The organism is Vibrio barjaei (assembly GCF_001639065.2).
GTDB classification, from domain to species: domain Bacteria; phylum Pseudomonadota; class Gammaproteobacteria; order Enterobacterales; family Vibrionaceae; genus Vibrio; species Vibrio barjaei.
The window spans coordinates 115343-156787 of the sequence record NZ_LQXO02000042.1; the positions used below are offsets into that span (position 1 = coordinate 115343).

General features: G+C 43.4%; 39 protein-coding genes (1 of these 39 running past the window's edge). 18 read left to right on the forward strand and 21 right to left on the reverse strand.

From position 1 onward, the window contains the following. On the forward strand, window positions 1-312 hold the 3' portion of the coding sequence (locus AWH66_RS18955; protein WP_038230565.1) for an ABC-F family ATPase. The gene continues 1275 nt to the left of window position 1, outside the view; the window shows 312 of its 1587 coding nt (coding positions 1276-1587); its start codon lies beyond the left edge, outside the window; it ends in the stop codon at window positions 310-312. 120 nt (window positions 313-432) lie between these two features. On the opposite strand, the gene AWH66_RS18960 is transcribed toward AWH66_RS18955, so the two are convergent. Beyond that, a complete protein-coding gene (locus AWH66_RS18960) occupies window positions 433-1260 on the reverse strand; it encodes a formate dehydrogenase accessory sulfurtransferase FdhD (protein WP_038223221.1) in 828 nt (275 codons plus the stop codon). Window positions 1261-1363: 103 nt separating this feature from the next. Between AWH66_RS18960 and AWH66_RS18965 the strand changes: the two genes are divergently transcribed. From AWH66_RS18965 to cobB, 11 genes are all read left to right on the forward strand, one after another. Further along, entirely contained in the window at window positions 1364-1855 is a 492-nt protein-coding gene (locus AWH66_RS18965) for a DUF3305 domain-containing protein (RefSeq protein WP_006075141.1), read from the forward strand. Further along, the gene (locus tag AWH66_RS18970; protein WP_063606695.1) at window positions 1845-2435 is read left to right on the forward strand and encodes a DUF3306 domain-containing protein; all 591 of its coding nucleotides are present in this window, start codon (window positions 1845-1847) and stop codon (window positions 2433-2435) included. Before AWH66_RS18965 ends, AWH66_RS18970 begins: the two co-directional genes overlap by 11 nt. Window positions 2436-2691: 256 nt before the next feature. Next, complete coding sequence (locus tag AWH66_RS18975) at window positions 2692-4353, forward strand: 4Fe-4S dicluster domain-containing protein (protein ID WP_063606694.1); 1662 nt, start codon at window positions 2692-2694, stop codon at window positions 4351-4353. Between the two features lie 12 nt (window positions 4354-4365). Further along, window positions 4366-4989, forward strand: a complete 624-nt coding sequence (locus tag AWH66_RS18980; RefSeq protein ID WP_038230559.1) for a TorD/DmsD family molecular chaperone — start codon at window positions 4366-4368, stop codon at window positions 4987-4989. A 56-nt stretch (window positions 4990-5045) separates the two neighbouring features. Further along, the gene (locus AWH66_RS18985) at window positions 5046-5264 is read left to right on the forward strand and encodes a transcriptional initiation protein Tat (protein ID WP_063606693.1); all 219 of its coding nucleotides are present in this window, start codon (window positions 5046-5048) and stop codon (window positions 5262-5264) included. 9 nt (window positions 5265-5273) lie between these two features. After that, on the forward strand, window positions 5274-8129 hold the full coding sequence (locus AWH66_RS18990; protein WP_063606692.1) for a formate dehydrogenase subunit alpha: 2856 nt from the start codon (window positions 5274-5276) through the stop codon (window positions 8127-8129). An 11-nt stretch (window positions 8130-8140) separates the two neighbouring features. Next, window positions 8141-8749 carry a formate dehydrogenase FDH3 subunit beta gene (gene fdh3B / locus AWH66_RS18995; protein WP_006075147.1) on the forward strand — a complete coding sequence of 203 codons (609 nt, stop codon included), beginning with the start codon at window positions 8141-8143 and terminating at the stop codon, window positions 8747-8749. 86 nt (window positions 8750-8835) lie between these two features. Further along, complete coding sequence (locus AWH66_RS19000) at window positions 8836-9837, forward strand: formate dehydrogenase subunit gamma (protein WP_420882870.1); 1002 nt, start codon at window positions 8836-8838, stop codon at window positions 9835-9837. A gap of 16 nt (window positions 9838-9853) precedes the next feature. After that, window positions 9854-10285 carry a hypothetical protein gene (locus AWH66_RS19005; protein WP_063606691.1) on the forward strand — a complete coding sequence of 144 codons (432 nt, stop codon included), beginning with the start codon at window positions 9854-9856 and terminating at the stop codon, window positions 10283-10285. 332 nt (window positions 10286-10617) lie between these two features. Beyond that, window positions 10618-11838: an ammonium transporter gene (locus AWH66_RS19010; protein ID WP_063606690.1), complete on the forward strand. Its 1221-nt coding sequence runs from the start codon at window positions 10618-10620 to the stop codon at window positions 11836-11838. A 166-nt stretch (window positions 11839-12004) separates the two neighbouring features. Further along, a complete protein-coding gene (gene cobB / locus AWH66_RS19015) occupies window positions 12005-12742 on the forward strand; it encodes a Sir2 family NAD+-dependent deacetylase (RefSeq protein WP_063606689.1) in 738 nt (245 codons plus the stop codon). A gap of 78 nt (window positions 12743-12820) precedes the next feature. On the opposite strand, the gene AWH66_RS19020 is transcribed toward cobB, so the two are convergent. From AWH66_RS19020 to potA, 5 genes are all read right to left on the reverse strand, one after another. Then, window positions 12821-13858 carry an extracellular solute-binding protein gene (locus AWH66_RS19020; RefSeq protein ID WP_063606688.1) on the reverse strand — a complete coding sequence of 346 codons (1038 nt, stop codon included), beginning with the start codon at window positions 13856-13858 and terminating at the stop codon, window positions 12821-12823. Between the two features lie 239 nt (window positions 13859-14097). Next, window positions 14098-15132 (reverse strand): extracellular solute-binding protein, encoded by a 1035-nt coding sequence (locus AWH66_RS19025; protein ID WP_063606687.1) that lies wholly within the window; start codon window positions 15130-15132, stop codon window positions 14098-14100. 103 nt (window positions 15133-15235) lie between these two features. Next, window positions 15236-16006 (reverse strand): spermidine/putrescine ABC transporter permease PotC, encoded by a 771-nt coding sequence (gene potC / locus AWH66_RS19030; RefSeq protein ID WP_006075154.1) that lies wholly within the window; start codon window positions 16004-16006, stop codon window positions 15236-15238. After that, on the reverse strand, window positions 16006-16863 hold the full coding sequence (gene potB, locus AWH66_RS19035; RefSeq protein WP_063606686.1) for a spermidine/putrescine ABC transporter permease PotB: 858 nt from the start codon (window positions 16861-16863) through the stop codon (window positions 16006-16008). The genes potC and potB overlap by 1 nt, the downstream gene beginning before the upstream one ends. Beyond that, window positions 16847-18034 (reverse strand): spermidine/putrescine ABC transporter ATP-binding protein PotA, encoded by a 1188-nt coding sequence (potA, locus tag AWH66_RS19040; protein WP_167360972.1) that lies wholly within the window; start codon window positions 18032-18034, stop codon window positions 16847-16849. Before potA ends, potB begins: the two co-directional genes overlap by 17 nt. A gap of 263 nt (window positions 18035-18297) precedes the next feature. Here potA and AWH66_RS19045 point away from each other — a divergent pair, with 263 nt between their 5' ends. The 4 genes from AWH66_RS19045 to ttcA all read left to right on the forward strand — a co-directional run bounded on the left by AWH66_RS19045 (window position 18298) and on the right by ttcA (window position 21706). Continuing rightward, a complete protein-coding gene (locus tag AWH66_RS19045) occupies window positions 18298-19161 on the forward strand; it encodes a hypothetical protein (protein ID WP_063606684.1) in 864 nt (287 codons plus the stop codon). After that, entirely contained in the window at window positions 19154-19951 is a 798-nt protein-coding gene (locus AWH66_RS19050; protein ID WP_063606683.1) for a glucosaminidase domain-containing protein, read from the forward strand. Before AWH66_RS19045 ends, AWH66_RS19050 begins: the two co-directional genes overlap by 8 nt. A gap of 3 nt (window positions 19952-19954) precedes the next feature. Then, window positions 19955-20611, forward strand: a complete 657-nt coding sequence (locus AWH66_RS19055; protein ID WP_063606682.1) for a DUF2987 domain-containing protein — start codon at window positions 19955-19957, stop codon at window positions 20609-20611. A 201-nt stretch (window positions 20612-20812) separates the two neighbouring features. Then, a complete protein-coding gene (ttcA, locus tag AWH66_RS19060; RefSeq protein WP_063606681.1) occupies window positions 20813-21706 on the forward strand; it encodes a tRNA 2-thiocytidine(32) synthetase TtcA in 894 nt (297 codons plus the stop codon). 183 nt (window positions 21707-21889) lie between these two features. On the opposite strand, the gene uspE is transcribed toward ttcA, so the two are convergent. From uspE to ccoN, 10 genes are all read right to left on the reverse strand, one after another. Next, window positions 21890-22834 (reverse strand): universal stress protein UspE, encoded by a 945-nt coding sequence (gene uspE / locus AWH66_RS19065; protein WP_006074483.1) that lies wholly within the window; start codon window positions 22832-22834, stop codon window positions 21890-21892. A gap of 158 nt (window positions 22835-22992) precedes the next feature. After that, window positions 22993-23739 carry an FNR family transcription factor gene (locus tag AWH66_RS19070; protein ID WP_006074485.1) on the reverse strand — a complete coding sequence of 249 codons (747 nt, stop codon included), beginning with the start codon at window positions 23737-23739 and terminating at the stop codon, window positions 22993-22995. A gap of 91 nt (window positions 23740-23830) precedes the next feature. Further along, a complete protein-coding gene (locus AWH66_RS19075; RefSeq protein ID WP_063606680.1) occupies window positions 23831-24505 on the reverse strand; it encodes a sulfite exporter TauE/SafE family protein in 675 nt (224 codons plus the stop codon). Further along, window positions 24502-24681 carry a cbb3-type cytochrome oxidase assembly protein CcoS gene (ccoS, locus tag AWH66_RS19080; RefSeq protein ID WP_038230540.1) on the reverse strand — a complete coding sequence of 60 codons (180 nt, stop codon included), beginning with the start codon at window positions 24679-24681 and terminating at the stop codon, window positions 24502-24504. The genes AWH66_RS19075 and ccoS overlap by 4 nt, the downstream gene beginning before the upstream one ends. A gap of 1 nt (window position 24682) precedes the next feature. After that, complete coding sequence (locus AWH66_RS19085; protein ID WP_063606679.1) at window positions 24683-27052, reverse strand: heavy metal translocating P-type ATPase; 2370 nt, start codon at window positions 27050-27052, stop codon at window positions 24683-24685. A 3-nt stretch (window positions 27053-27055) separates the two neighbouring features. Beyond that, window positions 27056-27535 carry a FixH family protein gene (locus AWH66_RS19090; protein ID WP_063606678.1) on the reverse strand — a complete coding sequence of 160 codons (480 nt, stop codon included), beginning with the start codon at window positions 27533-27535 and terminating at the stop codon, window positions 27056-27058. 89 nt (window positions 27536-27624) lie between these two features. Then, the gene (ccoP, locus tag AWH66_RS19095) at window positions 27625-28599 is read right to left on the reverse strand and encodes a cytochrome-c oxidase, cbb3-type subunit III (RefSeq protein WP_063606677.1); all 975 of its coding nucleotides are present in this window, start codon (window positions 28597-28599) and stop codon (window positions 27625-27627) included. Then, window positions 28599-28772, reverse strand: a complete 174-nt coding sequence (locus AWH66_RS19100; RefSeq protein WP_006074494.1) for a cbb3-type cytochrome oxidase subunit 3 — start codon at window positions 28770-28772, stop codon at window positions 28599-28601. Before AWH66_RS19100 ends, ccoP begins: the two co-directional genes overlap by 1 nt. A gap of 10 nt (window positions 28773-28782) precedes the next feature. After that, entirely contained in the window at window positions 28783-29403 is a 621-nt protein-coding gene (gene ccoO, locus AWH66_RS19105) for a cytochrome-c oxidase, cbb3-type subunit II (protein ID WP_006074497.1), read from the reverse strand. A gap of 11 nt (window positions 29404-29414) precedes the next feature. Continuing rightward, a complete protein-coding gene (gene ccoN, locus AWH66_RS19110) occupies window positions 29415-30842 on the reverse strand; it encodes a cytochrome-c oxidase, cbb3-type subunit I (RefSeq protein ID WP_006074498.1) in 1428 nt (475 codons plus the stop codon). A 259-nt stretch (window positions 30843-31101) separates the two neighbouring features. Between ccoN and AWH66_RS19115 the strand changes: the two genes are divergently transcribed. After that, complete coding sequence (locus AWH66_RS19115; protein WP_063606676.1) at window positions 31102-31464, forward strand: hypothetical protein; 363 nt, start codon at window positions 31102-31104, stop codon at window positions 31462-31464. A 19-nt stretch (window positions 31465-31483) separates the two neighbouring features. Here AWH66_RS19115 and AWH66_RS19120 read toward each other — a convergent pair whose 3' ends face one another. From AWH66_RS19120 to AWH66_RS19140, 5 genes are read right to left on the reverse strand one after another with little or no spacing between them, the layout of a single operon-like run. Continuing rightward, complete coding sequence (locus AWH66_RS19120; protein WP_063606675.1) at window positions 31484-33631, reverse strand: ATP-binding cassette domain-containing protein; 2148 nt, start codon at window positions 33629-33631, stop codon at window positions 31484-31486. Further along, window positions 33628-35226, reverse strand: coding sequence for an ABC transporter transmembrane domain-containing protein (locus AWH66_RS19125; RefSeq protein ID WP_063606674.1), 1599 nt, complete (start codon window positions 35224-35226; stop codon window positions 33628-33630). Before AWH66_RS19125 ends, AWH66_RS19120 begins: the two co-directional genes overlap by 4 nt. A 41-nt stretch (window positions 35227-35267) precedes the next feature. Beyond that, complete coding sequence (locus tag AWH66_RS19130; protein ID WP_063606673.1) at window positions 35268-36653, reverse strand: TolC family protein; 1386 nt, start codon at window positions 36651-36653, stop codon at window positions 35268-35270. Then, window positions 36628-38862 carry a response regulator gene (locus tag AWH66_RS19135; RefSeq protein WP_083400076.1) on the reverse strand — a complete coding sequence of 745 codons (2235 nt, stop codon included), beginning with the start codon at window positions 38860-38862 and terminating at the stop codon, window positions 36628-36630. The genes AWH66_RS19130 and AWH66_RS19135 overlap by 26 nt, the downstream gene beginning before the upstream one ends. A 16-nt stretch (window positions 38863-38878) precedes the next feature. Then, a complete protein-coding gene (locus tag AWH66_RS19140; protein WP_063606671.1) occupies window positions 38879-40225 on the reverse strand; it encodes an HlyD family type I secretion periplasmic adaptor subunit in 1347 nt (448 codons plus the stop codon). 256 nt (window positions 40226-40481) lie between these two features. Here AWH66_RS19140 and AWH66_RS19145 point away from each other — a divergent pair. Further along, a partial coding sequence (locus AWH66_RS19145) for a tandem-95 repeat protein (protein ID WP_143081540.1) occupies window positions 40482-41445 on the forward strand: 964 nt, incomplete at its 3' end.

Genomic DNA, 41445 nt, shown 5'->3' on the forward strand with positions numbered 1-41445 from the left:
TTTGGCCAGGATGACATTAAAAAATCAGTCAAAGTACTGTCTGGTGGTGAGCAAGGTCGTATGTTACTCGGTAAACTTATGATGCATAAGCCAAACATGCTTCTGATGGATGAACCAACTAACCATATGGATATGGAGTCTATCGAGTCATTGAACTTAGCATTAGAAAACTATAAAGGTACGCTGTTTTTCGTATCACATGACCGTCAGTTTGTATCGTCAATCGCGACACGCATTCTCGAAATCAAAGACAACAAGATCTCGGATTTCAAAGGCACATACGAAGAGTTCTTGAAAGCTCGCGGTGTTTAATCATCTAGAGTATTGGCCTCAGAGTCGCTATTCCTAAGTAAAACAGGAACCTCTTATAGCGACATTCGAACCAAACAAAAAGGAGTCCTAGGACTCCTTTTTTAATATCTCAAGCAACTATTATGCTTGCTCACCTTTCACATCAAACTCAATCTTCTCCGCCCCAGTAAACACTTGGAAGCGTAATCCCTTGGCTCGAGCAATGGTGGTAATACCAAATTGTTTAGCAAGGTCTAAGCCCATTTGAGTTACGCCAGAGCGAGATAACAGGACTGGAATACCCATCTGTGCCACTTTGATAACCATCTCTGAGGTCAAACGTCCTGTGGTGTAGAAAATCTTGTCCTCACCAGTTTCTTGATTAATCCACATTTCACCAGCGAGTGTGTCTACGGCATTGTGTCGACCAACATCTTCAACGAAAGACAGTACTTTATCTTGTTGGCAGATAGCACATCCGTGAACGGCCCCCGCTTTTTTGTAGGTGTCGTTGTAGTGCGTTAGTGCTTCTAAAGTCGCATAGATTTGTGACTGTTTTAGAGGCGTTTGCGGAACTTGATAACCTTCGAGCTGTTTCATCACATTGCCGTACATTGTGCCTTGACCACAACCTGAAGTGACGGTTTTTTTCTTCAACGCTTCGTCGAGGAAGTCGGTATTTTCTTTGGTAATGACGGCAGCAGAGTGAGTTTCCCAGTCGATTATCAGTGATTCAATGGCATCAGGGTCCGACAAGAAACCTTGGTTTTTCAGATACCCCAGGACTAATGAGTCTGGTCTTGAGCCAAGAGTCATAAGAGTGACGATCTCTTTCCAGTTCAACATAACGGTAAGAGGTCGTTCACAGGCAATCTGTTTGGTTAGCTTTTCTCCATATTCGTCATAGACATCGACTTCAATGGTCTGTAGGGGATTTTCGCTTGTTCTAATAATGTTGGGTTTAACCACGCGTTTATCCTTTTTGTTGGTCGCTAGCATGAGGCTATTGGCTTGATTATTGCTAAGATTGATTAAGTAAGCAAATACCAAACGCTAAAATTAGGGACATGAAATGCATCCAGAATCACCTGAATCCATTCCTAACCAAGATTCTTTGGTAGACGGTCTGATTGTCGAGAAAAACGAGCATCAATGGCCGCTACAAATCGATCTTTCCATCGTTGAAAAACAAGTGGGTCGCTGGACGACAACACAGCGAGAACTCGATGGATTTAAATTAGAAGTTACGGATATCAGCAAGCCTCATGCCACTTTGGAGCTTTATCGCGACGAGCGTACTGATTACCGATTTAACTTGAGCTCGCAAAATCCAATGTTGTTCGTTGTTTTAGATTCACATGAGGAAACCAGTTTAACGCCAATTATGGTTACGGCTTCACAGGCAGTTGCTGGCTCATTTATGGACGGCGACTATCTTGTGTTGTCAAAACCAATACCATTACCCATTCAAGCTTGGATGGAAGCTTTCATAGGTCGTCATGGAGAGTTATTGGAAGTGAGACGTAAAAAGCGTAAAGGAGCGGGGCGTTCAAGTGGCCAGTAGTTTTCTATCACGTTGGTCGCAGCGTAAGCTCGACGAGAATAAAGACGAATTAGAGCTCGACGCATTGCCAGAAAGCAATGAAGTTGATGCGGTCTCTGAGGGTAACGCAGAGTCAGAAGTTGAGCGAGAGCAAGCAGAACATGAAGAGTGCAGTTCGGAAGGTGAAAAGTCGCTCGATTCTGAGGTTCCTGAGAAACCCGAAGAGCTTTCAGTCTCTCAATTACTGGCTAATCCAGAGGTAGATAAAGCTGTCAAAAAGGCAGCACTGCGTAAGATGTTCATGAGTCCTGAATATAATGTTGTAGATGGACTCAACGATTACGACCATGATTATTCAGCGGTAAAACCGTTGGCGTCTGATGTGGCTGAAACATTGCGTGGCTGGATAAAAAATGTGGCGGATGAGACAGAGTCTGAAGAGCCAGTTGCTTCAGTTCAACCTGAACAAGACGACAAAGACATCGAAGCTCTACACACAGAAACTGAAGGGCAGGATGATATAGAGAAGTCTGAGGCGGATGCAGATTATTTCGACAACCAAGGTTTTGATGACCACGAACCAAATGACAAGACTTCGTAATCAATTGATTATGAGACAAAATTTACCACACAAAATATAGGTACATTTTGTCTCATAATATTTTCTCACCAAATGAGACATTTTGTCTCACGCGACATTTCTCCCTAATTTTCCCAATGGTATTTAAGCTAATTTACTAATAAATCAGTAAATTTGGCTTTTGTACGAGTTGGAACAGATATTGCAAACAATGACATATGGTTCATATAAAACCAATAGCTATGGAGCGTCAAGACTCCTGCACTGGAAGCAAGCAATGATAAAACAACTATTACAACAATCGACGACTCAAAATGGGCGCGCCAGAAGTTTCGCGTTTGAAAATACCGTTGAATTGTCGAATCTCATACCACCCACTGTGAGTTATGAAAGTCACGGTGATACATTAATCGTTGGTCCTACTGCCATCATAACAAGTACCGCTGAGCAGCTGTCTACTATGCATTCAGTCACTTTGTTATCGACAGATGGAGAACCATCGGACAACGGTAATCTCTATTACGCCGACAGTATCGAAATTTCCGGGTTTCTCGGAACCTTCAGTGTCCACATTCAAAATAATCAATCAGCGGTTAATCTTGCTGAAGTCTCTATTGGCCGTGATGTGTTTGATGTGGTTCTGGACTTATCTCTGAATGGCTGTATGTCGGAAGAAGTGCCTGTCCCGGGTTATTATCCAGTGGGGCGCGGGTATCCTAAACTTGCTGATGCTCTGGAGGAAATACCAGGGCTAATGGGCACATTTGATAAGCCAAAGTTCTTTCGACTTAATACGGATTTGTGCGCGCATAGCTCTCGAGGCATTAAAGGCTGCGAGCGTTGCGTGAATGCATGTCCAGCAGGTGCATTAAGTAGTGAAGGTAATGATAAGATCGGCCATAAGATCGAAATTAACCCTTACCTATGCCAAGGCGTTGGAACTTGTGCAACCGCTTGTCCAACCGAAGCCATTCACTATGCGCTGCCAACCCCTCAGGAGACGCAGAAGTTTATCGAACGAACGCTTGCTAACTACCATAGCCAAGGTGGTGAAAAAGCGATTGTCCTTATCTGCAGCTCTCGCCACGAGTCCTACAACGTTATGGCCTTGAATGTCCTTCCAGACAATGTAATTCCCGTTGTTGTCGAAGAATTACCTTCTGTGGGTATCGATACTTGGTTTGCAGCCTTGGTAAATGGCGCAACACAAGTGTTGTTTGCTGCTAGTAAGCATATGCCGGAAACGATTCAAACGGTGTTAAATCGCGAAGTGGGTATGGCTCAGCAACTGCTTGATAGTTTGGGTTTGGCCCGTGAAACCATCGACATTCTTTATCTTGAGTCTTTAAGAGAAGGGCTTCCGACTCTTACCGAAGAAGATCTTGGTCTTAGACTCGGTGATATTCAAGGTGATAAAAGGGCGCGTTTGTACCACGCTCTTGATGCCTTAGTAGAACAGCGCCAAGTCGAACAGAGCATCTTGCCACTACCAACGACCGCACCATACGGCACTGTAGAGTGTGCCACAGACAAATGTACGTTATGTATGGCCTGTGTGGCCGTGTGCCCAACAAAAGCATTACACAACGATGGTGATCGACCAGCCTTAGACTTTATAGAACAAGATTGTATTCAGTGTGGCATGTGTGAAAAAGCCTGTCCTGAATCTGCTCTGTCGTTGACCCAACGTATCAATTGGGACAGTGAATCCCGCCGCTCAGCTGTGGCGCTTCATGAAGAAAAAGCGGCCGAATGCCTGCGCTGCGGTAAACCATTTGCTCCTCAATCCATGATAACCATGCTACAAGATAAGTTACGCGGTCACTCGCATTTTGATAATGAAGAATCATTAAGACGTATCGCTATGTGTGAAGACTGCCGAGTGGTCGATGTGTTTGAAAGCATGGCAGAAAACCCATCTGAGCAACTGAAATACTAGGAAGAAATGTCAATGGATAACGAATACAACGAGCTTAGAAGTGACATTTATTTGCTTATCTCAACGCTTTGTCGTGGAGCACCAGAACGTGAAACGATCGATTTTCTATCGTCCTTAGAAATCGAAGTTGGGATCAATCAAATGACCGCGGCTTGGGAACTACTTTCTAAAGCCGCTCAAAAAGCTGAAGTCAGTGCTTTAGAAGATGAATATCAAGATTTGTTTATAGGAGTAGGAAGAGGTGAGGTTGTCCCTTTCGCCTCTTGGCACCTGACAGGTTCTTTGATGGAGAAGCCTTTAGCACTAATTAGACACGACCTCAATCAACTGGGTTTGGAGCGAGATGAATCCGTCAAAGAGCCGGAAGATCATATCTCAGCAATCAGTGAAGTGATGGCGTATTTGATCAGTCAAAACCAAGAAGAGCAAGCGAAGACGTTTTTCAATAAGCACCTTTCTCCTTGGTATCAAGATTTGTGTAGACAGATAGATTGCGCAAAAAGTGCGCAGTTTTACCGAGCTGTTTCTACACTTATGGAAGCGTTTTTCGATGTGGAGCAGGTGAAATATGCTGAAAGCATAAGCTCTACGCAGACGAAAATGAAGATAGACGTTAAGAACATAACCACGAAGTAATGTCCGCGAACTAGAGATGCCATCTCACGGATAGGCATCCACTCAGGGAGCAATATATGAGCAAAGCAAAACAAAACGGCGAACAGCCACAACTTAATGAAGGTCGCAGAAATCTCTTAAAGGGATTGACAACAGCGGCTGTAGCCGGAGCCGTAATTTCTGGCACTGCGAAAGCAGCAACAAATACTGAACTTGTTGATGTTAAGCAGGATGACCAAAACAAAAGTGGTTATCGTGAAACGCAACACGTCAAAGACTATTACGACACACTCTAGGAGCTTCTCATGAAATTGACCAAACGCTCCGAGAGCGTCAGCAAAAATGAAAACAAGTTAGGTCTAAGCCGCCGAGCTTTCATGCGTAATTCATCCATTGCAGCTGGTGGTTTAGCAGCAGGTGCCTATGCGTTTGCGCCAGGAATGATTAAAAAAGCCGAAGCGAAAGAAGTGCCAATCGATGCGAAAACAGAAGTAAAACGTACTATCTGTTCTCACTGCTCGGTAGGTTGCGGTGTATACGCAGAAGTTCAAAATGGCGTTTGGACCGGTCAAGAACCAGCTTTTGATCACCCTTTTAACGCCGGCGGTCACTGTGCGAAAGGCGCAGCTTTGCGTGAGCACGGACATGGCGAACGTCGTCTAAAATACCCAATGGTGTTGGAAGGCGGTAAGTGGAAAAAGCTCTCTTGGGACGAAGCTATCGAACAGATTGGTAACAAGGTCCTTGAGATCCGTAAAGAGTCGGGCCCTGACTCGGTTTATTGGTTGGGCAGTGCCAAGCACAACAATGAACAAGCCTATATGTTCAGAAAGATGGCATCGCTTTGGGGGACGAATAACGTCGACCACCAAGCCCGTATTTGTCACTCTACAACTGTATCGGGTGTTGCAAACACTTGGGGTTATGGTGCGATGACGAACTCTTTCAATGACATGCATAACTGTAAATCAATGCTGTTCATTGGTTCTAATCCAGCAGAAGCACACCCTGTTGCAATGCAGCACATTCTGATCGCCAAAGAAAAGAATGGATGTAAGATTGTGGTTGCGGATCCTCGTCGAACCCGAACGGCTGCAAAATCTGATCATTATTGCTCACTGCGTCCGGGTACCGACGTAGCGTTCATCTGGGGTATTTTGTGGCATGTCTTTGAGAACAACTGGGAAGACAAAGAGTTTATTCGCCAACGTGTATTTGGTATGGACGAAATCCGTACGGAAGTCGCGAAATGGAATCCAAAAGAAGTAGAACGTGTAACAGGTGTGAGTGAAGCAGATGTCTACAAAGCTGCGAAGATCCTGTCTGAAAACCGTCCGGGAAGCATCATTTGGTGTATGGGTGGTACTCAACATACGACGGGCAACAACAATACTCGTGCATACTGTGTTCTCGAGTTAGCGTTAGGTAATATCGGCCGTTCTGGCGGTGGTGCCAACATCTTCCGTGGTCACGATAACGTTCAAGGCGCAACAGACCTAGGTGTACTATCTCATACGTTACCCGGCTATTACGGTCTAGCAGACGGTTCCTGGAAACACTGGGCTAAAGTATGGGATGTTGACTATGAATGGATTAAAGAACGTTTTGACCAAAACGAGTATCGCGGCAAGAAACCGATGAACAACATGGGTATTCCTGTTTCTCGTTGGATTGATGGTGTCCTTGAAAACAAAGACAACATCGAGCAAAACGATAATATTCGTGCAATGTTCTACTGGGGCCATGCGGTTAACTCGCAAACTCGTGGTGTTGAGATGCAAAAAGCAATGCAAAAACTCGACATGATGGTTATTGTTGACCCATATCCAACACACGCTGCGGTTATGAATAACCGTACTGATGGTGTGTATCTTCTGCCAGCAACGACGCAGTTTGAAACTCACGGCTCAGTAACAGCATCAAACCGTTCACTTCAGTGGCGTGACCAAGTCATTGAACCTCTGTTCGATTCAAAACCAGACCATGAGATCATGTACCTTCTGACTAAGAAGCTTGGTTTTGAGCAGCAGTTATTTAAGAACATTAAAGTCGAAAATAACCAGCCAAACATTGAAGACATTACTCGTGAATTCAATAAAGGCATGTGGACCATTGGCTATACCGGTCAAAGCCCAGAGCGTTTGAAACTGCATCAACAAAACTGGCATACCTTCCACAAGACCTCCTTGGAGGCCGAAGGCGGTCCTATCAATGGTGAAACCTATGGTCTTCCATGGCCATGTTGGGGTACACCTGAAATGAAACACCCAGGTACTCATATTCTTTATGATACATCGAAACCTGTGGCGCAAGGTGGTGGTAACTTCAGAGCTCGATTTGGTGTGGAATTTGAAGGAAAGAGCTTGCTTGCAGAAGACAGTTACTCTCTGGGTTGTGAACTTGAAGATGGCTATCCAGAGTTCAGCGACAAGCTTATTAAACAACTGGGTTGGTGGGGCGATCTAACACCGGAAGAGCAAGCCGCTGCAGAAGGCAAAAACTGGAAGACCGACCTATCTGGTGGTATCCAGCGCGTTGCGATTAAGCATGGTTGTATGCCATTTGGTAATGCTAAAGCTCGTACAATTGTTTGGACTTTCCCTGACCGTGTTCCTTTGCACCGTGAGCCTCTTTACACGCCAAGACGTGATCTTGTTGTTGACTACCCAACATGGGATGACAGCGAATCAATCTACCGTCTACCAACCATGTATAAGTCGATTCAGGATCAGGACAAATCGGAAGAGTACCCAATCGTACTGACTTCTGGGCGTTTGGTTGAATACGAAGGTGGTGGGGAAGAAACACGTTCAAACCCGTGGCTAGCTGAACTACAACGTGAAATGTTTGTTGAGGTTAACCCTAAAGATGCTAATGACATCGGCTTTAAAGATGGTGACATGGTATGGGTTGAAGGTGCAGAGAAAGGACGAATCAAAGTCAAGGCGATGGTGACACCTCGTGTTAAACCAGGTTTGGCGTTTATTCCTTTCCACTTCGGCGGTAAGTTCCAAGGTGAAGATCTTCGTTCTAAATACCCTGAAGGTTGTGACCCTTACGTCATAGGTGAAGCAGCGAACACTGCAACAACCTATGGTTATGATCCGGTGACTCAGATGCAAGAAACTAAAGTCACTCTCTGTAACATCACGAAAGCGTAAGGAGTCATAAGATGGCTAGAATGAAATTCCTATGTGACACCAAGCGTTGTATCGAATGTAACGGTTGTGTCACTGCATGTAAAAATGAAAACGATGATGCGCTTGAGTGGGGCATCCAACGTAGACGTGTTGTTACGTTAAACGACGGTCTACCTGGTGAAAACTCAATATCAGTTGCGTGTATGCACTGTACAGACGCGCCATGTATGGCGGTGTGTCCAGCAGACTGTTTTGAGCATACCGAAGATGGCATCGTACTTCATAACAAAGACCTTTGTATCGGTTGTGGTTACTGCTTATTTGCATGCCCATTTGGTGCTCCGCAATTCCCGAAACAGGCGGCATTTGGCGAACGCGGTAAGATGGACAAATGTACATTCTGCGCTGGCGGTCCTGAAACAGAAGACAACTCTGAAGAGGAACGCGCAAAATACGGTGCTAACCGTATTGCAGAAGGTAAGTTGCCTATGTGTGCTGAATTGTGCTCAACAAAAGCATTGTTAGCGGGTGATGCAGAAAAAGTGTCTGATATCTTCCGTCAACGTGTTGTAGAGCGCGGCGCTAAGAATGCTGGCTGGACTGACGGCAATGATCTGGCTTACGACGCAACGAAAAGCTAATGGAGAGCTCTATGCCTATTTTGTTTAAAGAACAAGGTTTGCTTAGAAAATTGGCTCTCTCACTGCTGCCTTTATTGGCCGCAGTGATGCTTGTACTGTCGTTTGGAGTAAGAGCAGAAGAGAGTAAAAGCAATCAAGTCGTTAGAGGTGAGATGACGCAACTCGCGGGTGCGGATTATTGGCGTCACGTGAAAGAAGGGGTGGAAGGCACAACAACGTCTGCTTCTCCTGAACATGGGGTGTTAATCAGTACGCCAGGGGAAACGTGGTTTATCCTCAAAGAAAAATGGATGTCACCTGCTGCAGCTGTCGCAATCTTTGGCAGTATCAGTATGGTGGTATTGATGTACTTCTTAGTTGGCCCTTTGAAACTAAGCGGGGCTCGCACCGGCAACAAGCTACGTCGTTGGTCGAGAATGGACCGTGCTCTCCACTGGAGTATGGCGTTTACCTTTCTAACGTTGGCATTTAGTGGCTTAATGCTTGTCTATGGCAAACACTTTATGAAGCCTTATGTCCCGACCGAGCTATGGGGTTGGACAGTGTATCTCGCTAAGCAATACCACAACTACATGGGACCAATTTTCTTTATTCTGTTGTTTGCTGTTCTATTTAAATGGTGGAGAAAGTCCATCTTTAATAAGACAGACATGCAATGGTTCATGAAACTTGGTGGAATGGTCGGTAAGCATAAAGGCTCGCACCCATCTGCTGGATTCTCCAACGGTGGTGAAAAAGCGATTTACTGGTTGCTTATCTTCTTTGGTGCTATCGCGGCAGTGAGTGGTCTTATTCTCGATTTCCCTATCTTTGGGCAAACGAGAAAAGATATGGAGCTATCTAACCTAGTTCACATGTTCTCAGCTCTTATCCTGATTTGCGGATTCGTGTTCCATATCTATATCGGTCTATTCGGAATGGAAGGGGCATTAGAAGGGATGGTTACTGGTGACGTTGACGAAACTTGGGCGAAAGAACACCACGATCTTTGGTACGAGGAAATGAAACAAGGTCAGAGCGGCGAAGGTGCAGCGACGGCAAACGAAGCCAAACCTGAGTCCGTAAAACCAGAGCAGAAACTAACGTAAAGGGGTAGAGAACTTTATGCACCAACATCATAAAGGTATTTGGGTGGCGTATATCTTAAGTTTGTTTACGCCGTTTACTTTGTTACTGTCTGGCGTGATTGCCATCATTTATGCAGGCTACCGTTTAGACAAAGGTGAAGATAGCGAAGTAGTGAACTCTCACTATTATGGTTTAATTCGTACGTTCTTTTTAAACCTAACTTTCTTTGTTGTCTTAATCGTAACGGTAGCAACATCGAATGGGCTATTAAAAGGTGTGACTAATTACTGGTACAAAGCCAGTTGGATAGACCAAATTGCAAATATTATTCCTTACGTTGGGATGTTATTTGCTGCTGTCGCAATTGTTATGTGGATTATTCGAATGTTCATGGGAATGAGCAAGCTCAATCAAAATATCGCGATGACATTTGGTAATACTGAACAACCTATACAACACTTACCATAACGTCGAAAAGCTCCTTTAAGGGGCTTTTCTTTTATCTCTCATTTGTTGCTTTAACAATATTGCTACATATTGGTGCGTACCAATTTGGTGCTCTTTCACTATATTGGTGCGATATTAAAGCCCGTACTTTCTAGCTTACTGATTAGAAAGCGCATCTTTACCCAATTATTCAATGGCTTAGTGCTTATTTTTCATTTGGACAATAAGTGGAATGCTAATTGCCTAATACAACGTTCGATTTTAGTGCTCACTATTTTGGTGTGCTTAAAGAATAAGAAGCACAGAGATTGTGCATTACATGGATTGAATCGTTGCAAAGGAGCAATTAGCACATGACCACTTCGGTAGAGCAAGTACATGGAGCCGTACAAACACTAACGCAAAGCTCAGACACACTATTTTTACTATTGGGTGCCATCATGGTGTTTTTAATGCACGCTGGCTTTGCGTTCCTTGAAGTGGGGACCGTTCGCCATAAAAACCAAGTGAACGCACTGGTAAAGATACTCGCCGATTTTGGTGTCTCGGCAATCGCGTACTTTTTTATCGGTTATTGGGTTGCATACGGGGGCACTTTCTTTGCAGACGCTGAGACATTGTCACAAGGCAACGGATACGAGCTAGTGAAGTTCTTTTTCTTACTAACATTTGCCGCAGCAATCCCCGCCATTGTTTCTGGTGGTATTGCTGAGCGTGCGCGTTTTTACCCAATTCTTCTTGCCACTTTTTTTACGGTTGGTATCGTCTATCCATTGTTCGAAGGCATGATTTGGAACGGTAACTTCGGATTTCAAAACTGGTTAGAACAGAGCTTTGGCGCAGGATTTCACGACTTTGCTGGCTCAGTCGTTGTACATGGCGTTGGTGGTTGGATCGCGCTGGTCGCGGTTATCTTTTTAGGAATGCGCAAAGGACGAGTTCGTGCGGGCAAACATACTAACTTTGCACCTTCTAACATTCCTTTTTTAGCGTTAGGAGCTTGGATTCTTAGTGTCGGTTGGTTTGGCTTTAACGTCATGTCAGCGCAAACTTTGGAAGGCATCAGTGGCCTTGTTGCTATGAATTCGCTGATGGCGATGGTAGGTGGTATCTTGGCGTCGTTAATCGTCGGAAAAAATGACCCTGGCTTTATCCACAATGGTCCTTTAGCTGGTTTAGTGGCTATTTGTGCAGGTTCCGATTTGATGCATCCAATTGGCGCACTAGTTACTGGCTCAGTTGCGGGAGCATTGTTTGTTTGGGTGTTCACCTACTTACAGAATAAAACTAAGGTCGACGATGTATTAGGCGTATGGCCTTTACATGGGCTTTGCGGTGTATGGGGTGGTATTGCTGCTGGGATATTTGGACAGCAAGCTTTGGGCGGATTAGGGGGCGTTAGTTTCGCTTCTCAGCTTGTTGGCACGGTAGCGGGCGTGGTAGTTGCGGTAATCGGTGCAGGGATAGTATATGGCATTCTGGATAAAGTAGCCGGGTTACGACTTTCTGAGGAAGATGAATTTAACGGAGCGGATCTGGCGATTCACAGAATATCCGCCACCAACGAAGACTAAGTACGTAAGAGCACCCAGGAAATACTTGGGTGCTTATCATATTTCCACTATCTAACTTACTGAATCTAAGTAAATTTAGACTATGGTCTAATCCCCAAAACTACTGTTGTTATTGCTTCCGTGTTACTCTTATTAAAACAACGATAAGTCAGCACAAGGAGTGTTTATGAAGTTTCCCTATAAAAATGTTGTCGTATTAACCGGGGCAGGTATTTCGGCAGAATCAGGAATACAGACTTTTCGTGCACAAGATGGACTTTGGGAAAATCATCGAATCGAAGATGTAGCGACCCCTGAGGGATTTGCGAGAAACCCAGAGTTAGTCCAGAGTTTCTACAATCAACGACGTCAGAAGCTTCAACAAACCGATATCCGACCCAATGCGGCTCATATTGCTCTTGGGGAGCTAGAAAGGCAGTTAGAAGGTACAGTAACGGTCATCACTCAAAACATCGATAACCTTCATGAGCGCGGTGGTAGTGAGAATATCATCCATATGCACGGAGAGTTGCTTCGTGCTCGCTGCTCAGAATCTGGTCAGGTCGTCGAAATGGCGAATGACATCGAAACGGGTGATTTGTGCCATTGTTGCCAGATTCCATCTCAAATGCGTCCCCATATTGTTTGGTTTGGCGAAATGCCGTTAAAAATGGGTGATATCTATGCGGCATTAGAAAAAGCAGACTTGTTCATATCTATAGGAACCTCTGGGGTTGTTTATCCCGCAGCAGGTTTTGTCCATGACGCAAAAATGCATGGTGCGCATACGATTGAAATTAACTTAGAACCTAGTGCGGTTCAAAGCGAGTTTGAAGAGAAGCGCTATGGCAAGGCAAGCATAGAAGTGCCAAAACTGGTTAGAGAGATTTTAGCGTTACAGACCGAGGATAAGGCGGCTTCATAAGGTCATTTATTACCGACTTAAATAAAAATAGCCCTCTAGTATGAGGGCTGTTTTTATTATTCGTTGAAATAACTGTGGTTAGTTATCTACTTTTAGCTTTTGGAAGTACTCTTCGTACAGCGCGCCAGCTTCGCCAACTTCATCTTGCCATGTACCTGAATCCATCACCTCTTGTGGTGGGAACACGTTTGGATCGTTAGCAAACTCTTTTGGAAGTAGAGGATAAGCCGTCTTAACCGGAGTCGGATAACCAATCTCTAAAGCAATTTTCGCTGCATTTTCTGGACGCAATAAGAAGTCGATCATCTTGTGTGCAGCATCAATGTTTTTGGCACCTGAAGGGATAGCAAGGCTGTCCATCCAGAAAATTGCACCTTTCTCAGGCCAAACGATATCGATTGATGCACCTTCTTGACGAGCCATGTACGCAGAACCGTTCCAAAGCATACCGAGTGACACTTCACCAGCAAGGTATGGGTTAGCAGGGAAATCAGAGTTAAACACCAAAACGTTTGGTACCAGTTTTCTTAGCTCTTCGTACGCTGCTTTGATTTCGTCTGGGTTTGTAGTATTCGGTGAATAACCTAATTTAGTCAATGCAATATGGAATACTTCACGAGAGTCATCCATCATCATCAACTGGCCTTCCCACTGAGGGTCCCAAAGGTCATCCCATGAGCTTACTGCTGATTTATCAAGCATGTCAGTATTGATACCAATACCGGTTGCACCCCAGATATAAGGGATTGAGTATTTGTTATCTGGATCAAAAGGTTTATCTAAATAATTAGGATCCAAATCTTTGAAGTGAGTGAGTTTTTCTTTATCAATCTCTTGAAGCATGCCTTCTTTACGCATCTTAGACACGAAGTAGGTCGATGGTACGACAAGATCGTAACCTGAACCTTGGGTCTTTAGCTTTGCGTACATGCTTTCGTTGGATTCATAAGTAGAGTAGATGACTTTGATACCAGTTTCTTTGGTAAAGTCTTCTAGTACTTCGCTAGGAATGTATTCAGACCAGTTGTAGAAGTAAAGTTCTTCGTTGGCTGCAAACGCCGGGGTAGTGAGAAGAGTCGCCGCACAAAGTGCGCCTGCATACAATTTGCTTTTCATTACTTTTCCGTTTGTATTGGTAGACAAAGAGTCTCTAAGAGACATGACAATATAGGAAAGTAGGGGTTCCTATATTACTTTGCACGCCATCATTATTTGATGTGCATCACAACATTATATCAGTCAATGATTGAATACTCTATGTGGGAATTTACAAAAATTAAACGTTTAGAACGATATAGCAGCTCAATCACGAAAAAAGGTGGCAAATGCCACCTTTTTGTTAATTATGCTATGAGTTACTGACCAGCTTTGAGCTTCAAGAAATAATCTTCATAAACCACGGTTTTATCACCAACAGCGTCTTGCCACTCGACTCGATCTAAGTCTTCTTGAGAAGGGAATAGAGCTGGGCTGTCTTTGAACTTTTCATTCGATGCTTTTACGGCTGTTAAGTAACCGGTATCTCGAGAAATTTGTTCAGCAATTTCAGGACGCAGCAAGAAATCTATCATCTTGTGAGCCGCTTCGACGTTTCTCGCTCCAGAGCTAATAGCGAAGTTGTCTACCCAACCAATGCCACCTTCTTTAGGGAACACAAGCTTGATTGGCAGCCCTTCGGTTTGAGCTGCAGCGGCGGAACCGTTCCAAAGCATACCAACACCAACTTCCCCAGACATGTATGGTGCACCTGGGTTATCTGAGTTAAATACCAATACGTTTGGCATCAGTTTTTGCAATTCGGCATACGCTTCGTCGATCTGTGCTTTATCCGTGGTGTTTCCTGAGTAACCAAGTTTACGTAAAGCAATATGGAATACTTCACGAGTGTCATCCATAAGCATCAATTGACCCTCTAGCTCAGGTTTCCAAAGGTCAGCCCAGCTCGTAAACTCTTCTGGGTCATACATGTCTATATTGACGGCTAAACCTGTAATCGCAACGACGTGTGGAATAGAGTAATCATTGTTAGGATCGTATGGCTTATCCAAATAGTTTGAATCTAGGTTGCTGAAATTCGACAGTTTTGATTTGTCAATTTTCTGTAGCATACCTTCATCGCGCATTTTCGCTACGAAGTAGGTCGAAGGAACAACTAAGTCATAACCCTTATTATGCGTTTTTAGCTTTGCATATAAAGTTTCGTTCGACTCATAAGTTGAGTAGATCACTTTAATGCCAGTTTCTTTAGTAAATTGTTCTAGGATGCTGCTATTGATATACGGCCCCCAGTTCATAAATACTAATTCTTGATCATCTTTAGCACTCGCTGCTCCTGAAAGTAGAGAGAGTGCACATGCACTACCAGCTAATAAAGTAGCCCATTTTTTCATTGACGTTAGCTCCAAAACAAACGCTGCCCGAAGGCATAGATAGAAAAAGAGCAGAATGTCGACGCCATTCTGCTCCCGCAAATAAAATAGCGATGTTACTGATTTATTTCACTTTCTCTCTAGCAAGCAGTTGCGAAGCAACAACAAGAATTAGAGAGACAATTAACATAATGGTTGCCAGTGCATTCACTTCTGGCGAAATACCCACTTTTACCATTGAGTAGATCTTCAACGGTAGGATTTCGTAAGTCGGGCCTGTTACAAACGAGCTGACAATCACGTCATCCAATGAAAGTGTAAATGACAACAACCAACCAGCGGCAACAGCAGGCTTAGCAAGAGGCAGGATTATCTGTTTCAGGATTGTCCATTCACCCGCACCTAAGTCTTTCGCAGCTTCAAGCATTTTCACATCGAACCCTTTTAGTCGGCTATAAACAGTGACAACAACAAAAGGAAGACAGAATGTAATATGCGCAATTAACAAGCTAAAGAAGCCAAGTTGTGCCCCCAATACTAGGAAAATAGCCAGCAACGAGATTGCCATCACAATGTCAGGAGACATCATGACAATGAACAGCAGTCCGCTAACCGCACCTTTACCTTTAAACTGGTAACGGAAGAGGGCAACTGCGGTCAAGCTACCAATTATCGTAGCCGCGGTTGCAGAAAACACAGCCACATTCAGTGAATGCCATGCAGCCTGCATTAAGCTGTCGTTGTTAACTAAAGCGTGATACCACTTTGTTGTCCAACCTCCCCATTTCATACCAAATTTGTTGGCATTGAACGAGTTGGCAATCAATACGATGATCGGTAGATATAAGAACGCATAAACTACCGACATAAAACTAAATCTAACTACGCGTCCCATTATTCTAGCTCCACTTTACGATTCAAGAGCTTGCCTGCTCGGTAGTAGGCATACAACATTACTGCCATCGCAGCGGTAAGAGCGATACTTGTCGCAGCACCAAACGGCCAATCACGTGCATTCAAAATCTGACTCTTAATAACGTTACCAATTAGCAAGTTCTTCGCACCGCCAAGTAGGTCAGCGATATAGAACATACCAAGTGCTGGTAACAGTACTAGCAAGCAGCCACCAATAATGCCAGGCATAGTAAGCGGCAAAATAACTTTCGTCAGCGTCTGCCATTTGTTGGCTCCCAAATCTTTTGCTGCCTCAATGTACGTGCCATCGAGTTTTTCGATCGCGGAGTAGAGCGGCAAAATCATAAATGGCAACAGAATATACACTAGGCCGATCATCACTGCCGTTTCGGTGTACATAATGCGGAGTGGTTTGTCGATAATGTCCATTGCCAATAAGCTTTTGTTCAAGATACCTTGTGTACCGAGCACAATCTTCAAGCCGTAGGTACGGATCAATGAGTTAGTCCAAAAAGGTACGATGACCAAGAACAACATAAACGGACGCCATTTTTCAGGCATCTTTGCAACGATATACGCAAACGGATAGCCAATGACTAAGCAAATCAAGGTTGCAACAATCGCCATGTAAAATGAATGGAACAACACCTTGGCATAAAGTGGGTCCAACAATCTTGCGTAGTTGTCCAATGTGAACGTCATCTCAATGAGGTTGGCTTCGTCTCGGGTCAAGAAACTGGTGCCAATGATCATCACGTTAGGAATGAGTACAAACAGTACTAACCAGCTAACGATCAGAGTGATGATGGCGTTTTGTAAATTAAATCTCTTGCTCATCTTTTAGCACCACTTCCCAGCTCTCTACCCAAGTTACCGCCACTTTTTGACCTAACGAGTGGTCAACATCAGGATCATCTTCGTTAAAGAACTCGCTGACCATGACACGCATACCTGATTCTAGTTCGATAACTGAATCTAGAGTCATACCTTTATAAGTACGCTCTGCAACGTGACCAACGATACCTTTATTTTCAGACTCTTTGATCTCTTCAATGCGCAAATCTTCAGGACGCAAAAGAACTTGAAGCTTTTCTCCCGCTTCAAACGCTTTGTCGTAATAGACGATGCTATCTTGACCTTCGATCTCTGCTTTGATGCGCTTGTCATCAATTCTCTCGCGAGCAATGGCGTTAAATACATTAATTTCGCCAATGAAGCGCGCTACAAATAGGTTTTTGGGTTCTTCATAGATTTCGCGAGGCGAACCGTCTTGTTCAATCACACCATCACGCATTACGATAATACGATCTGACATAGACAACGCTTCTTCTTGGTCATGGGTAACGAAAATAAAGGTAATACCTAATTGACGTTGTAGCTGTTTAAGCTCAATCTGCATTTGTTTACGCAGTTTGTAATCAAGAGCAGATAGAGATTCGTCGAGAAGCAATACTTTTGGTTTGTTAACAACTGCTCGAGCGATAGCGATACGCTGCTGTTGCCCACCAGATAGCTGATGTGGCTTACGTTGTGCCATCTTTTCTAGGCGTACCATTTTTAGCGCTTCGAGAACACGTGGCTCAACTTCTGCGTTAGGTACTTTCTGCATGCGTAAACCAAATGCCACGTTTTCAAACACGGTCATATGAGGGAATAGGGCATAGCTTTGAAAAACGGTGTTTACATGCCTCTGTTCAGCAGGGACGTCCGTTACATCTTGGTCAGCTAGGGTAATTCGGCCATTATCAACCGTTTCAAAACCAGCAATCATTCGAAGTACGGTGGTTTTACCACAGCCCGAAGGACCCAAAATAGTGAGAAACTCACCATGATTAACGTTTAAGTTAAGATTCGCGATGATTTCCTTACCATCGAAACTTTTACTTACACCTGATAGCTGTACTACTGGTGTTCCTACTGAATGTTTAGCGTTCAACGTCTGTTTTTCTCCACCTTGGCCGAAATTTAGAATTGGCCGGTTGCTATACACATTTAAGGCGCGCATCATAATCACCAATTGAGTGAATTCAAAGCATTTTCTTACCTCGAAACAGAAAAAATTTTGCAGGTAAAACTAAAGATTATTTACCATACTAAGTTAAGAACTTACTGAGTCGAAATTTTCGCCTTATCAAGTGGTTAATTATCATCCAAAAAGACAAGAAAGCAAGGTTATAACAGTGATAATACATTGTTGTTCCCGCTATAATGGCGCAGCCTTTTCAACGAAGAAATTACACATTCGCAATGTGGATGTAACTTGGAAATACTATGAAAAACGATTTTGAAAGAGACTTCAATCTAGGTGGAAGCATTGAGCGCGCGGTATCCGGCCAGTATGAACTTAAAGCCGGAGCGGTGTTTCAAGAGGCTTGGAAGCAAACCACCAAGCATTTTATGTCTTTCTCTCCTGCTATTATCGCACTGATTTTTGTGCAATTAGGAATCTTCTATATAGCGCTGCAATTGCAACTTGGCGACCCGTCAGTGATCTTACAAGCGTTCCAAGATCCATCTCTTTTGAACGAACAAATCTTTCAAGCCATATTTGTCGCCAACTTCAGTTATGAAGTAGTGAGTGCACCGGTTTATGCGGGTATCTCGTTGATGGCAATGAGCCACGCTGCCGGACTCACTACCAAGCCTCGTCATATTGCAAAAGGTCTGCAGTATACTGTCCCAGTGATTATTGCAACTCTGTTTAGCTTAGTACTACAAGGGATGGTTAGTATGATCCTGCCGTTCCTGTCTATGTACTTGTCGTTAGCTTTCAGCCAGTCGATTCTGCTTATTTGTGAAAAGAAAGTTCCGCCATTGCAGTCGCTTTTACTTTCATTGCGAGCAGTAAACAAAAAGATATTCGTACTAGCGGGAATTTACATTCTGTTAGTATTGATGTTTATTGCTGGGGCCATGTTCTACGGAATCGGTCTAATTTTTGTTTTGCCATTCTTCTTCCATGTAAAGGGTATCCTTTACCGAGAGATGTTTGGCATTAAATTGAAAATTGTGGCGGCTCAAGATGACAGCGGCTCAAATGACGACTCGGATCATCGTGATAACGATGACAATACGCCACCACCTCCGAGAAACGATGATAAGCCAAATAAGAATCCAGAGGTATTTGATGCGTAAGTCACGCAAAATTCTTTCAGTTATCGCTCTCCTGTCGGGGAGCGCTTTTTTATTTTTCTATGAAAAGCAGGATGACACTGAGCAACTAGACTCGACGTTAACGCCGATTTCAGAATCCAAACCTGACACAGAGACAATTACCGATACGCGAACTAAAAAGAAAACCTTCTTTGATTATTTGCGCCCGGGTGTCGAAATAGAAAACGCGCGTGTACAAAAAGAGCGCAAACGATTATTGGATATGAAAACGGCTCTAGACCAAAAGAATTCATTAAACTCAGAACAAATTGAGACCGCCAAGCGATTAGGAAGATTGTATTCGCTTGAACCCACAGAAGTGACTTTAACATGGCTTGAAGATATGTTGCACAGGGTCGATGTCCTTCCTGAAGCTCTCGTGCTTACTCAAGCGGCAAATGAATCGGCTTGGGGTACTTCTCGATTTGCTAAAGAGGCCAATAACTACTTTGGTCAGTGGTGTTATAGCAAAGGTTGTGGACTTGTTCCTTTACAAAGAAGCGAAGGTAAAACACACGAAGTTGCAAAGTTTGATTCTCCGCAAGGGTCAATTCATGGTTACTTTATGAACGTTAACCGTAATCGTGCTTACCAAGAACTAAGAGAGATTCGTGCCAACATAAGAGACAAAGGGCAAGATCCGCGAACGGAAGTCGCTGCATTGGAAATGACGAACGGATTATTACGTTACTCAGAGCGAGGTGAGGCATACGTCAAAGACCTGCAAGCAATGATTCGTCATAATGAAGAATTCTGGATACAAAAACAATAACTTATGAAAGTAATAAATCTAGCCCTTTTGGGATTGGCCGCGAGTACATTTACGCTGCCTACGTTAGCTCAAGAATACATGTTTACCTACTCAAAGCTTTATTCACAAATGAAGAATAATGCCAAAGACGGCCATGAAGACGTGAAAGTCGGTTTTTTCTTTGTTGATGCAGATAACAAATCACTTTGTACAATCGAAAAAGCTTGGATGGAGAAAGAAGAACATTATGAAGATCTTCAAACGAGCGCTGCGAATGAATTACTCGTCCCTTTAGACAGTAATCTAAAGCAAGCAAACCCGTTGGTGTTTGTGCATACACCGCAGGACAAGCGATGTGACTTCTCTATGGTAGTACTGACCAAACAGCCTTTATCGGGAGAAGTCTCTTACAGTGAAATAAACAACTTACTGCCTCAAATGCAGACTATGTTAGAAGACCTAGGTGGCATGTTTGCAAGTTGGTTTACTCCTGACGTAGAAGGAGTGACACTTGAGTTTGCGTCTGACGTATCGGGCTCAATCGCTTTTTCTAATGGTAAAGTACAACCGATCGAGAACGGAAAAGCACAAGTCAAACTAGCGGATATTGGCGAAAATGGCTATATCACGCTTCCAGCAAAGACACTGCGTGTACTGCCATATCTACCAGCCGCTAAATAAACCTCTAAATATTCAATCCTCTTTACCTGAGAGGATTGAATCCTTCTTTATGCTTCAAACCCACTTGTAAATCCGCTCAGTGCAACTCAACTTGAAACAACCATTTAATAATGGCAAAAAAGCTCGTATAATCCACGCCCCAGATAAACCCTTGATAGGAAATCCAACCGTCGACACCTGTCGGCAATGTGAGAGCCCGCGATGACCCAAATAGATACAAGAAAAGAAACCCTAGAATTCAACAAACTTCAAAAGCGCCTTAGAAGAAATGTTGGAAACGCGATCATAGATTACAACATGATAGAAGAGAACGATGTTGTAATGGCGTGTATTAGTGGTGGTAAAGACTCATTTGCGATGCTCGATATCCTGCTGAATCTTCAAAAAGCAGCGCCTATCAAGTTTGATGTTGTGGCCGTAAACTTGGATCAAAAACAGCCAGGGTTTCCTGAGCATATTTTGCCTGACTACTTTGAGACGCTAAACATTCCATATTACATTGTGGATAAAGACACCTACTCAGTAGTGAAAGAGAAGATCCCTGAAGGCAAAACAACATGTGGTTTATGCTCTCGATTACGTCGCGGCACGCTATACTCCTTCGCAGAGAAAATTGGCGCAACGAAAATTGCATTGGGTCACCATTTAGATGACATCGTAGAAACCATGTTCCTAAATATGTTCCACGGCTCCCGTCTAAAAGCGATGCCACCAAAACTACGTTCAGACGACGGTCGTAATGTTGTTATTCGTCCGTTAACGTACTGCCGTGAGAAAGATCTGATTCGCTACGCAGAGCATAAAGAGTTTCCTATTATTCCTTGCAACCTATGTGGGTCACAAGAAAACTTACAGCGCCAATCAATCAAGGCCATGCTGATTGATTGGGATAAGAAAACTCCAGGGCGTGTAGAGAGTATCTTCAAATCGATTCAAAACGTTAGCCCAAGCCAGTTAGCTGATCGTGAATTATTTGACTTCGTCAACCTCCCACTTGATCGTGAAGGGGAACGAGAAGCGTACGACTTTAGCGAAGCGACAGTTTCTTCAACTAATATCGATGAGTCGATGTTTATTGATGTAACCAACATTTAGTTACGAAATCTAGTTAAAATAACGCCCCTCGTTAGAGGGGCGTTTTCTTTTCTGTAGTAGTCATTCTGAATTTATATCTTTAAACTTTCCCAATCCAGAATCTTCTTAAGGGCTCAATGTCCGTTTTAAGTAGACTCCTGCCTGCCGAGGGGTGACGCACTAATGGAAGTGCAACTAGTACTATTAAGCTTGGCTTGGATCTAACGGACTGATGTAACCTTCAGGTTTCAATGCCATTACGTCGCAGTTAATCTTATCTATCACATGTTCCGCCGTATTGCCGATGAACACCGCTGATAAACCCGTACGTCCAGTAGTACCAAGTATGACCATACCTGCATCAAGCTGACGTGATACATCAGGGATGATATCTTCCGGCAAGCCTTGTTCAACAATAGTATGCTCTTCTGAATAACCGTGCTTTTGTCTGAGAGCTTTCATAGCTGTCAAATGATGACCACGAACTGCATCGGTGTAGGTTGCAGGATCAAACTCAGGAAGCTCGATGGTAATATTTGCTGGAGTGACGGGGTAGGCGTTAACCAAATAACCCGTTGCGCCAAGGCGTTCAGTTAAGCTATCAAGCTGTTTGACCATACAGTCATTGAGATCGATATGGGTTGGGTTTTCAGAGCCAACATGCACTGATGCAATGATGTTAGCGTGTTCTGGCCAGTCTGAATTTTTAACCAATAATACAGGCACTGGGCATTTTCTTAATAGATGCCAATCTGTCGGAGTGAAAATGACAGACTCTAAGATGTCATGTTTGCGCGTCGCTTTAATGACAATATCGTGCTTTCCTTCAAACACTTCTTCTACGATGGCGACATAAGGGCGATTGTGCCAAACAACTTTCACATCGAAATCAAAACTGTCGTCGATAAACGGTTTGGCAACATTGCGCATCCACTCTTCACGTTGCTGAATCACACCGCGTCGCATTGCATCACGCTCTTCATGCGAAAGCATGGATGTCATATCGTAGGAAAAGTCGTAGATAGATAAGAAGAACGAAATGTGGCTTCTGGATTTACTCTTCTTAGCAAGTTGAACCGCACGAGCAAGGGCAGGTTGCTCATCGCTATTGAGGTTCGCAACGACGAGGATTTTACTGTAAATGCTCATAGATACTCCCTACCTATTTGGGCTATAACCTAAATTAACTTTAGCGCAAATCTATGAATCTTTTTAGAAAAATCGGAGAATAGGTAGGTAGAAATTTGAAGTGGCTCATCATAGAGCCACTTTTTGAAAGGTTGTAGAGTTCTGATAAAAACGTCAGTTTACTCTTTGGTAACGCCAGCCATTTCCATCAAAGCATCGTGATCGATAATGGTAATGTATTTACCTTTTACGCTTAATACTTCAGATTTTTGGAAGCGTCCCAATAGACGACTGATCGTTTCGACAGTCAGACCAAGGTAGTTACCAATGTCACCGCGAGTCATAGTAAGACGGAATTCTCTAGGGCTAAAGCCTCGTTGAGAAAATCGTGTCGACAAGTTATATAAGAAAGCGGCTAAACGTTCCTCTGCGTTCTTTTTAGAAAGCAGTAGAATCATCTCTTGGTCGCCTTTAATTTCATTCGACATCAAACGCATAATTTGTTGACGAAGCTTAGGCATTTTTCCTGACAAATCATCTAGAATTTCGTAAGGAATCTCGCAAACCATGGATGTTTCAAGTGCTTGTGCAAAACTAGGGTGCTCATCACCCGTAATTGCGTCAAAACCTACAAGGTCACCGGCAAGGTGGAATGCAGTAATTTGCTCGTCACCTTGTTCAGTGATGGTGTAGCTCTTGATTGTGCCAGAGCGAATAGCATAGAGAGACTTAAGTTCATCACCCGCTTTAAAAAGCTCTTGGCCTTTTTGAATTGGCTTTTTACGTTCAATGATTTGGTCGAGTTGATCGAGCTCAGATTCATTCAAAGTAAAGGGGATACACAGCTGACTAATACTACAATCTTGACAATGGATGGCACAGCCACCGGACTGAATACGTTTTGCTACAGGTTTTTCAGAAATCATAACAACCTTTCACTATTTGATGTACATCAAGATTTTATCATTCATTACCCCTTAAGGGTAGCTAAAAAATCAATGATAAAACAATCATCTATTAGTTTGCGTTAAAAATCATCACCGATTCATAACCTGTATACAGGCCATATACAAGTATAGAAATCGCTGCGATATTACGGAATATGAGCGAATTTTGCAGGTTTTTTAATTTTGTTGCGCTCGTCCCAACAAGTAGCATCGCTGGCAGTGTACCTAGTCCAAACGCTAACATGGTGGCTGCACCGCCCAATGCGCTTCCAGAAACCGCAGCCCACGTCAATGTTGAATAGACAAGTCCACAAGGCAGCCAACCCCAAAGAAAACCAAAGGGGATAGCATAGCTGCTGTGCTTTAAAGGAAGTAATTGGTTTGCGAAAGGTGAAATTCGTTTCCATAACGACTGACCCAGCTTTTCAACAACTAACAAGCCATTCCACCAACGCCCTACATAGAAGGCAAGCAACACCATAAAGGCGGCTGCAATGATGCGCAAAATAGCAAGTGCATGATTAAACTGGGAAAGCGACGCAATCCCTGCAATCGTTCCTCCTACAACACTACCTATCAATGCATAACTGATCAAACGGCCAAGATTGTAATTGACGATAAGAGTGGTAGCGGTTTTATTCGGTTGTCCAATAGAAAGGAGGGAGGCTATGCCACCACACATTCCCATGCAGTGACCGGCGCCGAGTAAGCCGATAGTAAAGGCGCCTAATAGATCCAATGTCACTCTTTTGAACCCTTCTTGGTATCCTTTTTCTGCTCTACATCTTCGTCAAACAGAATATTGTGACCTTGTCTTTCAAGATCTTCAAACTGCTCACTCTTTACTGCCCATAGGAAAATACCAACTGCGACACAAACTAAGACAATGGCAATTGGGATCAATATATAGATGCTTTCCATGTTACTTACCTTCTTCTTTGAGCAAGCGCAGCGAGTTTGAAACAACGATGATAGAACTCGCTGACATTCCTACTACTGCGATGTAGGGCGCGACAAGGCCAGCAACCGCAAGAGGTAGGATGAGAAGATTATACCCTAAAGACCAAGCTAGGTTCTCTCTAATAATCTTTCTTGTTCTTATCGCTAATTCTCGTGCAGTCAAGATCTTATCAAGTCGGTCTCCTAGTAACACTAAATCTGCCGAAGCTTTAGCAACGTCTGTACCGCCACCCATAGCGATAGACAGGTGAGCACCCGCCAGAGTTGGAGCATCATTAATACCATCGCCGATCATCATGGATACATCGTTACTACCCAGAGACTTAAGATAGTCTAGCTTGTCACTTGGTGAAGCACTGGCGACTACGTCATCGATGCCCACCTCTTTTGCTACTACTTCGGCATTTGCCATCGTATCGCCAGTTAATAATGTGGTTTTAACACCTGCTGCACGCATCTTATCAATAAACTCAGCAGCTTCTTTGCGAATCGGATCTCGGTAGATAAATGTCGCTACATGTTCTCCATTAATAGACATGTATACGCTGTTACGAGCATTATCGGTTCTACCAAGTACAAAAGAAGCATTGCCAATTTTAACTAGGGAATCATGGAAATATCCCGTAAGCCCTGAACCTATAACGTTTTCTACGCTGCTCACCACTAATTCACGGTTTAAGTATGGTTTAAACGCGCGAGCAATAGGATGATTAGCATGACTTTCAAGAGAGGCGGCTAACTCCAACGCCTGCTGCTCTGATAAATCACCAAACAAATTGGTTTTAGCAATTTCGATGTCGCCATGTGTCAACGTTCCCGTTTTATCGACAACAAGATGATTTACCTTACATAGGGTCTCAAAGACATGACCTCTACGAGACAAAATGCCGAGAGTGCCCATTCTTGAACTAGAGCAAGTAATCGCTGTTGGAGTCGCCAGCGAAAGCGCACAAGGGCAGGTTGCAACAAGAACAGACAACATGATCCAGAATGCGTCGTCCGGCTTAGTCTGATGCCAATAGAACCATGTTCCTGCGGCAATAATTAATATAATTGCCACAAAATAGCGTGCAACGATATCGGCAATTTCAGCTATCTTGGGCTTAGTTAACTGCGCTTCATCTTGCAACCTCACAATGCTTGAGATCATGGAGTCAGCTTTGGTCGAGCGCACTTCCAAGTCGAAAGCTTCATCGCCATTCAGCGTACCTGCATACACAAAGTCGTCTTTGGTTTTAACTACAGGCAGAGATTCACCAGTCAGCATAGATTCATCGATATGAATACGACCACTGAGCACGACCCCGTCTGCTGGGATATGTTCACCAGGTAGTACTTTGATCTGGTCACCGATTTGCAGCGATTTTACTGGTACTTGGTCGCCATCTAATTTGTTAGCTATCGCAGGGACAAGCTTAAGCAGGTTACCGCTTGCTGCTGCTGCCTTACGACGAGCACGCATTTCTAGGTACCGTCCAACGAGCAAGAAGAAGGTGAACATGGAGATCGATTCAAAGAACACTTCACCTTTTTCAGCCACGGTAGCAACTAAACTGGCCACATAAGCAAGAATGAGAGCGATGGAGACAGGAACATCCATCCCTAGTGTTCGACCCTTAATACTTCTCCAAGCATTGATATAAAAAGGTAGGGCGGAATATAGAAGAACAGGCGTTGCGAATATCAAACTGACCCATCGGAAATAGTTTTTAAACTCCGGTTCTAAATCCCCAAACACCTCTAGATACAATGCCACTGCAAGCATCATAACTTGCATGGTGGCAAGACCAGCAATACCAAGACGATATAGATACTGCTTCATCGTAGCGTGGTAAGCAGCCTCTTGTTTATCTGCCTCAAAAGGAGCTGCTTTGTAGCCTAAAGAATGGATAGAAGAAAGCAGTTGGCTGAGTTGTGTTTTGGTTTTGTCCCACTTAAGTAGGGCACGGTTGGTGGTCGTATTAACGCGAATAGACAACACACCAGGCTCGACAGCCATACGCTTTTCTATTAACCACGCACAAGCCGCACAGGATACACCATCAAGTGACAACGTCACTTCATTGGTGTCTTCGTTGTTCCGTACAAATTCAGCTTGTACATCTTCATTGTCATAATGAATTAGCGACCGCAATTGTTCTGGGACCAGATCCGCTTTCTCTGCCGGTGCAGTTCGATATTGGTAGTAGGAGACTAATCCACTATCTACGATGGTTTGAGCCACGCTTTCGCAGCCGGGACAACACATGTCTCGTTCTGCACCTAATATATCTACGCTGAAGTTCGTGTTGGCTGGTACATCTTCACCGCAGTGATAACACGTCTTACACATAATCTAATCTAACAACACTACATCAGTTTCAGTTGGAAAAGTAACTCGACCTTGAACCATCCACGCTTGGTCATGTGGCTGTAGTTCAACGAACCAAGGTCCTTGCACATCATGGTCTAATACAAGGCGATAAGTGCCTTTAGCATCGGCAGTTAAGAGTTTTTCGAAGTCTCTATCTGGCAGAGTACGGTGAGTAAAAGTCGCAGTGAGAGCCGGGAAGTGGGGCAGTTGACCTTTCTGAAGTGTAATCAGAATAGTATCTCCAGCAGACGAAATCGTGGCATTTAGGCCCAATTCTTTAGCGACATTAATCTTGGTTAGATCAACGTTAATTCCCTTGCCTTTTTTATAGTAATCCTCGGCAACCAGATTGACTTTGTTATCTAATAACAGCGAAATTCTGTAGACAGTTGCAATCACAACGATAAGCGGCAACGCGATTAGAAACCACGGCCAGAATTGTTTATACCAAGGCTTTACCATAAAAAAGTTCTCAACAGCTAACTAAGAAAGAAATTATAATTTATCTAGAAAAGACAGCCCCTTACAAGGGGCTGTTATTGAAATGTTACTTATTTGTCGGAATTACTTAGGCTCCAAACGTACGCTGAAACCAGCTGTACTTTTTCTTCACCTAGAATGTCATTCCATGCTGGCATAACACCAGAACGACCATTCATGACTGTTTCAGTCACAGCAGCACGAGAATCGCCAAATAGCCAAACTTGGTCAGTCAGGTCAGGAGCACCTACAGCAGGGTTACCTTTACCGTCTGTACCGTGACACGCTGCACAGACTACAAAACGAGCTTTGCCTGCTTCTGCTTCACGCGCGTTAACTTTACGACCTGATAGGCTAAGTGTATAGCTGACTACTTCACGTACGCCATCTTCGCCCAACGCATCTTTCCACGCTGGCATTTGACCGATACGACCTTGCATAACAGTAGTTACGATAGCTTCTGGTTCACCACCATATAGCCACGCATCGTCCGTTAGATTAGGGAAGCCAGTTTGACCACGCGCATCTGAGCCGTGACATTGAGAGCAGTTTTGTAGGAACAAACGTTGACCTACTTTGATTGCTTCGCTGTCTGCTGCGATCTCTGGGATAGGGCGCAACGCACCATCCGAAGACTTCGCTAAACGGTTGAATGCCTCACCAAAGTGAGTTTCTGCGTCATCTAGCTCTTTTGCATACTGTACAAGAGACTTATTGCTCTGTGCAGCGGCAATCGATGCCTTTGACTCTTCAATCGAACGTACTGTTTGGTCCGAACTTTGCCAGCCTAGAAGGCCTTTGTAGCTACCTAGACCCGGATATAGCGCGAGGTAGATAGCTGCAAATACGAACGTACCGACGAACAAATAAGTCCACCACTTAGGCAGTGGGTTGTTTAGTTCACGAATACCATCGTACTCGTGTCCCATATCTTCGCCTTCTTCGACACCCATTTTGTCGCGAACACACCAATACAGGATAGCTGCACAACCAAGCAACGTGCCGACAGTGATGACAATAATCCATAGACTCCAGAATGTAGTCATTACTTAGTCACTCCTTTTTCTTCGGAGGTGGGTTTTTGCTCGTCAGCGAATACTAGGTTTGCATCTTCTTCGAATCGTGATTTACGGCTTTTACCGAAAGCCCACCACACAACACCGATAAAGCTCGCGAACAAAACTATGGTCCAAATACTGTGAATAGTACCGATATCCATAAGCCCCTCCTTATTTCATCGCATGGCCTAAAGATTGAAGATAAGCAATGATGGCGTCCATCTCTGTTTTACCTTCTACGTCTTTAGATGCATTTGCGATTTGCTCGTCCGTGTATGGAACACCAAATTGATTGCGGAAGATTTCAAGTTTCTTCTGCGTCAATTTGCCATCCAGTACGTTTTCCTCTAGCCAAGGGAAACCTGGCATGTTTGATTCTGGAACCAATTCACGAGGATCAATTAGGTGAACACGATGCCACTCATCTGAGTAACGTCCACCAACACGAGCTAGATCTGGGCCAGTACGCTTAGAACCCCATAGGAATGGGTGTTCCCAAACGCTTTCACCAGCGACAGAGTAGTGACCGTAACGCTCAGTTTCTGAACGGAATGGGCGAATCATTTGGCTGTGACAAACGTTACAACCTTCACGAATGTAGATATCGCGACCTTCCATTTCTAGTGCACTGTACGCACGTAGGTTTTTCACAGGTTCAGTGGTTTGCTTTTGGAAAATCAGTGGTGTGATTTCAACAAGTGCGCCCAAGCTGATTGCGAATACGATTAGGATAGCCAGTAAGCCAACATTACGTTCAACGACTTCATGGCGATTGTTAGAGTTTGAGCTCATTTTTAATCTCCTTAAGCCGGTTGAGGGATAGCTTTCAAGCTACCTTTCGTTGCAGTGATTGTCTTATAAGCGTTGTATGCCATTAGGAACATACCCGCTAGGAAGATGAAACCACCAATGAAACGAACGGTATAGAACGGGTAAGACGCTTGTACAGATTCTACGAAGCTGTAAGTCAGCGTACCGTCTGAGTTAACTGCACGCCACATCAGACCTTGCATTACGCCGGAGATCCACATTGCTACGATGTATAGTACCGTACCGATTGTCGCCAACCAGAAGTGCGCATTAATAAGACCTACAGAGTACATGCGCTCTTGGCCGAATAGGCGAGGAATTAGGTGGTATACCGAACCGATAGATACCATCGCAACCCAACCTAGAGCACCAGAGTGCACGTGACCGATAGTCCAGTCTGTGTAGTGAGACAAGGCGTTAACTGTCTTAATAGACATCATCGGGCCTTCGAACGTTGACATACCGTAGAACGATAGAGAAACGATCAAGAAACGAAGAATTGGGTCGTAACGCAGCTTATGCCAAGCACCAGACAGCGTCATGATACCGTTGATCATACCACCCCAAGAAGGCGCGAATAGAACCAAAGACATCACCATACCTAAAGACTGAGTCCAGTCAGGTAGAGCTGTATAGTGTAGGTGGTGAGGACCAGCCCAGATATACAGAGAAACAAGCGCCCAGAAGTGAACGATCGATAGACGGTAAGAGTAAACAGGACGTTCAGCTTGCTTTGGTACGAAGTAGTACATCATACCCAAGAAACCGGCCGTAAGAAGGAAACCTACCGCGTTGTGACCATACCACCATTGAACCATCGCATCGACGGCACCAGAATATACAGAGTAAGATTTACCCATTGATACTGGAATTGCCATACTGTTCACGATATGAAGTACCGCGACGGTAATGATGAACGCTCCAAAGAACCAGTTCGCTACATAGATATGCGATGTCTTTCGCTTGATAAGTGTCCCAAAGAACACAATAGCGTAAGATACCCATACCACTGCAATAGCGATATCGATTGGCCATTCTAATTCTGCGTACTCTTTACCAGAGGTGAAACCTAACGGTAAAGTAATTGCAGCGGCTAAAATAATTGCTTGCCATCCCCAAAAGGTGAATGCGACAAGAGGGCCCCCAAATAATCTCGTTTGACACGTACGCTGCACAACATAATAAGACGTTGCAAACAGAGCACTAGTACCAAACGCAAAGATTACCGCATTAGTATGCAAAGGACGTAAACGACTGTACGTCAACCACGGCGTATCAAAGTTGAGCTGTGGCCAAACTAATTGAGCGGCAATCAAAACACCTACTGCCATACCAACAATACCCCAAAGAATCGTCACTAAAGTGAACTGGCGTACGACGGTATAGTTGTAGACTTGTTCAAGCTGCTTTTCTTGGCTCATTAACATGCTTCCAATTTTCTAATTAACTACACTTTACTTCCAACACGACACATGTCGTAATGCTACCCAACCCTTCAGAAGAACTAACGCCTAATCAAAACGTTACTCAGCTTTCGGGATTTAACAAAAAGTAGCATTTTCAGCCAACAATAATACTTCAATTAACAAATCAAAAACAGGGTAGTAACCTTATGGTTGGTCGGGTTTTTGACCATTTATTTCAAAACTTTGAAGTTTGTTACACGGAGAACACGTAAATATGCCAGCACAGAAGTTAACAAAAGGTAGGCTTGTTCAAATTATCATCATGATGGTGGTGCTAATTGCAGCATTTACATACAGAACCATTAGCCATAAGGAGTCTAGCGAGGTTGTTTGTCAATCTTCACAACCATGTGAGGTCAAATTTCAAGACAAAAATGTCCGTTTTCTGTATCAAGATTCAACAAACACGCTCGCGGTCACAAAATCAGAAGATTTAACGATTAAGGGCTCAAAAAGTGACGGTTCAACGTTAAATGTGACCGCCACTATAACCATAAGCAAAGATGAAATGCCGGTAACATTCGTTATCTCAGACGATAGTGATAATTCTGTTAAGGTAGATATTCTGCCAAGATAGAAATTGTGTAGTAGAGATTTCAAGTCCCCATTGCGTTCATTACTTTGTCAGGCGTACCGAAGTATTTCTGAGAGCCATCTTTATCCAAAAGTAAGCAATGTGTCGCGCTAGAAATTAATGTAGGCGCTACGGTTGTATAGATGACAGTTTTGTCTCTTAACACACCGGCGAACAGCTGATTAATATAGGTTGCATGTTCAATTTCAACGCCTATCAGGGGCTCATCAATCAGAATGATCTTTTGACTCATATCTGCGAGCCCTATGGCTAACCTCAACCTTTGTAGTAATCCAGAAGGTAGATTAGCAAGTTTCTCTGTATTTATATGTGTCTCTAGGCCTTGATCAAAGAATTTGTCTAGCCCGAGCAAAGTAAAGGATTTCATCATTTGTTCTTTTGAAATTACGCCATTATGCAGGATGTAATTCGATTCCAGTGAACCTTCATAAAGATGAAGGTCGAATGGAATATAGCTGATGCCTTTTCTATATCGATAATTGTTGAACTGCTTAATGTTATAACCGTCCAGTAGCACACTGCCTTGATATCTAGGCTCCAAGCCAGCAATAAGGGTCAACAAGGTCGTCTTACCACAACCTGCTGGTCCTGAGATTGCAACCTTGCTCCCTGGAGTAATATGTAGGCTCAAGTTCGTTAAACCTGCCGTCGCACCTTGATAGCGATGAACCAAGCCACTCACCGCAACTTCACCGTTAAACTGTCTAATTGGAGGGCTTTTCTCAATCGACGTTTTATCATCATCGAGTGACATCAAGGCATTAATCTGTGCAGTAGACGATTGAATAGTTTTGAATTTAGCCAACGAGTTGTAGATCCCCATAATTGGCCCTAGTGCTTTCCAAACTAAGATAACGGTTGCCAGCATTGCGCCTGCACTTGCTGTGCCGTCTATTACCCCTATCACTGCGGTAACAATTGCTGCCGTGCCAACGGCTTGTATTAACCCGCCACCAATCGCTTGGATCTTAGCATTTACCTTAGCGACAAATGCAGCATCGTTGGAGCTTTGCTCATGTGCGGCTCTGAATCTAGATTGAATAACTCGTAACAAAGGTAGTCCTTGTAGGGTAGTAATACCTCTAAGGATCTCATTCCATTGGTATGACACCATCGCGTTAGCACGCGAACTCTGTGACGTTGCTTGATTATAGATATAGCGAGCGTACAAACAGAATACGATCATAACAAAGATGCCCGCAATGACAGTCAACGCCGCCGAGCCAGACAGAATAGTTATAGCGAGAATAAATAGCGCGACAAAAGGCAAGTCGAAATAACTCAGCGTAGACTCGGCTGTAACTAGCTTTCTGAACTGGTCAATATCGCGCAGTCTTGCTAATTGGGATGACACCCCAGCACTGGAAGTCATTGAATAAGGTAGCCAAAGCAATTTAGCGATGACATTTCTAGAGATATGAACTGCTAAATCTTGTCCTGATGTAGAAAGAACACGCATACGAACACGTCGAAATAAGAACTCGGCAAAGGCGAGAAATATCGCAAACACTGTCAGCCAATACAGGGTTGACACAGAACTGGAAGAGAGCGCGAAATTATAGACACCCATAATAAAGAATGGCTGCAATGCACTGAGAATGTTAATGATCAATGAAAGGAACACTAAGCTTTTGAATTCATTATTGTAGCGATAGAAAGTATATTTTACCCAGTTGCTTTTATCCTGAGACTCAGGAGGCGGCTCTCGGAATAACTTCGAGTATTCTGAGATAACGGTTAAAGAGAAGTTCAAACCATCTATAGGAATTGAGATAGTATTGTTGTTGCGATAATCAAACAACACAGCGTTATCGCCATCCACTTCAAGCAAGACCGCTGATAGCTTATCTAATTCTATGAAGCAAGGAAGTCTAGCCGTTTTGAGATCTTCAACTGCGGCACGCTTAAACTCAGTCGTTCGGCACTGATAGCCAAGCCTTGAGAGTGTTAATTCAAAGCCATGTTGGTCGTTATCACCGGGAGTAAAGGCATCGGATAAAATGCTTGGTGTGCCTTCCCATTCTAAAGAAATCAATGTATAGGCAAGTCCACGTAACAACGGGGACTCTTGATATCTAAACTCAAATCCTTCAGCTTCAAAATCCTTTAGTCGTTGGGCAACATTATTGAAATCAACCAGTATCGTCATAAGTGAGCTCGCTCTTTAGAAAGTTTGATTGACTTCAACCCATACGATTCCGGTCGGATTTTATTACTAACGATAATAAGAAACTGACCAGAGGACTTAGGAACGAGCATAGAAACGACTCGCTGTGCAAAGTCTGGGTCGAAAACTGTATCGATATCGTCAAGAATCACCAATTTCTTCTGACTAAGCATGGCGCGAATGATCAGCAGGGCATATTGCACTTGCCTTGATAGTGGGATAGTTTTATTTCCCTTCAGCTGAGTATAAAACCCTTGCTCTAAGGCATCGATTTCGTTTTTAACGGCAAGTCCTTTGCACAAAGTAAACGCGGCACCGTTTAACATAGGTCTAAAGCAGGTTAAGTTATCTATGATTGAGCCTTCAACAAAACCGCTGTTACGATCGATTCGATGAACTTGTTCACGCCATGAGTGGTAAGGCAGATCGGACAACAATGAATCACCTACACGAATCACTGTATCGCCACATTCGTTATCGCAAGTCAGACTTCGAGTTAGATGACTCTTACCTGAACCCGAAGGTCCCTGAAGTAGGATAGGCTCTCCACGATTGATAATGATTCGCTGTTTTTCATCGAGCTGAATCGTAATGTCATCAAAGCTATTAATCGCATATAGCTCTTGTGATTTTTCAAAATGCTCTAATGCTAAGATTTCCGATATTTCAATGATCTGTACTCTATTTAGCTTCCAACGTCCAATGGTCCTCATTACTTGCTGATAGGGTGAGAAATAACGGTTGGTAAGCATAATGATGGCAGCCATAACGCCTTGTGTCGCATCTAAGTTAATGACGGATATCGCAAGTAACACCACTACGACCGCTATCGAGAGTTGCTGAATCAAGGTCAAGATTAGATTGAAGTTCGATTCGAGGTTTTCGTACTCGATGCTCTTTTTCTCACGTGTTTTAATCATATCGGTCATCAAACTTTCAAGCCGATATTCCATGGTTCGACTCTTGTTATCTAATGGGCTTGATACGATCTCAATGATTTTTGAGTTCGTCAGTCCTTCAATCTCTGATTTCGTTTGCTGTGCAAAAACTTTACGATTTGAAATGTGAAAGGCGGCGATAGCGAGGACTAGAGATGCCACCAAGAGAGCGATTCCAGCCCAAAAGTTAATGATGGTGATAACCGCTATGGTAATCACGCTAACAGCCGAATTGATAAGTGCACGAACAACTTCACCACCGAAAAAGTTCTTTAATTCTGGAATCGCCGCAATGCGCTCCAAATACTGGCCGGATTCCAAGCGGCTAAACTCAGGGATTTGAGCCAGACAAATGGCTCTAAACACTTTGTTGGTAAGTCGCTGCTCGAAACTCTTCATCAAAGAAGCGGTGATGACTTCTTCTTGCATACGAAGCAAATAGTCTAAATAGATGGCCACAAGAATAATGGCGAAAAGAGCAAACAAGGTGTCCGTTGCTTGGTTGGGCAATACTCGGTCAAAAATGATCAAGATTGAAAATGGCAAGACTAGCGCAAAAAGCGTCGACATTATCGTAGAGAAGGTCAGATAAAGTTTATCCATCCAAGATATTTTCTGAGAAAAGTACGCTGTGTCCATTCTAAGTTCTCACTTTCATAAGTCACTGGCCATCATTCTGGCTAGTTGTCTTTTAAATGCTCAGGGATAACGTCTTGATAACGAATACTCGAAGCTTCATCCATCATCTGCATGATTTTTTCAATGGTTAGAGGCGACAAGTTACCTACGAGACGGTCGAGCTTGATAGACTCGATGACATAGTCATATTTAGCACTCTCGTAATCTCTAATACTGTTAAACAACTTACTTTCGGCAGAGAGTAGGTCTGTGATTGTTCGCGTACCTAAACTGTGGGCGCGTTTAATACCTTTGTATGAGGAGTAGTTAGCCTTGATGATGGTCTCGTAGGTAAAAACCGATTGGGAAAAGTCGTTCAAGTTGAGAATAGACGTTTCCACATCATTGCGAACTGTGTTTTGACTGTCTGTTAATAGCAGTTCATTACGTTCAATCGTCTTTTTGTTTTTTTGGTAAGAGTAATAATCTGAACCACCAGAGGTTATGGGCACAGAAAGCACAAGTCCGACAGATTTATCATCCGATATCCCTGTTGAGTTCGGATTGGTCGATAGATCGAAGTTATTCGTATCGTTATGCCGGTAACTGGCGTTAGCCGAAAGATTAGGAGCAAAGTTCGAACCCGTTTCCTTTAATGTACGATAACTTCGCTCCACGGTTTTTTGGGACAAGATGATATCGTTGTTAAACTTCATCGCTTGTCCCAACAAGTCTTGTTGTTGATCTAACGGGATTTCACTAAGCAGTACTTGCCCTTTTAAGTCCTGAGAGGGAATTACCGGATACTGGGTTAACAAGGCAAGGCGGTTTAAGATAACGTCTTTGTCTTTCTGTAAACTTCTTAGCCGGTTCACAATGCCTTCTTTTTGCGCTACCACTTCATAAACTTCACTTGCTGCGACATTACCAAGAGACACATTTCGATTCATCTGCTTGAGGCGAGCCATCGACGAATCGAGTTCAGCTTTCGTCGCTCGAATTTTCGCGCCGTTTTTTAAGAACGCGAAATACTGCTCAGTAATTTGTTGAATGACTTCTTGAGTTTTCGCTTCGTTTTTTACTTCTTCAATGCTGAAATCCAGTTTACTAGTTCCATATTCGTAGATATCACGGAGATTAAACAAACTCTGAGTCAAAGACAGACCATAACCATGATCGTTGTAGCTTGCATTGGTATCACTTACACCGCTTAAACGAGTCGTAGTAGAGTTCCAGGTGGTTTTTACATCCGCTGAGATCGTGGGTAAGAAACTGGAGCGACTGACGTCAATATCGTAGGCACTTTCCTCAACGCCTTTACGACTGGCGATAAGAGACACGTTGTTATTTAGCCCAATCTCTACCGCTTCCAATACGGTTGCAGAATGTGCCATCATAGTGACGGTCATGCCGACGCAAAGGCTAATTAAGCTTCTGAAATGCCACATACTTCTTAATCACTTTGATAATTTCGTCACTCTTGTATGGTTTGCTGATGACATAGTCCATACCTGCTTCGATACACGCTTTGTGCTCAGCAACACTGGTAAGTGCAGTGGCTCCTATAATCGTTGAAGGTGTTGTAGAGCCATTATCACTTTCGTGTTTTCTGATGAGCTTGGTCGCTTCAATACCTCCCATGCCTGGCATTATGCAGTCCATAAAAATAATGTCAGCGCGTTGAGCCTTGACCCAATCAACCGCTTCAGTTCCATCCCCAACTGTGTCGGCTTTATATTCTTGTTTCATCAAAATTCTCTTAAGCAAGAATTGCTGCACTTTGTCATCTTCTACAATCAAGAATGAGCTATTTTCCAAAGTTTCCTCAACGGACTCTGCGTTCAACGCTTCAGTCAGGTTAGGGATAAACTCATAAGGGAGAGCAGGAGTAAAGAAGACTTTGTCTACATACTCGAATGCGCTTTGCATGCCTTCGGCATGGTGTGCCAAGAGAAACAACTTGGTCTCATTTTGTTTTAGTCGGGCACTTAGTGTTTTGGCAAACGCGTCCATTTGGATACCCTCTATCGTGTCTGAAATGAGAATCGCATCAATACTGGCGTTATTGGCTGACACTCGAAATAGGTCATTAGGATCTTCACATAGTGTCACTTGAGCTCCCTGAGAGGTAAGCAAGTTAGTCAACAGATCTAAAGAGAGCTTACCTTGGCTACAAAGAACAAAATGTCGATTGGTAAGTTGTTGTGATTTGAAGGTAAAGAAGTTTTGAGCTTCCATATCAAATTCAATGATATAACGTCTTTGTTGTCCCGATTCATACCAACGAGAATCGAAATAACTGACATTACTCAGAATAGATTCTGTCCATTCATCATTAGAAGCGGTTATATCACTGCGCTCTGACCAATGAAGTGAATCAATCTTGCTACGTTCAACATTCAAGTGAGTAAGGAAGGTAACTGACAACGACATTCGTGTTTTGTCGACATTATCTGAGCTTTTTATCTCGACTTGAAACAGGACTTGCTTATCATTTTGAATTTGTACTGCGCTTGAAAGTTTGAGGAACAGAATCCAAAAAAGGCTAGTTTGATGACCGACAATGGTATTGGGAAGGTTGGTATTGAAATCACATTCAATATCTCGCTCTTCTCGATGCAGCTTACTTTTGAGATGAACAGTCAACTCGGACAGAGTGTTAAGAAAAGAGAAATGGCTATTACCCTTGTCTCTTCCTTGGGATAGCAGTCGATTGTAATTTTCAGCGAGTTCCGACAAGGTGTCTGCAGCAGAGGAAATATCTTGTGCCAATACCGCACGGCTATCTTCTGAATCTTGAACTAAATACTGGATGCCTCCTTTGATCGTACTGGTAATTCCTCTTATCTCATAACCGATTAACCCATAGAGTTGTTGATTTAGATCCGCATCTTTTTGTTGCTGATCCATCCTTTCAAATACCAATCGCAGTTTAGAATATATATTGCGTTCGATAGGGTCTAGATGCGCGCTATTCAAAATGTCGTCGATTGATTTGGAGTCGAGATAATCCAACCTTGAGGAGAGAGACTGAAAACTCTCATTGATAGAGTGTCTGTTTCTCGCAGTCTTCTTAAGTCGATGCCATCCGCCTAAAACAACAAAAATGGCGATTAATGCGATAACTGGGAACAGCAGAAAGAGCTTATCAATACTTGACCTTAGTTCGTTAATAGCTTGCTGATGCTCCACATAAAAGAGGTCATCAAATCGATTACGTATCTCAACATAATCTCTACTAAGCATTTCCCTAAGTCTTTGATAATCATCTAACGAAGTATTGTCTATCGCTTGAAACCTCAAACTCGCAAGCTCCAAGTGACTGTACTCAACAGCACCGACCAAACTCACCTGTGACTTATCACTTGAAGCCAGCGATTTAAACTCCGAAAGCGCACTCATCAGACGGGTTAAACTTGAGTTAACACCCTCACAACTACCACCATTAATACATGTATCCAAGTTTAAGATTGTGGTTTCTAATTGTTGGTTTAAGAGTCGACTTTGCGAAATTAACGGGGTAGCAAAGTCTTGTTTAGAAGGATGGGACCAATAGAACTGCATTGTCAGCCAAATGCCGAACAAAGATAGGATCATCAACGACGCGATGCCGAGTTTAATGATTGGAAAGGTGTAAATTTGATGCCTTGGTCTCATATTGATTTAACTCCCGCTACCGTTCATCAAACGCGTCGTCAATCGCGGACATGACAGGCTTCATGGCATACTCGATTACTCGGCGGTCCCCGGTTTTAATGTCTGCAGTGAACTCCATATAAGGGGACAGGCTGTATTTGGTTCCTGAGCGCTCTAGATAATCGTGGTCAATCAGTATCTTAGCGAGATAATATTCAGATTCTTCTTCTTCATAGGAAGAGCGACTTATGGAGGTAATGGTTCCAGAAAGAAAACCATATTTAGAAAAATTGTAAGTATCAAACTTAAGCTTTACCTGTTGACCCACTTCAACAAATCCCATCTCTTTTCTTGGGATTTTTGCCTCACCGTGAAGCTGATTATTTAACGGTGCGATATCAGCAATACTTTCACCTGGCGGAATCACTGCGGAACGAAAATTGAAATGCACTTTATCAACAACGCCATCAACAGGTGCATACACGATTAATCGATCAACTTTATCTGACAATTGTGGCCGTTGAATCCGCTTTATATTGAGCTCTTTTTCTATTTGAGTAATCTGTGCTTGGTACTCTGAGTTTCGATTCGCAACCAGATCGGCAAGTTGCTTATCTAATCGTTCCAGTTGGAATTTCTCATTCATGATGGATTCGTCGAGATTTTCAATTTCACGAATCATATTCGACTCCTGAACTTGCATATTCAGGACATCGACATATGAGGCCATTTCTTCCTTGTATAATGTCTGTTTAATTCCCAGTTGCTTGCGAATCAACCTGAGTTGATTGTTGGAGCTCTGTTTTCTGCGCGTCATAGAATCTACAAGATTTCGCTTGTGCTCTATGTCATGCTCAATAAGCGTCTCACTGGATTGATTTTTACTGTTTTCTTGGGTCCAAGCTTGCATGTTGAGGCTGACTAATTTTGGAAAGTCATTAAACTCGGAAAAATTGGGCTCTTGACCTGAGATCAACCCTTGATAGCGAAGACGATCCATTTCTAATTGAGTGACTTCAGAGTCATTAGTGGACAGTAATGAATTCCGATCTAACGACTTTAGTTTAGCGATGGGTTGACCTTCGTAAACAACGTCTCCTGGCTTAACCAATAACTCATCAAGAATGCCGCCTTCAAGATGCTGTACACGTTCGATATCTGAGTCGAGAAGCAACTCTCCTCGAGAAGAAACGACAATATCTATTCGTGCTTGTGACGCTATTACAAGCAAAACCATGGATACGAGAAACGTCAGTAACAAAGCTTTATGAACTGGAGTCATTGCACTTTTAATCTTTACTTCATCCAAATGCGCGTCACCCTTTACTGACGAGTTTTGAATTAATGCATTTCTGATGTGTTTCTCAATACTGTTCTTACTCACGATCTCACCCTTACTTTAAACCTCATCGAGAAGGCTAGGTTGACTTAATGCTGATTCATTTCATTGAATGAACTAGACCGTTTGAAGAATAGCTAAGGATATAACCAGATAATTTTCAAAGATAAATGTTAGGTATGAGCGCTTAGGCCTTCCAGCTGAGTTAGATTTCCTCAGATTAAACTTTTCTACTAATCCAAAATTAATTTACTAATTTGTTGATTACTTGACATTAGGCAATGTGCTTCTGGAGGCAGGTATGGCGGCAAACAACGAAAACAATCCACTTAATGATGCGGTGGAACAAGTATCTACAGTAGATACCAATACAGACCAACAGCAAGCACAGCAAAATCAACAAAATACCATTGCCACTACCATTGCCACTGGGGCAGATAATGCCGATGCTTCGGATGAAATAAACCAAGCTCTAAGCGATAACCCGAGTAGTGCAGGAGCAGAACAAGATGATTCTAATACTGCATCAGAACAATCCGCACATTCAGCCAATAGCGAACCTGCACAGCAGCAGGACAGCCAATCAAATATCGTCGATTCACAAGATTCAAACGCTAGTAACTCAGAATCGCAAGCTGATAATGGCGCGGCTAGCGGGACGGGCGCGCAAGCAGTAGGTGGAGAGCAAACTCAACCCGAAGCTCAAGCTGGTGGATCTGTCACTCCAAGTGACGCGGCTCCACAAGCACAACAAGCGGTGTCACCTTCGGCTCGAGTCGCTCAAGAGGAAAGCGGCGATACCGCGACAACAGAAGAAACATTTGAGGTAAATGTCTTAAGCGATGAACAATTTGTTCAATCGCAACAGGATGACGCCTTTGATTCCGAGACAACCGAAACGTCATTTGAAGTCCAAGTCGATAATGTAAATGATGCCGCTGTTGTAAGTGGTATCGATTTTGAAATTCAAGAAGATGGTCTTTTAACTTTTACTGATACGGATTTACTCAGCAGCGCGAGTGACATAGATGGCGATGAGCTTTTCATCGACAACGTCACTTATGAAGGTGATCAAGGTGTACTGACTCATCTAGGTGACGGTAGTTACACTTTTGCTCCCAATGAGAACTTTAATGGCGATATTTCATTAAGTTATGGCGTATCCGATGGCACAGTAATAACCACGGCCTCTATCGATGTACTAGTAGAGTCAGTCAATGATCTCCCAGTCTTTGGTACCGCGTCTTACACCGTTGATGAAGACA

Excerpts from the sequence above, each read along its gene's own strand:
- ccoO (WP_006074497.1), bottom strand. The coding sequence starts at position 29,403 with ATGAGCTCAAACTCTAACAATCGCCATGAAGTCGTTGAACGTAATGTT.
- cobB (WP_063606689.1), top strand. The coding sequence starts at position 12,005 with ATGAAGTTTCCCTATAAAAATGTTGTCGTATTAACCGGGGCAGGTATT.
- ccoN (WP_006074498.1), bottom strand. The coding sequence starts at position 30,842 with ATGAGCCAAGAAAAGCAGCTTGAACAAGTCTACAACTATACCGTCGTA.
- potB (WP_063606686.1), bottom strand. The coding sequence starts at position 16,863 with ATGAGCAAGAGATTTAATTTACAAAACGCCATCATCACTCTGATCGTT.
- fdh3B (WP_006075147.1), top strand. The coding sequence starts at position 8,141 with ATGGCTAGAATGAAATTCCTATGTGACACCAAGCGTTGTATCGAATGT.
- uspE (WP_006074483.1), bottom strand. The coding sequence starts at position 22,834 with ATGAGCATTTACAGTAAAATCCTCGTCGTTGCGAACCTCAATAGCGAT.
- AWH66_RS19005 (WP_063606691.1), top strand. The coding sequence starts at position 9,854 with ATGCACCAACATCATAAAGGTATTTGGGTGGCGTATATCTTAAGTTTG.
- potA (WP_167360972.1), bottom strand. The coding sequence starts at position 18,034 with ATGATGCGCGCCTTAAATGTGTATAGCAACCGGCCAATTCTAAATTTC.
- AWH66_RS19010 (WP_063606690.1), top strand. The coding sequence starts at position 10,618 with ATGACCACTTCGGTAGAGCAAGTACATGGAGCCGTACAAACACTAACG.
- AWH66_RS19090 (WP_063606678.1), bottom strand. The coding sequence starts at position 27,535 with ATGGTAAAGCCTTGGTATAAACAATTCTGGCCGTGGTTTCTAATCGCG.
- AWH66_RS18985 (WP_063606693.1), top strand. The coding sequence starts at position 5,046 with ATGAGCAAAGCAAAACAAAACGGCGAACAGCCACAACTTAATGAAGGT.
- AWH66_RS18975 (WP_063606694.1), top strand. The coding sequence starts at position 2,692 with ATGATAAAACAACTATTACAACAATCGACGACTCAAAATGGGCGCGCC.
- ccoP (WP_063606677.1), bottom strand. The coding sequence starts at position 28,599 with ATGACTACATTCTGGAGTCTATGGATTATTGTCATCACTGTCGGCACG.
- AWH66_RS18965 (WP_006075141.1), top strand. The coding sequence starts at position 1,364 with ATGCATCCAGAATCACCTGAATCCATTCCTAACCAAGATTCTTTGGTA.
- AWH66_RS19130 (WP_063606673.1), bottom strand. The coding sequence starts at position 36,653 with ATGTGGCATTTCAGAAGCTTAATTAGCCTTTGCGTCGGCATGACCGTC.
- AWH66_RS19100 (WP_006074494.1), bottom strand. The coding sequence starts at position 28,772 with ATGGATATCGGTACTATTCACAGTATTTGGACCATAGTTTTGTTCGCG.
- AWH66_RS18980 (WP_038230559.1), top strand. The coding sequence starts at position 4,366 with ATGGATAACGAATACAACGAGCTTAGAAGTGACATTTATTTGCTTATC.
- AWH66_RS18990 (WP_063606692.1), top strand. The coding sequence starts at position 5,274 with ATGAAATTGACCAAACGCTCCGAGAGCGTCAGCAAAAATGAAAACAAG.
- AWH66_RS19055 (WP_063606682.1), top strand. The coding sequence starts at position 19,955 with ATGAAAGTAATAAATCTAGCCCTTTTGGGATTGGCCGCGAGTACATTT.
- AWH66_RS19025 (WP_063606687.1), bottom strand. The coding sequence starts at position 15,132 with ATGAAAAAATGGGCTACTTTATTAGCTGGTAGTGCATGTGCACTCTCT.
- AWH66_RS19070 (WP_006074485.1), bottom strand. The coding sequence starts at position 23,739 with ATGATTTCTGAAAAACCTGTAGCAAAACGTATTCAGTCCGGTGGCTGT.
- AWH66_RS19135 (WP_083400076.1), bottom strand. The coding sequence starts at position 38,862 with ATGAGACCAAGGCATCAAATTTACACCTTTCCAATCATTAAACTCGGC.
- AWH66_RS19050 (WP_063606683.1), top strand. The coding sequence starts at position 19,154 with ATGCGTAAGTCACGCAAAATTCTTTCAGTTATCGCTCTCCTGTCGGGG.
- AWH66_RS19020 (WP_063606688.1), bottom strand. The coding sequence starts at position 13,858 with ATGAAAAGCAAATTGTATGCAGGCGCACTTTGTGCGGCGACTCTTCTC.
- AWH66_RS19120 (WP_063606675.1), bottom strand. The coding sequence starts at position 33,631 with ATGACGATACTGGTTGATTTCAATAATGTTGCCCAACGACTAAAGGAT.
- AWH66_RS19125 (WP_063606674.1), bottom strand. The coding sequence starts at position 35,226 with ATGGACACAGCGTACTTTTCTCAGAAAATATCTTGGATGGATAAACTT.
- AWH66_RS19045 (WP_063606684.1), top strand. The coding sequence starts at position 18,298 with ATGAAAAACGATTTTGAAAGAGACTTCAATCTAGGTGGAAGCATTGAG.
- AWH66_RS19000 (WP_420882870.1), top strand. The coding sequence starts at position 8,836 with ATGCTTGTACTGTCGTTTGGAGTAAGAGCAGAAGAGAGTAAAAGCAAT.
- ttcA (WP_063606681.1), top strand. The coding sequence starts at position 20,813 with ATGACCCAAATAGATACAAGAAAAGAAACCCTAGAATTCAACAAACTT.
- AWH66_RS19085 (WP_063606679.1), bottom strand. The coding sequence starts at position 27,052 with ATGTGTAAGACGTGTTATCACTGCGGTGAAGATGTACCAGCCAACACG.
- AWH66_RS19115 (WP_063606676.1), top strand. The coding sequence starts at position 31,102 with ATGCCAGCACAGAAGTTAACAAAAGGTAGGCTTGTTCAAATTATCATC.
- potC (WP_006075154.1), bottom strand. The coding sequence starts at position 16,006 with ATGGGACGCGTAGTTAGATTTAGTTTTATGTCGGTAGTTTATGCGTTC.
- ccoS (WP_038230540.1), bottom strand. The coding sequence starts at position 24,681 with ATGGAAAGCATCTATATATTGATCCCAATTGCCATTGTCTTAGTTTGT.